Source organism: Pseudomonas sp. P1.8, from assembly GCF_001269805.1.
Classification (GTDB): Bacteria; Pseudomonadota; Gammaproteobacteria; order Pseudomonadales; family Pseudomonadaceae; genus Aquipseudomonas.
This window is the reverse complement of the sequence record NZ_LHVM01000011.1, coordinates 1-56,156: the sequence shown is the minus strand read 5'-3', so window position 1 is coordinate 56,156 and position 56,156 is coordinate 1. Positions and strand designations below refer to the sequence as shown.

Annotated in this window: 54 protein-coding genes, 2 rRNA genes and 1 pseudogene; 16 read left to right on the top strand and 41 right to left on the bottom strand. The window is 60.2% G+C overall.

Translation table 11 applies throughout. The annotated features are described in order from the left end of the window. Positions 1 to 55 precede the first annotated feature (55 nt). On the top strand, positions 56 to 943 hold the full coding sequence (locus tag AD668_RS10640; protein ID WP_053158139.1) for a LysR family transcriptional regulator: 888 nt from the start codon (positions 56 to 58) through the stop codon (positions 941 to 943). 25 nt (positions 944 to 968) lie between these two features. Here the strand turns inward: AD668_RS10640 and AD668_RS10635 are convergent, their stop codons facing one another. Together AD668_RS10635 and AD668_RS10630 are read right to left on the bottom strand one after the other, a co-directional pair. Beyond that, positions 969 to 1,196, bottom strand: coding sequence for a DUF1652 domain-containing protein (locus AD668_RS10635; protein ID WP_053158136.1), 228 nt, complete (start codon positions 1,194 to 1,196; stop codon positions 969 to 971). A gap of 116 nt (positions 1,197 to 1,312) precedes the next feature. Then, positions 1,313 to 2,212 carry a polysaccharide deacetylase family protein gene (locus AD668_RS10630; protein WP_053158134.1) on the bottom strand — a complete coding sequence of 300 codons (900 nt, stop codon included), beginning with the start codon at positions 2,210 to 2,212 and terminating at the stop codon, positions 1,313 to 1,315. Positions 2,213 to 2,349: 137 nt separating this feature from the next. On the opposite strand from AD668_RS10630, the gene AD668_RS10625 reads away from it, so the two are divergent. Continuing rightward, positions 2,350 to 3,030, top strand: a complete 681-nt coding sequence (locus tag AD668_RS10625; RefSeq protein WP_053158131.1) for an SOS response-associated peptidase family protein — start codon at positions 2,350 to 2,352, stop codon at positions 3,028 to 3,030. Between the two features lie 262 nt (positions 3,031 to 3,292). Next, a complete protein-coding gene (locus AD668_RS28715; protein ID WP_082344449.1) occupies positions 3,293 to 3,568 on the top strand; it encodes a hypothetical protein in 276 nt (91 codons plus the stop codon). 46 nt (positions 3,569 to 3,614) lie between these two features. Here the strand turns inward: AD668_RS28715 and AD668_RS29650 are convergent, their stop codons facing one another. From AD668_RS29650 to AD668_RS10610, 3 genes are all read right to left on the bottom strand, one after another. Continuing rightward, on the bottom strand, positions 3,615 to 3,761 hold the full coding sequence (locus tag AD668_RS29650; RefSeq protein ID WP_172681818.1) for a hypothetical protein: 147 nt from the start codon (positions 3,759 to 3,761) through the stop codon (positions 3,615 to 3,617). Positions 3,762 to 3,827: 66 nt separating this feature from the next. Further along, positions 3,828 to 4,139, bottom strand: a complete 312-nt coding sequence (locus AD668_RS10615; protein ID WP_156322326.1) for an AzlD domain-containing protein — start codon at positions 4,137 to 4,139, stop codon at positions 3,828 to 3,830. Further along, the gene (locus AD668_RS10610) at positions 4,139 to 4,837 is read right to left on the bottom strand and encodes an AzlC family ABC transporter permease (protein WP_053158122.1); all 699 of its coding nucleotides are present in this window, start codon (positions 4,835 to 4,837) and stop codon (positions 4,139 to 4,141) included. The genes AD668_RS10615 and AD668_RS10610 overlap by 1 nt, the downstream gene beginning before the upstream one ends. 168 nt (positions 4,838 to 5,005) lie before the next feature. Here AD668_RS10610 and AD668_RS10605 point away from each other — a divergent pair, with 168 nt between their 5' ends. The 3 genes from AD668_RS10605 to AD668_RS10595 all read left to right on the top strand — a co-directional run bounded on the left by AD668_RS10605 (position 5,006) and on the right by AD668_RS10595 (position 7,382). After that, positions 5,006 to 5,941 (top strand): sensor domain-containing diguanylate cyclase, encoded by a 936-nt coding sequence (locus AD668_RS10605; protein ID WP_053158119.1) that lies wholly within the window; start codon positions 5,006 to 5,008, stop codon positions 5,939 to 5,941. Positions 5,942 to 5,999: 58 nt separating this feature from the next. Continuing rightward, positions 6,000 to 6,362, top strand: a complete 363-nt coding sequence (locus tag AD668_RS10600) for a DUF2784 domain-containing protein (protein WP_053158226.1) — start codon at positions 6,000 to 6,002, stop codon at positions 6,360 to 6,362. A gap of 102 nt (positions 6,363 to 6,464) precedes the next feature. Then, a complete protein-coding gene (locus tag AD668_RS10595; RefSeq protein ID WP_053158116.1) occupies positions 6,465 to 7,382 on the top strand; it encodes a LysR family transcriptional regulator in 918 nt (305 codons plus the stop codon). Positions 7,383 to 7,393: 11 nt separating this feature from the next. Here AD668_RS10595 and AD668_RS10590 read toward each other — a convergent pair whose 3' ends face one another. Together AD668_RS10590 and AD668_RS10585 are read right to left on the bottom strand one after the other, a co-directional pair. Next, positions 7,394 to 8,938, bottom strand: coding sequence for a sensor domain-containing diguanylate cyclase (locus AD668_RS10590; protein WP_053158113.1), 1,545 nt, complete (start codon positions 8,936 to 8,938; stop codon positions 7,394 to 7,396). Between the two features lie 55 nt (positions 8,939 to 8,993). Next, positions 8,994 to 9,521 carry a DUF3087 domain-containing protein gene (locus AD668_RS10585; RefSeq protein WP_053158110.1) on the bottom strand — a complete coding sequence of 176 codons (528 nt, stop codon included), beginning with the start codon at positions 9,519 to 9,521 and terminating at the stop codon, positions 8,994 to 8,996. A 216-nt stretch (positions 9,522 to 9,737) separates the two neighbouring features. On the opposite strand from AD668_RS10585, the gene ppnN reads away from it, so the two are divergent. Continuing rightward, positions 9,738 to 11,111, top strand: a complete 1,374-nt coding sequence (gene ppnN, locus AD668_RS10580; RefSeq protein WP_053158108.1) for a nucleotide 5'-monophosphate nucleosidase PpnN — start codon at positions 9,738 to 9,740, stop codon at positions 11,109 to 11,111. A 73-nt stretch (positions 11,112 to 11,184) separates the two neighbouring features. Next, positions 11,185 to 11,625 (top strand): annotated as a pseudogene (locus tag AD668_RS10575) (NUDIX hydrolase); the annotation flags it as partial. Between the two features lie 134 nt (positions 11,626 to 11,759). Here the strand turns inward: AD668_RS10575 and AD668_RS10570 are convergent. The 20 genes from AD668_RS10570 to AD668_RS10475 form a co-directional block, all read right to left on the bottom strand. Continuing rightward, positions 11,760 to 12,623 (bottom strand): CsgG/HfaB family protein, encoded by an 864-nt coding sequence (locus tag AD668_RS10570; protein WP_053158105.1) that lies wholly within the window; start codon positions 12,621 to 12,623, stop codon positions 11,760 to 11,762. Between the two features lie 30 nt (positions 12,624 to 12,653). Next, complete coding sequence (locus AD668_RS10565; RefSeq protein WP_053158102.1) at positions 12,654 to 13,073, bottom strand: curli assembly protein CsgF; 420 nt, start codon at positions 13,071 to 13,073, stop codon at positions 12,654 to 12,656. Then, positions 13,070 to 13,462, bottom strand: a complete 393-nt coding sequence (csgE, locus tag AD668_RS10560) for a curli production assembly/transport protein CsgE (RefSeq protein WP_053158099.1) — start codon at positions 13,460 to 13,462, stop codon at positions 13,070 to 13,072. The genes AD668_RS10565 and csgE overlap by 4 nt, the downstream gene beginning before the upstream one ends. After that, positions 13,459 to 13,998, bottom strand: coding sequence for a type II secretion system protein (locus AD668_RS10555; protein ID WP_053158096.1), 540 nt, complete (start codon positions 13,996 to 13,998; stop codon positions 13,459 to 13,461). Before AD668_RS10555 ends, csgE begins: the two co-directional genes overlap by 4 nt. Continuing rightward, positions 13,973 to 14,347: a type II secretion system protein gene (locus AD668_RS10550; protein ID WP_053158094.1), complete on the bottom strand. Its 375-nt coding sequence runs from the start codon at positions 14,345 to 14,347 to the stop codon at positions 13,973 to 13,975. The genes AD668_RS10555 and AD668_RS10550 overlap by 26 nt, the downstream gene beginning before the upstream one ends. A gap of 4 nt (positions 14,348 to 14,351) precedes the next feature. Then, on the bottom strand, positions 14,352 to 14,825 hold the full coding sequence (locus AD668_RS10545) for a type II secretion system protein (protein WP_053158091.1): 474 nt from the start codon (positions 14,823 to 14,825) through the stop codon (positions 14,352 to 14,354). A 2-nt stretch (positions 14,826 to 14,827) separates the two neighbouring features. After that, on the bottom strand, positions 14,828 to 16,657 hold the full coding sequence (locus AD668_RS10540; RefSeq protein WP_053158089.1) for a secretin N-terminal domain-containing protein: 1,830 nt from the start codon (positions 16,655 to 16,657) through the stop codon (positions 14,828 to 14,830). Then, positions 16,654 to 17,169, bottom strand: a complete 516-nt coding sequence (locus tag AD668_RS10535; protein ID WP_053158086.1) for a hypothetical protein — start codon at positions 17,167 to 17,169, stop codon at positions 16,654 to 16,656. Before AD668_RS10535 ends, AD668_RS10540 begins: the two co-directional genes overlap by 4 nt. Continuing rightward, positions 17,169 to 17,717: a GspMb/PilO family protein gene (locus AD668_RS10530; RefSeq protein ID WP_053158223.1), complete on the bottom strand. Its 549-nt coding sequence runs from the start codon at positions 17,715 to 17,717 to the stop codon at positions 17,169 to 17,171. The genes AD668_RS10535 and AD668_RS10530 overlap by 1 nt, the downstream gene beginning before the upstream one ends. Then, a complete protein-coding gene (locus tag AD668_RS10525) occupies positions 17,704 to 18,255 on the bottom strand; it encodes a pilus assembly protein (protein ID WP_053158083.1) in 552 nt (183 codons plus the stop codon). Before AD668_RS10525 ends, AD668_RS10530 begins: the two co-directional genes overlap by 14 nt. A 1-nt stretch (position 18,256) precedes the next feature. After that, complete coding sequence (locus AD668_RS10520) at positions 18,257 to 19,060, bottom strand: hypothetical protein (RefSeq protein ID WP_053158080.1); 804 nt, start codon at positions 19,058 to 19,060, stop codon at positions 18,257 to 18,259. Then, on the bottom strand, positions 19,041 to 20,747 hold the full coding sequence (locus tag AD668_RS10515) for a GspE/PulE family protein (protein WP_053158076.1): 1,707 nt from the start codon (positions 20,745 to 20,747) through the stop codon (positions 19,041 to 19,043). Before AD668_RS10515 ends, AD668_RS10520 begins: the two co-directional genes overlap by 20 nt. An 84-nt stretch (positions 20,748 to 20,831) precedes the next feature. After that, positions 20,832 to 21,365 carry a response regulator gene (locus AD668_RS10510; protein WP_053158073.1) on the bottom strand — a complete coding sequence of 178 codons (534 nt, stop codon included), beginning with the start codon at positions 21,363 to 21,365 and terminating at the stop codon, positions 20,832 to 20,834. Positions 21,366 to 21,588: 223 nt separating this feature from the next. Further along, a complete protein-coding gene (locus AD668_RS10505) occupies positions 21,589 to 22,542 on the bottom strand; it encodes a peptidylprolyl isomerase (protein WP_053158069.1) in 954 nt (317 codons plus the stop codon). A 13-nt stretch (positions 22,543 to 22,555) separates the two neighbouring features. Continuing rightward, positions 22,556 to 24,106, bottom strand: coding sequence for an ABC transporter substrate-binding protein (locus tag AD668_RS10500; protein ID WP_053158066.1), 1,551 nt, complete (start codon positions 24,104 to 24,106; stop codon positions 22,556 to 22,558). Between the two features lie 9 nt (positions 24,107 to 24,115). Next, positions 24,116 to 24,748: an SCO family protein gene (locus tag AD668_RS10495; RefSeq protein ID WP_053158064.1), complete on the bottom strand. Its 633-nt coding sequence runs from the start codon at positions 24,746 to 24,748 to the stop codon at positions 24,116 to 24,118. Further along, complete coding sequence (locus AD668_RS10490) at positions 24,745 to 25,401, bottom strand: SCO family protein (protein ID WP_053158061.1); 657 nt, start codon at positions 25,399 to 25,401, stop codon at positions 24,745 to 24,747. Before AD668_RS10490 ends, AD668_RS10495 begins: the two co-directional genes overlap by 4 nt. Before the next feature lie 11 nt (positions 25,402 to 25,412). Next, positions 25,413 to 27,365, bottom strand: coding sequence for a YncE family protein (locus AD668_RS10485; RefSeq protein ID WP_053158058.1), 1,953 nt, complete (start codon positions 27,363 to 27,365; stop codon positions 25,413 to 25,415). A 160-nt stretch (positions 27,366 to 27,525) separates the two neighbouring features. Next, a complete protein-coding gene (gene mnxG / locus AD668_RS10480; protein ID WP_053158056.1) occupies positions 27,526 to 33,363 on the bottom strand; it encodes a manganese-oxidizing multicopper oxidase MnxG in 5,838 nt (1,945 codons plus the stop codon). A gap of 205 nt (positions 33,364 to 33,568) precedes the next feature. Next, positions 33,569 to 34,177: a lytic transglycosylase domain-containing protein gene (locus AD668_RS10475; protein ID WP_053158054.1), complete on the bottom strand. Its 609-nt coding sequence runs from the start codon at positions 34,175 to 34,177 to the stop codon at positions 33,569 to 33,571. 195 nt (positions 34,178 to 34,372) lie between these two features. Here AD668_RS10475 and gspG point away from each other — a divergent pair, with 195 nt between their 5' ends. Together gspG and AD668_RS10465 are read left to right on the top strand one after the other, a co-directional pair. Further along, positions 34,373 to 34,807, top strand: a complete 435-nt coding sequence (gspG, locus tag AD668_RS10470; RefSeq protein ID WP_053158052.1) for a type II secretion system major pseudopilin GspG — start codon at positions 34,373 to 34,375, stop codon at positions 34,805 to 34,807. 15 nt (positions 34,808 to 34,822) lie between these two features. Next, entirely contained in the window at positions 34,823 to 36,010 is a 1,188-nt protein-coding gene (locus tag AD668_RS10465) for a type II secretion system F family protein (protein WP_053158050.1), read from the top strand. A gap of 94 nt (positions 36,011 to 36,104) precedes the next feature. Here the strand turns inward: AD668_RS10465 and AD668_RS30320 are convergent, their stop codons facing one another. The 6 genes from AD668_RS30320 to AD668_RS10435 form a co-directional block, all read right to left on the bottom strand. Next, a complete protein-coding gene (locus AD668_RS30320; RefSeq protein ID WP_371259784.1) occupies positions 36,105 to 36,761 on the bottom strand; it encodes a hypothetical protein in 657 nt (218 codons plus the stop codon). Positions 36,762 to 36,946: 185 nt separating this feature from the next. After that, positions 36,947 to 37,843 (bottom strand): LysR family transcriptional regulator, encoded by an 897-nt coding sequence (locus AD668_RS10455; protein ID WP_053158048.1) that lies wholly within the window; start codon positions 37,841 to 37,843, stop codon positions 36,947 to 36,949. 208 nt (positions 37,844 to 38,051) lie between these two features. After that, a complete protein-coding gene (gene ycaC / locus AD668_RS10450; RefSeq protein WP_053158046.1) occupies positions 38,052 to 38,678 on the bottom strand; it encodes an isochorismate family cysteine hydrolase YcaC in 627 nt (208 codons plus the stop codon). Positions 38,679 to 38,747: 69 nt separating this feature from the next. Next, positions 38,748 to 40,586 (bottom strand): amidohydrolase, encoded by a 1,839-nt coding sequence (locus AD668_RS10445; protein ID WP_053158043.1) that lies wholly within the window; start codon positions 40,584 to 40,586, stop codon positions 38,748 to 38,750. Beyond that, positions 40,586 to 41,197: an antibiotic biosynthesis monooxygenase gene (locus AD668_RS10440; RefSeq protein ID WP_053158041.1), complete on the bottom strand. Its 612-nt coding sequence runs from the start codon at positions 41,195 to 41,197 to the stop codon at positions 40,586 to 40,588. Before AD668_RS10440 ends, AD668_RS10445 begins: the two co-directional genes overlap by 1 nt. A gap of 106 nt (positions 41,198 to 41,303) precedes the next feature. Next, complete coding sequence (locus AD668_RS10435) at positions 41,304 to 42,221, bottom strand: LysR family transcriptional regulator (protein ID WP_053158039.1); 918 nt, start codon at positions 42,219 to 42,221, stop codon at positions 41,304 to 41,306. Positions 42,222 to 42,382: 161 nt separating this feature from the next. Here AD668_RS10435 and AD668_RS10430 point away from each other — a divergent pair, with 161 nt between their 5' ends. Beyond that, positions 42,383 to 42,829, top strand: a complete 447-nt coding sequence (locus AD668_RS10430; protein ID WP_053158036.1) for a helix-turn-helix domain-containing protein — start codon at positions 42,383 to 42,385, stop codon at positions 42,827 to 42,829. A 13-nt stretch (positions 42,830 to 42,842) separates the two neighbouring features. Here AD668_RS10430 and AD668_RS10425 read toward each other — a convergent pair whose 3' ends face one another. Beyond that, positions 42,843 to 43,667 carry an alpha/beta fold hydrolase gene (locus AD668_RS10425; RefSeq protein ID WP_053158033.1) on the bottom strand — a complete coding sequence of 275 codons (825 nt, stop codon included), beginning with the start codon at positions 43,665 to 43,667 and terminating at the stop codon, positions 42,843 to 42,845. A 33-nt stretch (positions 43,668 to 43,700) separates the two neighbouring features. Further along, the gene (locus tag AD668_RS10420) at positions 43,701 to 44,276 is read right to left on the bottom strand and encodes a flavodoxin family protein (RefSeq protein ID WP_053158030.1); all 576 of its coding nucleotides are present in this window, start codon (positions 44,274 to 44,276) and stop codon (positions 43,701 to 43,703) included. A gap of 342 nt (positions 44,277 to 44,618) precedes the next feature. Between AD668_RS10420 and AD668_RS10415 the strand changes: the two genes are divergently transcribed. Next, on the top strand, positions 44,619 to 47,423 hold the full coding sequence (locus AD668_RS10415; protein WP_053158217.1) for a winged helix-turn-helix domain-containing protein: 2,805 nt from the start codon (positions 44,619 to 44,621) through the stop codon (positions 47,421 to 47,423). On the opposite strand, the gene AD668_RS10410 is transcribed toward AD668_RS10415, so the two are convergent. Beyond that, positions 47,400 to 48,872, bottom strand: coding sequence for a winged helix-turn-helix domain-containing protein (locus tag AD668_RS10410; RefSeq protein WP_053158214.1), 1,473 nt, complete (start codon positions 48,870 to 48,872; stop codon positions 47,400 to 47,402). The genes AD668_RS10415 and AD668_RS10410 overlap by 24 nt on opposite strands. 162 nt (positions 48,873 to 49,034) lie before the next feature. Beyond that, complete coding sequence (locus tag AD668_RS10405) at positions 49,035 to 49,985, bottom strand: GlxA family transcriptional regulator (RefSeq protein WP_053158028.1); 951 nt, start codon at positions 49,983 to 49,985, stop codon at positions 49,035 to 49,037. 215 nt (positions 49,986 to 50,200) lie between these two features. On the opposite strand from AD668_RS10405, the gene AD668_RS10400 reads away from it, so the two are divergent. Then, on the top strand, positions 50,201 to 50,923 hold the full coding sequence (locus AD668_RS10400) for a pirin family protein (protein WP_053158025.1): 723 nt from the start codon (positions 50,201 to 50,203) through the stop codon (positions 50,921 to 50,923). 177 nt (positions 50,924 to 51,100) lie between these two features. Here AD668_RS10400 and AD668_RS10395 read toward each other — a convergent pair whose 3' ends face one another. Then, positions 51,101 to 52,228, bottom strand: coding sequence for a hypothetical protein (locus AD668_RS10395; protein ID WP_053158022.1), 1,128 nt, complete (start codon positions 52,226 to 52,228; stop codon positions 51,101 to 51,103). A 141-nt stretch (positions 52,229 to 52,369) separates the two neighbouring features. Beyond that, positions 52,370 to 53,380: an AraC family transcriptional regulator gene (locus AD668_RS10390; RefSeq protein ID WP_053158019.1), complete on the bottom strand. Its 1,011-nt coding sequence runs from the start codon at positions 53,378 to 53,380 to the stop codon at positions 52,370 to 52,372. A 163-nt stretch (positions 53,381 to 53,543) separates the two neighbouring features. Here AD668_RS10390 and AD668_RS10385 point away from each other — a divergent pair, with 163 nt between their 5' ends. The 3 genes from AD668_RS10385 to AD668_RS10375 all read left to right on the top strand — a co-directional run bounded on the left by AD668_RS10385 (position 53,544) and on the right by AD668_RS10375 (position 55,543). Continuing rightward, on the top strand, positions 53,544 to 54,395 hold the full coding sequence (locus tag AD668_RS10385) for a 3-hydroxybutyryl-CoA dehydrogenase (protein ID WP_053158016.1): 852 nt from the start codon (positions 53,544 to 53,546) through the stop codon (positions 54,393 to 54,395). After that, positions 54,382 to 55,041: a TetR/AcrR family transcriptional regulator gene (locus AD668_RS10380; protein WP_053158013.1), complete on the top strand. Its 660-nt coding sequence runs from the start codon at positions 54,382 to 54,384 to the stop codon at positions 55,039 to 55,041. The genes AD668_RS10385 and AD668_RS10380 overlap by 14 nt, the downstream gene beginning before the upstream one ends. Positions 55,042 to 55,129: 88 nt before the next feature. Further along, on the top strand, positions 55,130 to 55,543 hold the full coding sequence (locus tag AD668_RS10375) for a VOC family protein (protein ID WP_053158212.1): 414 nt from the start codon (positions 55,130 to 55,132) through the stop codon (positions 55,541 to 55,543). 196 nt (positions 55,544 to 55,739) lie between these two features. Here AD668_RS10375 and rrf read toward each other — a convergent pair. Continuing rightward, positions 55,740 to 55,855, bottom strand: a 5S ribosomal RNA gene (rrf, locus tag AD668_RS10370). Positions 55,856 to 56,006: 151 nt separating this feature from the next. Further along, positions 56,007 to 56,156, bottom strand: a 23S ribosomal RNA gene (locus AD668_RS10365); the annotation flags it as partial.

The following is a 56,156-nucleotide window of genomic DNA, read 5'->3' as shown; positions in this document are numbered from 1 at the left end:
ATTGGTCTGACTTGATACCTTAAAGGTATGCAATCCATTTGCGTCTGGAGGCTCCATGGAACTGCGGCACCTGCGTTATTTCCAGGTATTGGCTCAAACCCTCAACTTCACCCGGGCCGCCGAACTGCTGCACATCGCCCAACCACCGTTGAGCCGGCAGATTCAGCAACTGGAAGACGAGCTGGGGGTGATGTTGCTGGAGCGCGGACGCCCGCTGAAGCTGACCGATGCCGGGCGGTTTTTCCATGAACACTCCACCGCCCTGCTCGATCAGCTCAACAAGGTCTGCGACAACACTCGCCGCATCGGCCAGGGGGAAAAAACCTGGCTGGGCATCGGATTCGCGCCCTCGACACTGTATGGGGTATTACCGGAACTGATTCGACGCTTGCGCAGCGGCGAGCCGCTGGAGCTGGAGTTGGGGCTGTCGGAAATGACCACCCTGCAGCAGGTTCAGGCGCTCAAGGCCGGGCGGATCGATGTAGGTTTCGGCCGCATCCGCATTGATGATCCGGCCATCGTCCAGACCGTATTGACCGAAGACCGTCTGGTCGCCGCCCTGCCCGCCGGTCACCCGCTGCTCGCAGGCCCCATCAGCCTGCGGGAACTGGCGAAGGAACCCTTCGTGTTGTACCCCGGTAATCCGCGACCGAGCTACGCCGACCATGTGATAGCCCTGTTCGAGACCTATGGCGTGAGCATCCACGTGGCGCAATGGACCAATGAACTGCAAACAGCGATTGGGCTGGTCGGGGCGGGAATCGGAGTCACACTGGTGCCGGCATCGGTGCAGTTGCTGCACCGCGACGACATTGGTTTCACCCCGCTGCTGGAAGACAACGCAACGTCACCGATCATTCTGAGTCGACGGGTGGGCGATGTCTCCCCGGGGTTGAACCATTGCTTGCGGATGATTGATGAATTGTTGGCGCCCGCAAACTGAAACATTCAAGACCTGTAGCAAGCGATCAACCGGCAAACGCCCGACGCCCGGCCTTTATCTCGGTACGCAATTCGCCGATGGCCCGCACGCTGTCCAGATTCGCCGTCGATACGCCACTGATCAACAGTTCCACTCGCCCGGTGACAGGTTCATGGATTTCAATGCGCAGCAATCCGAGGCTCTCGGTGCATTCGCACGACAGTGGCTCGAAACCGGACTCAACAATGCTGCAAAGAACTGAAATAGGAACCATGGCCGGTCCTCGGCGATAGGTGATCGGATTGGATCCGTTTCAGATAGATACACATTGCTGATTTTGCGCCAGTAAATTGCCGTCAATTTTGCTATTTCGCTGGCACCTCGGACATTTCAGTGGGAATTACCCCCCCAGATCCAGTTCCAGAACCCTGGCAACTCAACGGGTTGTGAACCGTCGCGCACAGTTCGCGCCAAGGCTGCCCGCAATACTGCGTCCTGATCGTCGTAAAACGGCTTGTCGGCGATTGTCACACCGCTGGCCTGGGCACTGTCGACGAGAATCTGCAGATACTCGCGGGTATGCCGGGCCGTGTAGCGGTTGAGGTCATGGAACGTCACCACCACTGGAATCACCCCGTCGACCACCGGCAGCTCGCCACGGGCAATGCGCTCGCGCACTTCAGACATCGAACGCAGCATGTGCGAACGACGCCGGGGGCTGGCATTGAAGCCCCAGATCTTGCCGTCGTTGGCGCTCAAATCCGTCAGCAGCACGTGCAGACCATGTTGCTGATAAGCCGCGAAGGTGCGCTTGTCGTAGTTCCAGAACGGCGGGCGCAACAACACCGTGGGCACGCCGGTAATGGCGGCGATGTCGGCGCTGCCGTCGGTGAGGGCCTGCTCCAGTTCTGATGGATCGAGAGAGCGATGATTGGTGTGCGAGGGCGTGGCGGTATGGAATCCCAGAACGTGCCCCTGCGCATGCTCGCGGCGCATGATCTCGCGGCCCAGGTCGCTTCCACCGGCTCGTGGGGCGCGGGTCTGCACGAAGAACACCGCCTTGATGTCCGGTTGCAGCGGATTGCGCGCAAGGCTCTCCAGCACGGTCACGGTCGGGTTCCACCAGCTCGAAGCGCTGGGACCGTCATCGAAGGTCAGCAAAAAGCGGATCGGCGGTTGCGCTCGCAGGCGCTGTTCGGTTTGCGGCGTCATTTCAATCGGCGCCGCAATACACCCCAGCAGACCGACAGCCATGGCGCACAGCGCTAAAAATCTGGATAGCTGTTTCATTTTTTGCCTTGAGCCGGCCCGCACCGGGCGGTGGGCCGAAGTTGGATAGGGTACACAGCGTTTGGTTCCAACACTGCCAGGCCCGTTTCGTTGTCTGCATCTAAACTCAAAACACCGCTTTACCAGAGAGTCAGGCCATGTGCGGACGATTGTCGCAATACCGCGGGATCCACGACTTCGTGGCAGTGCTGAGTCTCCCCGATGCGTTGATCAATCATGTCGGCGCCGCCCCCTTGGCACGCTACAACGCCGCACCCACCACACAGCTTGCCCTGCTGCATGAGGAAAATGGGCGCTTGCATGCCGATGCGGTACGTTGGGGCTGGCGACCGTCCTGGTCGACTGATCGCACAACGCCGATCAATGCGCGGGTCGAGAAAGTCGCCCACGGACCGTACTTTCGTTCCATATGGCCCCACCGCGCGATCTGTCCGATCGATAACTGGTTCGAATGGGTCGATGCCGGCGATTCGACAAAGCAACCCTGGCTGATTCGTCGGCGTGACCGGGCCCCCATTTACTGTGCGGCCATTGGCCAGTTCCCCATCGGCGGCGCGCCGCCAAGGGAGCACGACGGCTTCGTGATCATCACCGCCGACAGTGCTGGCGGCCTGCTGGATGTGCATGACCGTCGCCCTGTGGTGTTTTCCTCCGAACTGGCGCGGGAATGGCTGGACCCGGCCACACCCAAGGAGCGAGCCGAGGAAATGGCGCTGATGCAAGGTGAGGTCAGTGACGTATTTGAGTGGTACAAGGTCGACAGGGCCGTCGGCAATGTCAGGAACCAAAGCGCTGCTCTAATCAATGAAGTTCCATGAACTTATCAATAACGACAGTAAGGCAATCATTAATAACAACTCTATAAACAAGCAACGGCTCTATAACGTGAAAAAAAGCGTTTCCTTGAAGTAACAATAAGGTTTGGTACATACGTACCGCTTGTCAGACTCTGCAGTCAAAATAGATACATTCCCACCTACTGCGGCTAGCATTCGCGCCGAATTTCCAGCAATAGCATTAGCTGACCAAAGAGTCAGCAACTAAGGAAATCCCATACACCAAGCCTTGCAGAGATCCAAATTGCGCGACGACTATACAAACGATCAAGTCGTGGGTCTGGCGTGCGTTCATCTTACAAAGACGGAGCACTACCAACTCGACTGCTTTATCAAGCAATACATACACACCCGTAACCTTCGATCTGTTCCCGATATCCATCAAACCCTGAGTTCAACTCTCGAACATTATCCCGGCAAACCGCCGGTAATGGTCAACGAGCTGAACGCCTGGATCGACAGGACATTAGGACATCGCGCCGCCCACCCCGATTTTCCAGAGATCCTGGAACAAGGGTGATCACGACAAAGCCCCGCTCATGGCGGGGCTTTGTCGTATAGGCCGATCAAAACTTGCGGTCTGGCTCTGACAGTTCCGTTCCATCGTCAGGATGCTTCCAGTCCGGTACCGAGCGCTTCTGTTGCTCAATCTCTTTTTCCGTGGGTTCGTCCACGTCTTCTTCCGGGTCAGGACGTTTGGGTTCATTGGCCATGTTCACCTCTCTTCCTGAAGGGATCGGTTATCAATTGCAAGCGTAGAACACTTTTACGCAGCCGACTCAGAGCCACCAGCGCAGAAAAAAGAAGAATGCCATGCTCAACAGCATGCTCAGCAACGTGTTGCGGGTGTACAGCACCAGGCCGATGGCCACCAGCGAACTGATCAGGTACGGATTGTCCCACTGCAAATTCAGCTGTTTTTCCGGCATGAACACAATCGGCCCGCAGATCGCGGTCAGCATCCCCGGCACTGCAAACCCGAGAAACTGTCGGGCATTGCTGCTCAGGCGAACCGGCAATCTCGGTTCGAGAAACACATAGCGGTTGAGGAACACCAACAGGCCCATTCCGATAATCACTGCCCAGACCATCATGTGCGTCCACCGTAGAATTTGTTGCAGACAAACCCGGCGGTCATCCCCGCCAACCCCGACAGCACCAGGGCCGAACCCCACTGCCAGTAACTGAACAACACTGAGCAAAACAGCGAAACCGCCACGCACACTACGGTCGGCACATTGCGCACCACCGGGGTGATCAGGGCGATAAACGTCGCGGCGATGGAGAAATCCAGCCCCAGATGCTCCAGGCCCGGGATGCTGCTGCCCAACACAATCCCGGCCAGGGTGAAGACGTTCCAGGCGATGTAAAACGTCAGGCCGACACCCAGGGCGTACCAGCGGTTGAACTGCTGCTTGTCGTGCTGGCTGGTCAGGGCGAACAGCTCATCCGTAAGCAAGAATCCCAACCCCACTCGCCAGCGCCCCGGCAACGGTGAGATCACCGAGCGCAGGCTCATGCCGTAAAGCAAGTGCTGTGACGTCAGCAGCAACGTGGTCAGCAAAATCGAAAAAATCCCGGCACCGCCCTTGAGCATGCCGATGGCAACCAGTTGCGCGGCACCGGCAAACACGATGCTCGACAGGCCCTGACCTTGCAGGGGCGTGAGATTGGCCTCGATGGCCATGGAGCCCGCCAGCAAGCCCCAGGGCGCGGTGGCCAGGGACAGCGGCATGATGGCTGCGGCGCCGCGCAGAAAGGCACTACGGGGCATGAGTGAGTTGGACATGACGTTCTACAGACAGGGAGAGACCCGAAACTGTGCCAGCCCTCGCGCCCGTTGGCTTGAACAATCTTGCTCACTGTCACGAACCCCTGCCATTCATCGGCTGCCCGCTTGCTTCGCCACAATAGTAGCAACATGATGGCGCTGCACTTTCATCGAGGCAGCCCCTTTATGAGTTCAGTCGAAACCGACAGCGATGTTTACAAAACCCTGCTTGAGTCGACCAACGCCATTCCCTGGCGCATCGACTGGAAAACCATGACGTTCAGTTACATCGGCCCACAGATCGAGCAATTGCTCGGCTGGAAACAGCACAGTTGGGGATCGGTCAACGACTGGGTCGAACGTATGCATCCGGATGATCGTGCCTACGTTGTGGATTTCTGCGTCTCGCAATCGCGCGCCGGTGTCGATCACGAGGCTGACTATCGAGCGCTGACCGACAGCGGCGAGTACGTGTGGATTCGCGATGTGGTGCACGTGGTGCGCAAGGACGGCGAGGTCGAGGCACTAGTCGGATTCATGTTCGACATCAGCGAGCGCAAGAAAACCGAAGAACACCTGGTTCGCCTGCAAAAGCAGCTCGAAGAATATTCATTCCAGGACGGGCTGACCGGCATCGCCAACCGGCGCATGTTCGACACCGTGCTCGAACGCGAGTGGAACACCGCCCAACGCACCGGTTCGCCACTGTCGGCGCTGGTGCTGGATATCGACTACTTCAAGCAGTACAACGACCATTACGGCCATATCAAGGGTGACGAATGCCTGCGCCGCGTCGCGCAAACCCTGTCCAGGGCGGCCAACCGGCCACGGGACTTCATCGCGCGAATCGGCGGTGAAGAGTTCGTCTGGCTGCTGCCGGAAACCGATGCAGAATCGGCACGACTGGTGGCGCACAAATGCCTGCACCTGATTCGCCAGCAGCAGATCCCCCATGCGTTTTCAAACGTATCGAATCTGTTGAGCATCAGCGTCGGCGTCGGCACCACCACTGTTTCAATGCATGCCACGGCTCTGGAGTTCGTCGAACAGGTCGACCATCTGCTCTACAAGGCCAAGCACAACGGGCGGATGCGCGCCGAGTTCGCTGATTTTCGAGATTGATCAACAGCCAGCCCCGAGTACCATGGAGGGAATGATTTACCCGGCCGGGGAGATCGCCATGCTGTACCGAATCGCCGCCGATGGGCTGGTGCTGTTTCATCTTTTGTTCATTGTGTTTGTGCTGTTTGGCGGCTTGTTGGTGCTCAAATGGCGTCACCTGGTGTGGTGGCATCCGCCCACAGCGCTGTGGGGTATGGCGGTGGAGTTTTTCCACCTGCCCTGCCCGCTCACCGATTGGGAAAACCACCTGCGCCATGGGGCCGGGCAAAGCGGCTACGGCGGTGGATTCATCGAGCATTATGTCTGGCCGGTGATTTATCCGGCGGGGCTGACACCGGGTATTCAGCTTGCATTGGGCGCCGTGGTGCTGCTGATCAATGGGCTGGTCTATCTTCGGGTGGTCCGGCGATGGGCGACTTGAAAGATCGCAGCCTGCGGCAGCTCCTACGGGAAACGCCTGTCCTTGCGTAGGAGCTGCCACACGCTGCGATCTTTTGATCTTATCCGTTCGAGGATGCGACCCATGCTGTCAATTGAAGACCTGGCGTTGCTTGAGGCCATCCGTGAAACCGGCAGCCTGTCGCGGGCAGCGGCGCATCTGGGCAAGGCGCCGTCGACCGTGTCCTACGCTGCGCGGCAACTGGAAGAACGCTTCGATGCATTGCTCTTCGATCGCCGCCGCTATCGCCTGCAACTGACCCCGGCGGGCGAGTTGCTGGTCAACGAAGCGGCGCGGCTGATGCAGGACGTCTCACGCCTGACTCAACGGGTGCAGCAAGTGGCCAAGGGTTGGGAAAGCCGCTTGTGGATCGTTACCGACGAGTTGCTGGAGTTCGAAACCCTTATCCCGGTGATCCGGCAATTCGATGCGCTGCAATCGGGCGTTGCGCTGCGCATCACCCAGGAAGTGCTCAAGGGTGTCTGGGAAGCCCTGCGCGAAGGCCGCGCCGACCTGATCATCGGCGCTACCAACGAGCCTCCGGCGATCCCGACCTTGCGCTGGATGCAACTGGGCGAACTGCAATGGGTGTTCGCCGTCTCGCCCAGACACCCGTTGGCCAAGGCCAAAGAGCCGATCACCCGGGCCATGGTCGCGCAACACCGGGCGATCGTAGTGGCCGACTCGTCCCGAGTCACCGAGGGCAGCACGTATGGTGTCTCCGGTGGCCAACCTGTACTGGCCGTGCCGACCATGCGTGCAAAAATCCTCGCCCAATGCGACGCGCTGGGTGTGGGCTGGCTACCGAAAAACCGTGTGGGCTCGTTGCTGCAAAACTGCACGCTGATGGAAAAACAAATGGCCGACCCGCGCGAACCGAACATTCTGTACGCCGGCTGGCGCGGTGACCATGACGGTCGCGCTCTGGGCTGGTGGCTGGAGCAACTCAAGCAATCGCACCTGGCCACTCGACTGGTCCAGGGCCTTGACCGGTCGGGTTGAGTAGCCGGTGCTCAGTTAGCGATGACGCTCATGTTGCGGCCGCTGGTCTTGGCCACATAAAGCGCCTTGTCCGCTGCACCGATCAAATCCTTGGGCCCGGCCGAAGAAGCCGCCTCACAGGCACTCACCCCGAGACTGACCGTTACCTGCCCTTCGGGGCTTTCCCCGTGCACAATATTTGCCTCCAGTACCGCGCGGCGGATTTTTTCCGCAACCAGAAAGGCTCCGACGTAGTCGGTGCCGGGCAGTACCACGGCAAATTCCTCGCCACCGTAGCGAGCAGCCAGATCACCGGGACGCTGAATATTGTCGGTGATGATCGCACTGACCTTGCGCAAACACTCGTCACCGGCCAGGTGTCCGTATTGATCGTTGAACGCCTTGAAATGGTCGACGTCGAGCATCAACAATGCAATGCCGGTCTGCTGGCGCTTGGCCCGGCCCAGTTCTGCCTCGATGAAGATATCGAACTGACGCCGATTGGCCAGTCCGGTGAGCGCGTCATTGAGGGCCAGACGTTCGAGATTGCGATTGACCCCAATGAGTTTCTCCTGGGTATCGAGCAGCTCGGCCTGGACTCGGTTCTGCCGCTTCATCAACTTGATCAGTCGATAACCCAACATCCCGAGAACGCCCAGCAACACCACGACAATGCCGGCGCTGAGCAACGTCTGTTTACGCCACCCGCCCAGCGCTTGCTCTTTGTTCAACGCCGCGAAAACAATCAGCGGATAACCCTCGACCCGACGATAGCCCACGACTCGCTCGACATTGTCGAGAATCGATCTGATCGTGGCCGTGCCTGCATCGCCGTTGGGTAACAGGTCGAGAAACAACGGGCTCTTCGCCAGACTGGTGCCGATTTCCGTCTCTTTGAAGGGGCGGCGAATGACAATGGTGGCATTGTCGGCGATCAGGTTGATCACGCCATTACTGCCCATGTCGATGCTATCGTAAAGTTGCAGGAAATGGCTCAGATAGATGGTCGCCAGTGCCACCCCGGCAAAACTGCCGTCCGGATGATTGACCCGCCGCGACACCGGCATGATCCACTCCCCGCTGGAACGGCTTTTGATCGACGGTCCGATGTGCGGCCCTCGACCTGGATTATCGCGGTGGAACAGAAAATACTCGCGGTCGGCATTGTTGAGCCCGTCCTGTTCGACGCCATTGGAATTGGCGATCCAGCGCCCCGTTTCATCGAACACGAACAGGCCGTGGATCTGTCGCAGCTCGCTGCGCTGGGCGCTGAGCAAACGCGGCAGGCGGATTTGATCGACGCCTTCGTGTTCCAGGCGATCGACCAGGGTAAACACCAGTGTATCGGCCTGTTTGATTGAGTCCCTGGCTTGCGACGCCAGGGTCTGCGCAAGGTTGGACATCGCCACTTCCTTGTCATGCAGATGGTACTGGCGCGAACTCCAGGCTTCCCAGATCACGATCAACGTCATCGACAGGCACACGGCGACCATGAGCGTTACCGCCGACCGGACCTTGAGCCGGCTCACGACAGGTAGGCGGTGTTCGACAGGATCGTTGATCAACAGATTTCCCATGCTGTTCCCTGAGTGCAGATGTCGACGCGACAGGTCCGTATCGCTGCGCGGTTCACTATGCCGCCGTTGGCTTCACAGCATCAAGCCAGGCCGGGTGGAATTGCGTCTGCTCGGTGTCGATGCCCAGCTCTTGCATCCTTGTCTTGTGTTGATCCATTTCGTGGAACAACTGGCTGTGATCGCTTGAATTGCCATCGAGCTGATGCATCTGGTTCAACCCCAGATGATAGAACCGTAGCAGCTTCATGGCCGTCGGGTCACCGGCTTGCACGGCGACCTTCACGTGGTGCATGACGTTGGTGATCGCCATCAGCTTGCGCTTGAGCTGCCAACTATAGACGGCCGGGGCCATCCACGGCTGGGTCCAGAACACTTTGCGCATCAGGGCAACCATGACCAGTACGGCGACAAACACACCGCCGACGTTAAAGCGCAGATTGTCGCCACCGGGCTCACCGAACAAGGTCACTGCCGCAGTGGAGAGCACCATGGCCAGCGCCAGGAAAATCAGGGCAATGATGATCGTGCTGCGCCGGGTCTGTTGCCGGTAGGTGTCGGCGTTCATCGGCTGGATTTCGAACATTGCGTCGGGTTTCCTCGGGTCATGGATAAAAAGACGGCGGGCCATTATCGCCTCTGCGAGGGATTTAGCTATGCTGGGGCTCCTTTTCATCTTTTCATCGTCAAACGGGGGACATGGCGAGACCGCGCAGTTCGTGCCATCTTCTTTCATGGATACATATTATTCGGATGTCATTCGCTGGTTCTGCGCGGATGCCATCGTTTTAAGGATCATTGAATGACCCAAAGACAAGTAATCAACGCCTCTGTCAGCCCCAAAGGCAGCCTGGAAACGCTCTCGCAACGGGAAGTCCAGCAACTGAGCGAAGCCGGTTCCGGCAGCACCTACGACATCTTCCGCCAATGCGCCCTGGCCATCCTCAACACCGGCGCCCACGTCGATAACGCCAAGACCATCCTCGAAGCCTACAAAGACTTTGAAATCCGCATTCACCAGCAAGACCGCGGCGTACGCCTGGAACTGCTGAACGCTCCGGCCGACGCCTTCGTCGACGGCGAAATGATCGCCAGCACCCGGGAAATGCTCTTCAGCGCCCTGCGAGACATCGTCTACACCGAAAACGAACTCGACAGCCAGCGCATCGACCTGAGCACCTCCCAGGGCATCAGCGACTACGTCTTCCACCTGCTGCGCAACGCCCGCACCCTGCGCCCCGGCGTCGAGCCAAAAATCGTGGTGTGCTGGGGCGGCCACTCGATCAACACCGAAGAATACAAATACACCAAGAGAGTCGGCCACGAACTGGGCCTGCGCAGTCTCGACATCTGCACTGGTTGTGGCCCCGGCGTGATGAAAGGCCCGATGAAAGGCGCGACCATCGCCCACGCCAAGCAGCGCATCCACGGCGGGCGCTATCTGGGCCTGACCGAACCCGGGATCATCGCTGCCGAAGCGCCAAACCCGATCGTCAACGAACTGGTCATCCTGCCGGACATCGAAAAACGCCTGGAGGCCTTCGTCCGCGTCGGCCACGGCATCATCATCTTCCCTGGCGGCGCCGGGACGGCCGAAGAGTTTCTGTACCTGCTCGGCATCCTGATGCACCCGGACAACGAAGGCCTGCCCTTCCCGGTCATCCTTACCGGGCCCAAACATGCCGCGCCGTACCTGGAACAACTGGACGCGTTCGTCGGCGCCATCCTGGGCGATGCGGCCAAGCAGCACTACCAGATCATCATTGACGATCCCGTCGAAGTCGCCCGCCAGATGACCCAGGGCCTCAAGGCCGTCAAGCAATTCCGCCGCGAGCGTGCCGACGCCTTCCACTTCAACTGGCTGTTGAAAATCGACGAAGGTTTCCAGCGCCCGTTCGACCCGACCCATGAAAACATGGCCAACCTGAAACTGAGCCTCGACCTGCCGGCCCACGAACTGGCGGCCAATCTGCGCCGGGCGTTCTCCGGCATCGTTGCGGGCAACGTCAAGGACAAAGGCATCCGCCTGATCGAAGAACACGGCCCGTACCAGATCCGTGGCGACGCCGCGATCATGCAGCCGCTGGACCAACTGCTCAAAGCCTTCGTCGCCCAGCACCGCATGAAACTGCCGGGTGGCGCGGCGTATGTGCCGTGTTACCGGGTGGTGGCGTAAACCCGCTGCAATGAGCTGACCGTCGCGAACCGCAGTGAAAGCAGCGGTTTGCGACACTCTATGGAAAGAAAAAATGCGCCAACGCAATTCCGCCAGACTGCTGGTGATCAATCCTGAAAAACAGGTTCTGCTGTTTAACTTCCAGCATAAAGGTGATGCCCTCGACGGCCAAAGCCACTGGGCGACACCCGGTGGAGGGCTTGAGCCAGGCGAGTCTTTTGAGACCGCCGCGGTTCGCGAACTGTTTGAAGAGACCGGTCTGTGTGTCGCCAATGTCGGTGAAAGCATTGCCGAGCGCAGCTTTTCAATGATGCTGCCCAGTGGCGAAACGGTCCTGTCCTTTGAGCGTTATTTTGTGGTTCATACCGATGGTGAGTGCCTTTCCCGTGAGGGTTGGACGGCCCATGAAGTTCGGGTGATGGCCGACCACAAATGGTGGTCTGTGGCCGAGTTGCAAGTGACTTGCGAAACGGTGTGGCCTGAGCAGTTGATCGGCATGCTGGAAAGCGCTGGAGCTGCAGGAGCTGTCGAGTGCAACGAGGCTGCGATCTCCGGGATTGTTAAAATCAACGGCAAAAGATCGCAGCCTTCGGCAGCTCCTACGGAGTAATGCATCCGCGAACCCGGTTGGCCCGAAGGCCGCCTCGGTCACTCCTCCGAACCTTCCGGCACCACCTTGTTCTGCGTCAGGTAACGATCAAGGGTCTCATTCGCAGGTTGGGAATTATCCCCCGCCACCTGCCACAAATGCCGCTCGATTCCCTGCGCCAGCATATGCCCGACCGCCGCCTCGATCGCCGACAGTACGCACAACTGCGCTGGTTCGTTGGTGGTGTAGCCCACCTCCGCCTCGAGCAACTTCTTGAATTCGATGAACTTGAACACCCCTGCACTGCGGGCCACGGAGTAGATGGTCTTGCTGGTCATCACGTTGGCCAATATCTGCCCGCTGCGCACGTCCACCGCCCGCAGGTTCACTGTCACCTGGTCGACGCGATACTCCCGCGAGATGTCGATGCCCAGATAACGCGCCCCTTCCCCACCGCTTTTCACGTTGGTGTCGTAGGCGATGATTCCGCCTTCGAGCATCATGTTCGCCGCTTGCAGCGGCGGCAATTCACTCTGGATGTTGACCGGGGTGTTGGGCTTCTTCTGCGACGCGCGAATGATCTTGCGCTCGGTCAGCAGGTTCTGCAGGCCTTCGCGCTCCAGCACCACGAACCAGCCGCTGGCCTGCATGGCATCCATCAGCATGCTCGCCGCGCCCTGGGTCACGCTGGTGGAAAACGAGCTGGCTGGCGTCGGTTTGTATTGTCCGGTCTGGTCACGGAAACCGTACACCACCGCCATCAACCGACCCTTGGGTCGTGGCATGTTGATCAAGTCGTAATAGGTCGACGCCCGGGGTGTCAGGGTGGGGGTTTCAGTGTCCTGCTCGGCCCCGACCGGCTCGCGCAGACTGCAACCTTGAAGTGTTGCCAACAGCATCCCTAGCAAAATTATCTTTTTCATGTCCGTTTCTCCCCATCGGCCCGAATCCCCTCAAGGGGCGAGGCCGTTAACCTGAATTTCGGAAATTTCACCGGTCGCTCGGTCGGTCACTTCAATGGTCAGTGCACCGGAGTCATCGAGGACGTTGACGATAAAAGCGTCGGTGGACAGGCTCCCCGTATTGCCGGTGGAGATGTTGTCCAGCAGTTGCCCCAGCAACCGCGATTGCAACTGACTGGAAAAACGCTCCAGGGCTGAGGTACCCGCGATGCTGGTGCGGTCTTTCAGGTCCGGGTCGTCATAGTCGTTCTGCGCCTGGGCGTTGTTGAGCAGCCAGGTGCCGTTCAACGGGTTACCCCCGAACGATGGATTGATGGGCGTGTAGACCAGCTCGGTGGCGTGGACCAGACCGCAACTTCCGAGCCCGAGTAACCACAGTCCCGTACGCTGCGAGAAAGTTCTTGTTTTCATAGTTCGTCCCTCTCAAGGTCGGTGGTGTCCTGCAACATGGCTTCGAGCTTGCGCCGCACGATTTCCATGCGCACCAGATCGGCAGCCTCATAAGCCTCGTCTTTCAACTCCACGGTGTTCGGCGGCAGAAAACGCCGATACACCAGTCGTTGCTGAAACTCCACGGTCACCAGGCTGCCCCAGCGCGCCGAAGGTCTTTCGCGCACCACCAGATTGAAATCCATCGGGCTGGTGGCGCGCAGGCGTTCACTGAACGAGTAGTAAAAGTCATGACCGATGTGTGAAATCGTGTCGTCGATGATGAAACCCAGCATCTCGTCTTCTTCGGCGGCCGAAGCGAAATTCGCTATCAGCATCAGGGCCAGGGCGGCCAGCCAGCGCCGGTTCATGGCTGCAACGCCTGGGGTGCGGTGGACTGCCCTTTCGCGGGCCCGGAGGTGCCTTCGAGGAAGGATTTCTCGGCGACGAACTGCCAGTCCTTGTAGCTGGCCATGCCGTTGAAGTCCGACCATTGATTAGGGAAGTTCACTTGCTTGAGCGGCTTCTCCTCGGAGGGGCTATAGACGCCGGTGATGCGTCCATCGAAGCCGCGCATCAGCGCCCATTCGCCCCCGCCGATCGGCTCCGGGTACAGCTGCCGGAGGTGGTGTTTGGCCGATGGAAAACGCTCGTCCTGCAGCAGGTCGGCGAGCTCCTGCGGGTACTGGGCCAGGCCCGGCGAGCTGCGGTAGTAGCTGCGCAATGCCTGGGCGTATTGGGTACCGGCCCAGAGCAGCTGGTTTTCCCGGTCACGGCGCGCGGCAGTGGCCCACAACTCGCCGGCACTGGCCAGGCCCATGCCCATCACCATGATCAAAAACAGCACGCCCAGGTAGGTGAAGCCACCTTCGCTGGACGGTTTACCACTCGGAATAAAGGCTGCCATCACGCGCCCTCCCTGTGGCTCCACTCTTGATATCGCCCACGCCGCCCGCCACGCCTTCCGGCGGTGCGACGAGCACCCAGATGTCCTTGCGTTCGGCAATCGGGTCCATCGGCGGGTTGCGCAGGTAACGCTGTTCGACCAGTTGATCGATGGAATCGGGATAACGTCCAGTGTCGCCGTAGTAATGATCCAGTGCCTCACGCATGGCCGACAGGCTCTGGCGCAAGGTGGTCTCTTTCGAGGCCTCCAGGCTGTTGAAGTAACGTGGCAAGGCGATGGTCATCAGCGTCGCGATGATTGCCATGACGACCATCAGTTCCAACAAGGTAAAACCCTTTTCCCGACGCATAGACTCACCACTCCCGGTAGGCGACGCCGTTGAGACCCTTGCCCCGGGCCTTGGAATAGACATCGAAGATGTCCTCGCCCTCCCGCGGGTTCTCAGCCGAGCTGTCATAGGAACGCAGACCCCAACCGCCTTCGTCGTCACGCTTGACCGTTGCCAGCGGGTCATGGGGGATGCGCCGCAGGAAGTAGAACTTGGCCCCCTTGGCACTGCGCACATCGCGCACGCCATCAACCAGCATTTTGAGGTTCGGCGGGTAGCCGCTGCTGTTCAGCGACTTCTCGATATAGCCCGCGTCGAAGGCCCGTTTGTAGGCGTCGATGGCATCGCGGATCTGGTACAGCGCCATGCGCAGATCCTGTTCTTTGCCCCGGCGCACCACGGTCTCGGTCAGCGGTGCGGCCATACCGGCCAGCAGGCCGATCAGGGCCAGCGTCACCACGACTTCGATCAAGGTAAAACCACGTTGCGAGGCGTTCATGATCAAGGCTTCCCGACGGTCACGGTGGTGGCAATCGATGTGTCCATGGCGTTGGGCTGCGGGACCGACGTGCTCATCGAGCGGTCCGGTGCCTGGATGTGCATGCTGGTTTCGGTGCCGGTCGGGAATTCCATGTCCGACGGGCTCTGGTACGGCAGGTTGCGCACGATCCGCGGCGTGATCGACAGCACCAGCTCGGACTTGGCGACGTCATCGCGATTGCTGCCGAACAAGCGGCCCAGGCCGGGGATGTCACCGAGGCCGGGAATCTTGTTGCCGGTGCTGCCGTGGTCGTTACGCACAAGGCCTGCGAGGATCTGGGTTTCGCCATCGTGCAGACGCAGAGTGGTCTGAGCGTTGCGGGTATCGACCTGGACCGGAATGGTGCCCTGGCGGGTAGGCTCCAGCGGCGTGGCATTACTGACTTCCAGGGCCACCTTGATCGCCACTTCGTTGTTCAGGTGCACGATCGGCTGTACTTCCAGTTTAAGACCGACGTCGAGGTAGGTAACGCTTTCGGTGATCACCGGTCCCTGGGTGGAAGGCACCGAGGTGGCGCTGATGATTGGCACGCGCTGACCGATGTGGATGCGCGCCTGTTCGCGGTTGCTCACCCGGATGACGGGACTGGCCAGGGTGTTGATGCCCTTGTCCGAGGCATTGATCTTGGCCTGTGGTGAAGGCGCGATGCTGATCCGGCTGGAGTCGATGCCTTTGAGTTGATCGAGAATGCTCACCGGCGAACCGTCGCTGTTGACCACACCAAAGGTGTTCGGCCATTGCAGGCCCAGGTCGAGAATCCGCTGGGTGGCCACTTCCATCACTTCCACCTCCAGCACCACTTCAGGGTTGGACTGGTCCTGCGATTGCAGCAGTTTCTCGGCCATGCGAATGGCGTCGCCGGTGTCGCGCATGGTCAGGGTGTTGAGGCGTTCGTCGACAAACACGTCGCGGGTCTTGAGCATGGTCTTGACCATGTTCAGCGCGGTGTTGGCATCGATGCTGGTCAGGTAGAAGGTACGCATCACCAGCTCCTGATAATCCTTGAGCTTCTGCGGCGAGTCGGGGTAGATCAGCAAGGTGTTTTCGTTCACCACTTTCTGATGCAGCTGGTTCTGTTGCAGCAGCAATTCCACGGCGTCTTCGATGCGCACGTCGCGCACGAAGATCGTGGCTTTCATGTCCGGACGCAGGTCCTTGTCGAAGATGAAGTTCAGGCCGGCAACCTGGGACAGCACTTCAAAAATGGTCTTCAGATTGGCCTCGCGAAACTCCAGGGTCACCGGCCGGTCCAGGCGAGTCCGCAGTTGTGGGTACTGCACCACGTTGCGGCTCTGCACCAGACGGATGTTGTCTTGCAGTTCCAGGGCGCCTTCGTTATTGGGGTCCAGTTCGAGGATCTGCTTGACCTGACGGTCGGCACCGTAGATGTCGCCGCGACGCAGGTCGCCACGGGCCAGTTCGAGTTTTTCATCCATGCTGCGCAGGTAGTCGAGTTGGCGCAGAGAGTCCTGGGCGCGACGGTTGTTCGGTTCGATGCCCACCACCCGGCCGTAGGCCATGCGTGCTCCGGCGAAATTGCGCTGGGCGCGGTCCATGTCACCCTGGGTCAACAGCGCTGTCACCGCCCGGCTGCGACCGCTGTTCAGGGCCAGGTGCAATTCAGTATCGCGAGGGTTTTCACGCAACCCTTCTTCGATTCGCGCCAGACCGGCTTCGTATTGACCCGACTCGATCAGGGCAGACGCTTCGTCTCTGGCAACCTGCGCAGAACTGCACGCGGCCAGCGCGGCGCAGATGGCAAGGCTCAACAGCAAACGGGATCCTTTCATTGCGTGCTCCCCACAGACAAGGTCTGCGATAAATGCAGAGGTAGGTAGACCAGGCTCAATTCCTCATCGGAAATCCGCTCGATCCGCCAGGTTTCGTCGATCACATCCCCCTTGCGTACGACGTATATTTTTTCGCCGTTCTGCAAAAAAACCTGCAGATCGGAACGGTCATCCAGCCTGCCGACAAACTGGAACGGCAATGGCGGTGCAGTGGGGGCTTGCACCACCGGGGTTACGTTGACCGGTTGTTCGATGACGGTGCCGAGGGTCGGCGCCGCTTTCCAGCTGCGAGTGGCAAACAGATCGCCTGCCGGGCTCAAGTCCTTGATGGCCACCGCTGCGGTGGCGGGCGTGGCGGTTTGCGCGTCACGGCTTTTGCCTTTGACCGCAGAGGCCACCACGGCAACCTCCGAGTCGCTGTCGCCTGCCTGTTTGAGGTATTCCGGAACCCAGGCCAGTGCTGCCGCGACACCGAAGAACGCCACCCAGCCCACCACGCGTTTGGTATTCATCATGACCTCGACAGGTAAAGGGTCATGCGGATCCGCCCGGTCAGGTCGGTGTCAGCGATTTTCTTGCGCTGCAACTCCACGTCTTCGAGCACCACGGCCGGCAATTGACGGAGCAAGGCATGAAGGAAGCGCCGCAGTTGCGGATAGCTGCCTTTTACCGGCAGCAGAATCTGGTAACGCGCCAGGTGAGTCTTGGGGTCGACACCCAGGGAATATTCACCCCGGGCCAGGGTGATGCGCTCCTGGGCGGCCAGCGCGTAGATCTTGTCGATGGCAACGGTGGCCTGGGGCTGCGATGGCAGCTTGCTGCGGAAGTCATCGAGCTGACGTTGTGGCACCACTGGCGCGGCGACCGTGCCGTCCTCAACCTTGGCCAGGTACTCGCTGGCTTCGCGGGTCTGCTGGTTGAGGTGCTGCAGCGACTGCCAGTCCGGCAACAAGCCACCCAAGCCGTAAGTCAGCATCAGCACCAACATGACCAGACCGGCCAGACCCGGCACGCCGAGGCCTTGCAGGTATTCGTGGACGATCAATCTAGGGATTTGGATTTGCATCGCCGATCTCCCAGGTAGCCGACAGGTTGAATTGCACCGGGTGCTCCGCCACGTTGGCGACGATTTCATGGCTCAGCAGCGACACATCCGACAGCTCGTCGCAGGCTTCGAGGCGGCGGTGGAAGTCGAGCATCGCCTCCAGATCGCGCGCTTCGGCGCTGATCCTGACCTGACCCTTGCGAGCGTCGGGGGTCAGGGTCAGCAAGGCAATGTTGTCGCGCGGCATGGCTTCGAGGGTGGCGAACAGGCGCTCCCAAGGACGACGCAGCTGTTGCGAGACTTTGCGCATTTCCGCCAGGTTCTGCGCCTGCTCGCGGGTTTGCGCCGGGGTCAGGCTGGTTTTGCTGCCGGTGTCGCCGGTGAGTACCCGCTGCGCGGTTTGCAGGTGACCTTGCTGCTGTTCGGCCGCATCGCTCAGGTGCTGCTGCACCAGCAAGCACGTCAGGGTCAGAACCACGCCAGCGGCCAGCAGGCTCCAGCCCAGGGGACCGGAACGGCGGCGTGGCTGAAAGTCGAGCGTCAGGGCGCGCATGTCAGGCCACCGCCCGAGACATCACGTACAGGCAATCACGTACGGTTGTCCGGTCTTCTTCAAGGGTTCGAATGTGTACACCGGGCACCTGTGGGTGCGAGTCGATGCGCGCCGGGGCGTGCAGGTAAACGTTCAGTGATCGCTCGCTGGTGGAGGCCTGCAGATGGCTTTCGCGGCCGATCAACGCGGTCAGCGCCGCATCGCTGTCGTTGCTGCCTACCGAACGCACCGAGGTCCAGCGCCCTTCCCGGGCCAGCAGCAACACACTGCGTACAGGCTCGGCGACGACGAACAGAAAATCCCCCGCGTCGAAGCTTTTATCGAAGTGATTGAACGCCGCCATCAGATACGGTTGCACCGAGCGCAGGCGCAGACCGCGAGCGCTGACCAGGGTACGCAGGCGTTCGAGCAAGTCTTGCGGCAGCGCGGTGGCAACCCGATCGTAACCGGCAGGCTCGGCCGACAACACCAGGCTCCAGGGTTGGGTTGGCGCGCCATACAGGTCTTCGAAGCACAGTTGGGCAAAGCCGAGCAACTCCGCCGGGCTGTTGATCTGGTCGCTCCAAGGCACCAGGCAAAAACGGCTGAAGTGCCCGGAGACCACCACGGTCAATTCCGCTTTGGCAGCGACGTGTTCGGCCAGCAAACGGTCGAGGGTGTCGAGGGCCACGGCCCAGGCCTGGAAGCCTTCGTCGATGTAGCCGACGCTGCCCAGCCAACGGGTGTCACTGCCCTGCCGCTGCCCGAGGCCAACACCGCTGGCGCCGAGCACGGCCACATATTGCTCACGAGATAAAAGTGACACGATTGATCTCCTCGAGAGTGGTCCGGCCTTTTTGCACCAGTTCCAGGGCTGACTCGCGCAGCAGGCGCAAGCCGCGTTTGCAGGCGTGGGCCTTGATTTTCGAAATCGGTTGGCGCTCGACGATCATTTGCCGCAGCTCGTCGTCCAGGTGCAGCAGTTCGGCAATCGCACTGCGCCCGCGGTAACCGGTGCCCCGGCAATGCCCGCAGCCCTTGCCGTGGACGAACTGGTAGTGGCCGACCTGTTGCGGGTCGAGGCCGGACGTTTCCAACTCTTCTTCAGTCGGCGCGTAAGGCGTGCTGCAGCTGGCGCAAACCAGGCGGATCAAGCGCTGGGCCAGCACGGCGTTGAGCGCCGAAACCAGGCTGTAGGGGTCGATTTCCATCTGGGTGAAACGGCCGATCACGTCGAACACGTTGTTGGCGTGAATGGTGGTGAACACCAGGTGCCCGGTGAGTGCCGACTGCACGGCGATCTGCGCGGTGTCGGGGTCACGGATTTCCCCGACCATGATCTTGTCCGGGTCGTGACGCAGAATCGAGCGCAGGCCGCGGGCGAAGGTCAGGCCTTTTTTCTCGTTAACGGGGATTTGCAGGACGCCCGGCAGCTGGTACTCGACCGGGTCTTCGATGGTGATGATCTTGTCCACGCCATGGTTGATCTCGGTGATCATCGCGTACAGCGTGGTGGTTTTGCCGCTACCGGTGGGACCGGTGACCAGCACCATGCCGTAGGGTTCTGCCGCCAGCCGGCGCAGCTGGCGCAGGGTGTCTTCTTCAAAGCCCAGGGCCTGCAATTGCACGCCGCTGACCTTGTCGGCCAGGTCCTGTTTGTCGAGCACCCGCAGCACCGCGTCTTCACCAAAAATGCTCGGCATGATCGACACCCGGAAGTCGATCTGCCGACCGCTGATGCCGATCTTGAAACGACCGTCCTGGGGCACGCGTTTTTCGCCGATGTCCAGTTCGGCCATGACCTTGACCCGGGAAATCACCTGTTCGGCAAACTCGCTGCCCTGGATCTTGCTGATGTTATTGAGCACGCCATCGATCCGGTACTTGATCACCAGGCCGCTGCCGGTGGTGCCGAGATGGATGTCGCTGGCGTGCATTTTCAACGCATCGTAGAGCGTCGAGTTGACCAGCTTGACCACCACGCTGGCGTCTTCGCTGATGCTGGTCAGGGACAGGCTTTGCAGGGTGTCGATTTCAGCACCGCCCTCGGCCTGGGCGTTAAGCGATTCCACCGCGTGGAAGCTTTCTTCGTGACGTGCCAGGTAAGCCTTGAGGTCGTCGGCATGCACCAGGTACAGCGGCGCGCCGTGCAGGCAGTCGTCGATCCAGGCCAGCCGCGCAGTATCGAAGGGGTCGGCAAACACACCGATGACCACGTCATCGTGACGCAGCAGGATGAATTCGCGCTTGAGGCATTGGGCCAGGGTGACCCGGTCGAACACCGGGGTGGACTGGAACAGGGCGTCGGTGTCGAGCACCGGGTAATGCAGGGTAGCGCCAAGGCACTCGATAAACGGCATGGGAGCGAGTTCACACAACTCGCCGAGGGCGCAGAGGACTCTTTCGCCGGAACTGGCCGCCAGGGTTCGGGCCTGGGCCAGTTGCTCACTGGTAAAACGCGTTGGTACAGATTCCAGTTGTGCCGGTTCTACGGCAAGGGATAGACGGTCCATGGCTTGCTCTCCAACGCCCGGGGCTTTGAGCCCTGTCGGCGCGGCGAGCAGTTTCGGTGGAAACCGGAACGTCTTGTCGCGCCACTACTCCCCGGTGAGCAATTGTTCGTCGTCTGGCGCCATGGAGGCCGATAAAATTCGTCGGCGATCTGCAAGCACCCAACTACCGTCGTACAACTGCAGCGGGAAACTCTCGGTCCTGCTCTGGCGTCGTTCGACAAAACCTTCGGAGGTGCTCACACCCGTTTGGGGTTCGCGCTGCCTGCCCAGAAGATCCAGTACTGCTCGGGCCAATTCCGCCAACGGAAACGGTTTGAACAGGATGTGGCTGACTCCCAGTTGCCGGGCCCGCTCGCAGACTTCTGCGGTTGGATGCCCTGTGATCAGCACAAAATGACACTTCCTGTTCTGGCGGACGGCGTCGAGTACCTGAAACCCTTCCATATCGGGCAAGCGGAAATCGAACACCATCACATCGGGTGCGAAATCGTCAGCTTCAGCGATTCCATGTGCACCGTCGTGAGCAATCCGGACGTCCAACTCTTGCGCCTGCAGGTAACCCTGAAGGTTTTCTGCAAGCAGTTGTTCGTCGTCGACAACCAGTACTTTGTTTAACAAGGTGGACTCCTTGAAACCGCAGGTCCGGGGTTTCCGAACCTGGCGAAGTGCGCGCCTTGAGAGGACTAACGCACACTTCATGCCAGGCTGAACGCCGGTAATTTTAAGTCTTCATGTCCTTGAATTTGCTGACAATGCCTTGTCATGCAGGAATACCGTCCCCCAAAGACGGGGAAGCGAGCGGAAGGGCATTGAAAATTTTTCCCCACTCTTGGGGAAAAGCCTATTCGTCGTCAATCCGTTCGATTCGATTGCTTGAACGCAGTTGCGCCAATACCTGTAAACGAGCCTGAACCTTTTGTTGTCGGGCAAGGTAAGCCCGAACCATGTCAAGTCCTTGCTCTTGTGTGACATCGGCTGCCTCCATGTGGTTCTCTACATAAATCAAATGCCAGCCAACCGGGGTGCGCACCGGCTCGCTGATGGCTCCAGGTTTCAGGGCAAATGCCGCTGTTTCGAATTCGGGGTACATGCGGCCCCGCGGAAAATAACCCAGGTCGCCACCTTCGCTCGCGGAGGCATCTTCGGAGCCGCTGCGGGCGACACTGGAAAAATCGGCGCCCGCTACAATCTTCGCACGCATTTCTACCAATCGTAGCCGTGCGGCTTCGTCAGTGGAAGCGTCTGTTCCGGGGGTTACCTTGATCAGGATATGCCGAGCCTTCACCTCTTCGGGTCGGCTCATTTCAGCGCGATGCTCCTGATAAAACGCCCGGACTTGTTTGTCATCGGGTTCGCTGACCTGGGTCAGCTCGGTAAACACCTGCCGGGCCGCCAGCTCGCGGCGGGTGTATTCGGAAAACCCGGCTTCGTCGAATCCGGCATCTTCCAGGCGCCGGGCGAACTTCTCGGCGCCACCCAATGCCTGACGGGTTTGCTCGACCTGTTCCTGTACATCGGCATCGCTGATGACCACGCCACGCTTGACCGCTTCCTGCCAAAGCAATTCCCGGTCGATCAAGGCGTCCAGCGCCGCCTTGCGCAATTGGTTGTAGGCCTTGGGGTTGCGGATGCTGCCCACGGCCCGGCCCTGATCTTCCAGGTACTCGGCAAAATAGCGCTCCAGACGCAACTGGGAAATTTCCTCGCCGTTGACCCGCGCCACGGCCGGACCATTGCTGCACCACGCCACAGGCATCCACAGTGTCAGCAGAACCAGCAAAGTCTTGAGTGTCATGATCGGCCTCCGGTCAGGGTGTGGTGGTAACGGGTTTGTAGGGAGCAACGAGAAAAAAACGCTGGTCGGGTAGATCCACGGTGACGATATGGGCGCCTCGCAAACCCAGGCGTCGGCCCGGGCCAAAGCTGATCAGCGGTGTGAGTCCGGTATCGAAGTCGTGCAGGCCTTCCAGGGCATTGACCAGTTTCTCGCGGCTGGCGTCGCGGCCGGCCTGCTTCATGCCTTCGCTGAACAGCATCATCGAACTGAAGGCGCCGACCTGCAGCACTGCGTGCTGGCCGCCGAGGCCCTGGTGCTCTCGCAACTGGGTCAGCGCCATGCGCCCGGCCAGGGTCCAGTCGCTGGGGACGAACGGATAGGCGAGAAACACCCGTCGGGAAAAACCGCTGGGCACCTGGAACAGATCCCCCGCCACCTGGTTCGATGCCGCGAACAGATAGGGCACCTGCCCCGCTGTCTGCAACCGTGCGGCCAGGCGACTGAAGCCATTGCTGCTGCCCAGGTAAAACACCGAACGCGAACCGAGTGGCAATTCATCCTGTGCCGGGTCGAAGGCTTGCAGGTGTACTTTCTGCCAGGCGTTGTCTTGCAGATACTGGCTCAGGTTCTGCGCCGCGAGCCGTTGTCCGGGCTCGTCGGGATAGGCGATCAGTGTTGGCCCCTGGAGCACTTTCAAGCTGGCCGTGGCGTAATCGGCCAGAGCGATCAGTTGTTCACGCAGCCCTGGCAAGGGTTCGAAAATTTGCGGGCTGGTCAGGGTCAGTCCCTGCAAGGACAGCGGCCCGATCAAGGGAATACCGGCCTGTTCCAGACGCGTGGAGAGGTCTGTGTCCAGCGCCGGCGCCAGCGGTGCGATCAAGGCGAAAACCTGCTCCTGTTCAATCAGCCGGTCCAGGGCCTGTTCGGCGCTGGCGCGGTCGGCGCCCGGGTCGAGGATGGTCAGGCGCAATTGCCGGCCATGAATCCCGCCCGCCTGATTGATCCGCGCCACACAGCCCTTGAGCACCGCCGCGACCGTGGCGCCCTCCTCGCTCAAAGGTCCCGAGGCCGGTAACAACGTGCCCAGGTGCAGGCTGTCAGGCGTCAATCCGGGATCGCGATCATCGGCCAGGCGCTTGAGATAGGCCGTCAGATTGCGCTGATCGTTCATCGACAACACGAAGCGTGGCATCGTCGGGTCCAGCCGATTGTTGCCGGGGTCGCGTCCTTCCTGCACCGCTCGCGCCAGGGTGTTGTCGGTGTAGGCCGGGTAGCTGCGGCCATTGATTTGCTGCTGGCCATAGGTGCTGGCAAGTCGCGACCAGCTCAACTCCGGTGGCCGTACCCCGCCCTCGGGGCGCCCGAGGCCATCGGCACCATGACAGTTGGCACACGGCAGGCTGGTGGCCGGCAGCACCATGCCGGCCGCACCGACCCGCGCCATGATCGATTCACCGCTGGCCGAAACGCCTTCGCGGTACAACCGTTTACCGGCGCTTTCGCTGGGTGTCAGCGGCAGCGCCTGGGCGGTCAGGCTGAGACCGCCAAGGAGGAGCATGCCAAGAATGAGGGCAGTTTTCATGACCCGGGCTCAGCGTTCGACAACAGGCATTGTCAGCAACTGCAAGCGCTGGGCAATGGCGGCGGCCGGGGCATCTGGCCGAATCTTGCTCCAGCGTTTGTTCGCCACGTCACCGACGATCAATTGCGTGGAGTGCTGCTCGGGGGTCGGCACGATCTGGCCGATACGGCCCAATACAAGGTCCATTTGTGCCTTGTCGCCGGTTAGAAAAAGCCAGTGGGGGCCATCGACGCCCTGCTTCAAGGTGTAAGCCTTGAGTACCGCCGGAGTGTCCCGCAGCGGATCACTGGTAAGGGAAATAAAGGTGATGCCATCAGCCTTGTCGCCCAGCACTTCACGCACTTCCTTGAGCTTGCGGGTAATCAGTGGGCAAGCATCGTTGCAACTGGTGAAAATCACGTTCAGCAGCACCACGCGGTTTTGCAATGCATCGCTGTAGAAGCGCAGCGTGTTGCCGTTCTGGTCCTGCAAGGGTGTGTCGGTAAACCAGGTTTTCGCATCACGGGTGCCCGTGGCCGGTTGCGCGGCAGCCACCGCAGGCGTTGCAGCAGGCGCAGCTTGCTCGTGATCTTCGTGGGCCATGGCCACCGCACTGAACGCCCAGAAACACGCACCCATTACCATCCATTCGAGGGATTTCATTGTTGTTGCTCCATGGCGATGGCCGTGTGTTTGGCGTGGGTGTTGCGTTCACCGCTGAGTTTTTCCACCTCGCGGGCCAGTACGGCCGGGTCGGTGAAGCCGTAGTAACGGGTCCAGTGACGGCTGTTGCCATCGCCCACCAGAATCAGCGGCGAATGATTTTTGAAGTCGCCGCTGTAGGCGCCCAGTCCCTTGAGGGTGGCGGTGACCGATTGCGGCGAACCGGTCAGCCAGCTCCAGCCCGGGCCTTTCTGGAACGCCTGTGCATAGTCGTTCAGGCGTTTGGGGTCATCACGCTGCGGATCGATGCTGATCGACACCAGCTGCACTTCGGTGCCCACCCGCGCCCCCAGTTGTTGCTGCACCTTGCCCATGATCGAGGACACCACCGGGCACACCGTCGTGCAACTGGTGTAAATGAAGCCCATGACCACGATCTTGTTGCTTACCAGGTCTTTTTCCAGGCTCACCGCCTTGCCGCTCTGGTCCACCAGTGCGACGTCGGCGAATTTTATCTGGGCCTTTTCCGAACTGGCGCTCTTGGCGGCCATATCGTGTCCGGCATGTTCATCCGCCGAATGGGCCAGTGCCTGGCCGATGCCAATGGCCAACAGGCAGAACGTCAGCAGGCTGCGATGTGCGAATCGGTTCATGTCAGTTTCCTCTAGTGGGCATCGCCGGGCAGGACCCGAACGCTGGCAAACGTCTTGTCATCGAAGCTCGCGCCGAGGGACGCTGCACGCACGTGCAGGTACCAGGCGCCGTTCTGGTCGAGGGTGAGCGGGGCTTCATACACACCGTCGGCGACTTCCAGGGCCGCGACTTCCTGCGGCCGGGAGGTCGGGGCGCGGAAGTAGCGCACCTGCACATCCTTGACCCCACTGCGCTGCACCTTCTGCTTGCCCTGGACGATGCGGAAACGCACCACGTAAGGACTGCCGATGGCGGCGGTGGACTTGTCGAGCATGAATTCCACTTTCGGCACGCCGCGATGCTGGTCGAGATTCTTGTCAGCCTCTACCACCGTGCTGAAGCAGTGGATGATGTTCGGTTGATTGAGCAGGAAGGCCACGTCGAAACGCCCCGCCACCGGCAACTTGATGCGCGAGCTGTAGAGCCCCGGCTCGATTTCGCGCAGGCTGCGGTCAATCACCATGGCTGCCCGCGCCACTTGCCCGCGATTGGGGTAACCGGACATCGGCGCGTTCATGCCTTCGGCATAGAAGTAAGTGGTGTTGTCCACCGGGTTGACCACGAACACCGCGTTGTCGTCCCGCGACACCGCAAGGCTCGAGGCCAGCGGCAGATCACCCGCCAGGCGTGGCGGCTGTGGCCCGGCTTCGAAGCCCTGGATGATCGGCGTGCGGCCTTCGCCCAGGGACGACAGGTTGATCATCGTGACCTTCGGCGAAGCCAGGCCGCGAACGTAGGCATAGGCCTTGGTGAACACCACTTGATAAGGCTCGGCGGACACGTCCAGCTCATGGATCAGCGAATCGGTCGAGGTGTCGATCACCGACGCCTGGTTCTCCAGTGTGTTGAGCACCACACCAAAACGACCGTCGGCGCTGAAGCCCATCGGGCCAAGTCCCTGCTTCATCTTGATCACCCGGCGCACCGACTGGCTGTTGCCGTCGACCACGGTCACGGTGCCGTCCTTGCCATCCGCCACATACGCGGCTCCGGACAATGGCGAGTACATCACCGACAACGGGTGCGAGCCGGTCTTGAGCTGTTTGCTGATGGTCAGGCTGGCGATGTCGACGATGCTGAGTGTGCCGTCGTCGCGATTGGTGACAAAGGCAAACCGGCTGTCTTTGCTGAAAGCGATTTCATGGTGGCCGACGCCGGTGGCCAGGTGCTTGAGGGTTTTGAGGCTGCGGGTGTCGATCACCGTGACCCCGGATTCTTCGGCGGACATGGCATTGTTGCCGACCCACAGCAAACGCTCGTCCGGTTGCAGCGCCACACGCACGGGATTGCTGCCGGCGGCCAGCGATTCGATCAGCTTGAACTGCTCACTGTCGAGCACCGCCACTTCACCCGCGGTGGGCATCGACACGAACACGCGTTTGTTGTCCTTGGGCGTGACCCAGTCCATCGGCGGCTGCTTGAGGTCGATCCGCGTCATGGTGCTGGTGATGCCGCCTACAGACACCGAGGGGTCGACCACCGAGACACTGGCGTCGCGGTTCATCACCATCAGGAAATAGCTGTTGAGGTCGAGCAACGGCCGCGCGCCGATGCTGGATTTGAGGAACACGCCGACCCGCGCCTTGCAGCTCTGGTCGCGGCCCTGGGCCTGGTCGGCGGCGACGGTTTCCGGGTCCACCCAGGCGCCGGGGGCGACGCCTGACAAGGGTTGGCCGGAAGCCTTGTCTGTCACGCGAAATTGCACGTCGGCGAAACCGCCTTCGCGCAGTACACCGTCCTCGGCCAGCGGTTTCACCTCGAGCGCCACTGACACGCCGTCACGCTCCAGTGTCTGGCCACTCCAGGTGTTGGGCAACGCCACTTCGTCGAGCAGGGTCGCTGGCGCGGTCCGCCACACGCCGAACCAGATCAGCGCCACACCGACGATCAGCGCGCTACCGGCGATTTTGATGGTCCTGTTCATCAACTTTCTCCACGTCAGATCCATGTCTGTCTTGCTGCCCCACCTGTAGGAGCAAGCCTGTTCGCGATAGCGTCTTGCGCTTCACCCCATGAGTGCGAGGTGACGTCATCGCGAGCAGGTTCGCTCCTGCAGGGGAGGTGCAACTCCCCTTCCATGTCGCCTAGGGTGCTGGTGCCGGCTCAGGCTCGTTGGTTACCCGCAACAGTCCCCACAACCCGGAGGTGTTGCCATAGGCGCCGTAATCGCGGAACAGGTAGTCGCCCGGTATCGCGTTGACACCGCCAGCGCTTGGCATCATGAAACTGAAGTGCGCTGCCGGCAGGACGCTTTCGTGGGCGCCGATGTACATCGACATCGGGTTGTAGCCGAACTTCACCGAACCCACGCCCGGGGTGGACATCGGATAACCACCGGTGTCGCTCTTCTCCGACAGGAACGGGTTGGTCGACCAGACGTGCCCGTCCAGCTGGAAGGTCGTGCCGCGACTGCCGCCGGTAGGCATCAGTATGTGTGTGCGGAACGGCTGCCCCGGTTTGGCGTACAGCACCGGTGTTTGCGGATCGCCCCCCACCAACGCGTTGCTGTAGGCCATGTGCGCGTTCGCCATGTCGGCGTAGCCTGCGCCGTCGGCATGACCGAACGGTGCATCCGGAGCCAGGCCGAAGCGATACCACATCGGTTCGGTCTTGTAGTTGATGGCCATGCTGGAGTTGTCCTGCGGATCGGTCGGCACGCCGAACCCTTCCGCGGCAATCCCTTCCACCGGCCGCCCGTTGGCCCAGCGCATGTTCAAGGCTTTCTGCCAGACCATCGCAAAGTCGCGGTAGGTGGTTTGCCCCGGTGCGGTGACCGTTGCATTGACCTTGCGCGTATCTTCGACCCAGGTGGCGCCGATCGGCAGAACGCTCATCGCCGCAGCCATGCCTTTTTGCGACTGCTTGATCACGTCGGCCGGGGTGAAATTCAACCCGCCGAATTCCACCGCCGTGGCGTTGATGTTGTCGACGCTGCGACCCAGTTGGGTGATCGGTTTGCCTTCACGCTCCAGGTGCCCGGCGTAGTACTGATAGGTACGGGTCGGGTACGCACCGCTGCTGCCGACACGCGGTGGCACGGTCTGGGTCGGGTTGGCGCCGACGTTGGTGCCGTCGGATTTGGTGATGTCGTACGCCAGCAATTGCGCGTGCAGACCCACATGGCTCGATGGCCGCATCAAGTTGTTGCTGAAGGTGGTCGAACCGGTCCCACTGTTGCGGTCGCGTTTGACCATGCCTTGCATCACAGCGGTCTGGGTCAGGTCCGGCATGACAGTCGGCAGACGGTTTTCCAGGGTGATGTTGATGCAGTCACCGGCTGCTGCACGCAGCACCAGCGGTTCGACAGGCACACCAGGCTTGAGCTTGCCGGTGCTCGGGTCGAGGTCGGCCTTGCGTACATACAGGATCGCTGTCGGGTCATGCAACGGCCCGCTTTGTCCGCCGATCGTGATGGTTTCACCGTCCTCAGGGTCGGTCACGGTGACCTGTGGAATGCTCACCGTCCGCGAGTTGAACACCAGGGTGCCGCCCGCCGGATTCAGCGGACCGCCCACGTGTTGCCCAAGCCCGGCCGAATCGCCGATGGACAGGCCCAACGGATTGCTGAGGATGTCGTTGGCCAGTGCCGCCACCACTTCATAGTTGCGCTGCGGGGTCGGCCGGGTGCCGATACCATTGGGGTTGGCGCCGATCCGTGGGCAGGAACCCTCAAACGCCACGGTGTTGCGCATGCCCGCCGGTTTCGCGTTATTGGGCAGCGCGAACAGGTCGTTGCGTTGCGCGGTGTAGTTGCGCATCACACCCCAGATCCCGCTCCAGTAACCTTCAATGGAAGCGTCCATCGAGTACAGGTAGTCACCCGTGGTTGCCGCCGAGCTGGACAGCATCGAGACCGGCGCAATGAAGCCCATCTGTTCGGAGATCCCGATCATTTGCGACGCGCGCCAGCCGGAGTTGGAGCTGTTGCCGAAACCGGAACCGCTCTGCAACCATTTCACGCCGTGCAGGGTGACGTTGTGCTCCTCTTCGTGACCGCCGGCATGCACCCGTAGCCGTACGTTGTCACCGGTGTAGGTGCGCAGCATCGGCGTGAACGGGTCACCCGGTTCTGCACCGCCCTTGTTGATGTGCGGCGGGAACAGCGTGGTGCCGCCGGTTGGCCCGGTGGCTGAAGTCAGCAGGTTCGGCGCCAGGTTCATCGCCGCGATTGCACGGTCGGTACGACTTTGCATGGCATACGCCAGGTCGCCGCCGAGGCCGTCGGCCTGCATGCCGCGCTTGCCGTCCGGGCCGACCTTGTTCGGATCGTAGACCCGCAGGGCCAGCGGTTCGTTGCGGTAATTGACTACGAACATACCTGGGTCATCCACCGAGATTGCCTGTGGGCATGGCCGGGTCGGGCAACCGGGAACCATCCCGCCCTGCACTTCGAGAACACCTTCCAGCAGGTTACTGGCGTTGTTGCGCACCGGCGGGTTGATGGCGTAACGGAAGCTGTCCGCGGTGGCCGGGAACGATTGTGGGTTCGGCACGCCGTTGGGACCTGCGCCTACGTACACACCGGCTTCATAGGCGTGCTGGAAGTCGCTGTACTCGAGGAAGAACTCACGGAAGCTGTCGTTCTTGCCGTCGCCGTCCAGGTCACCGGTAGAAATCACCGCTTGCCATGAAGTCGGCCCGCCGTCCTGCCGCGCGCCGCTGTACAACGGCTCGCCGGTTTCGGCGTGGAACCAGGTGGAACCGGCAGGCTCGGCCAGCACGGTGGCGTACAGGCCAATCTGTTGGTGGGTCGATGGGCCGAGGTGGTCGTGGGTGAAAATGGTCCCCAGGCCACGGTCGACACCCTTGGCGTTGACCACGGGGTCAACGAACCAGCGCTGCATTGCCGTGCGCGCACCGACCCAGTCGGCCCGGCCGTATTGGCCGAAGAACGGGTGGTTCTTGGCTTTCGGGCACGCCGGCGTGTCGTCACGCGGATCGGTCTGCTGGCACTGGTTGAACTGGCGAATGGCGTGGATGCGTTCCTGCACGGCGCCCGGGGAAAGCACACCATCCTCGTAGTTCCAGCCGTTGGAAGAACCATCCGCTGACACCAGGTCCCATTTGGGCAGGTGAATGTGCTGACCGATCACGTCGGTCGGCGTGCGCACCTGATAGTCGTCCATTTCATAGGTGGCCGGCACCAGGTTGGTTTGCTGGTATTGCACGCAGTCGAAGGTGTTCATGCGCATCACCAGAGGCTCTGGCGGACGCTGCTTGGTGATCACCGGCCAGGCGTCTTCCCACAGCGCCAGGATGCGCGCTTGCGGGAAGTGGTAGCCGACTTTGTTGTACACCGCGTCGAACTGAATATTCGCCGCCTTGTAGATGCGCGGGCGGTCGGCGGTGAAGGTCGAGGCACCGATGAACGACATGCCGTCGATCCGCTCGCCACTGGCGAACTCGCCGGTGCCGGCACCGGCGGTCAGGCGTTTTTGCCGGTCATCCATGCAGGGTTCGTAGTAAGGGGCTCCCGCCATCGGCAGGGCACCGTTAGTGCGAAAATTTCGCGCGACGATCTGGTTGCCCGGTAGCAAGGCGAAGCTGGCGTGTTCCTTCTTGGCGTGGAAGGCCATGGCTGCCTGTTCCACTTCAGTGCCCTCTTCGGGCAGGTAGATCGGTTTGGCGCGGGTCACTTCCTTGGAGAAATCCAGCGAAGTGGTCACGGTGTGCGCCTCGCCACCGGCAGACACGCCGTCCAGGGTATGACGCCCCAGACCGCCGTCCCAGCCGCCGGACTGGTTCGGATCAAGATTGGCCCACAGCGCCTTGCCGCTGTTCTTCAAGGCCTGCGCCTTGGCCGCGTCCAGCATGTCCAGCGGTGGGGTCGGAGGGCGCTGACCGACCGAACTTTCCATGCCGCCGATCCAGAAGGGATAGCCAGGGTTTTTCAGGCTGCCATCGGCATTGCGGTTGGCTTCGCTGCGATCGACCAGGGCCAGCGAACCAATGGCCTGTGCGCCACCGCTACCGCCATGGTGTTCGCCGTCGTCATCGTCTTCTTCATCGTCATCATCATGAGCGGCCACCAGGGTCTCGCCGATTTTCGGCACCACGGCCACTTTGCCTGGCATCGGTGCCATGGCTTTACCAGGCAACGGAACTACCGCTGGAATCGGCGTGCCGGCGACGATTTCACCGTCGGGCAAGGCCCGTGCGCCCGACGCTGGTTTACCGCTGCGCAGAGCATAGGGTTCGTTGTGAAAACCGTCTTCGCCCTGCTGGGACACTTCGAGTCTGGTGCCTTCTTCAAACACATCATGCACCCGCCACATGGCCCACATGCCTTGGGCGAAGTGCGGATAGAAGTGGCAGTGATAAATCGCATCGCCCGCGACCCGGTTGCGGTTGCCCGAACCGCCATTGGCGATTTCATAGGTGTAGCCGGCGCCCGGCCCAATGCCCTGGGCATCCACATAATCGGAGTTGTCATCGTTCGGGTTGAACAGCCACTGATGGCCGTGCAAGTGAAAGATGTGCTGCTCGTGGCCGTTATGGGTGTTGCGGAATTTGACGAAGTCGCCGATGTAGCTGTGGTTGACGTTGGACGGTTCCGACGGATACAGCGCCATGGTTGCCTTGACGCCAATCTGGTCGGCACGTGGCGTCTCGCCGGGGGTGATGCCTTCGAGGCCGGCGTTGGCCGGTACGTCCACCAGCATCGCCACGTCACCGACGGTGTGGGAGCTGAGGAAAAACTCTTCGTAGGCGCAGGACAGGCAATCGTGCATCGGACCTACGCCCAAACGGTTGGCGACCACCTCGGCGCCCATGCCGCCGGAGCCGTAGTTGATCATGAACGAATCGCGAGTCGGCTCCAGCACGTGAGCCATTACCGGGTCGGCCCAGTAAGCAGGAAAGGCTTGAGTCGCTGCGGTTTCATCCTGGAACTGCGAGGCAAAATCGCGAAACGGCTCCAGCCGGTTAGGGATCGCCGGGTTGCGTTTGCCCACGGCTTCCAGTGGATACGTCGATGGCGGGAAGCTGCCGTCGGCGTTGCTGCCCATGACAATGGCGTCGCTTTCACTGGAAATGATTTCGTTGCCATCGACCATGTTAATGATCGGCGTACCGGCCTTGCCTTCGCGGATCCACGGCTCACGCTGCGGGTAGCGCGCCTGGTAATCGACGATCGGCTGACCGGCCGGCGTACGGCCGCTGCTGGCCAGACGCATCTCTTCTTCGGTCACGGTGTTGCGGTAGGTGCGCCCGCCCTTGGGCAGTACCACCACTTGACCGAACAAACCGTTGGCCACGTTCCCGGCCGCGCCTTCACCGCCGAAGGTTGCGCCGCGGCTGCTGGCGGCAAATGCGCCCTCGCGCTCGGCGTACAACGTATAGGAGCGAGTGGAGCCAGGCGGGATCAAGCTGTTGGCATTGCGCCCGGTAAACGACGAGATGTCGTCAATGCTGTTGACCGCTTGCATGCCATTGACCTGGAAACCGACATGGCGATCGGCGACTTGTTCGTCGACCTTGAATTGATCGGTGTTGCCAGCCGCAGCGCCCTCTTCCTCCTCTTCCTCGCCCTCTTGCTCAAACCCATCGTGGGAACCCGGGTTGGCTTGATAAGCCAGCAGGTTTTGCAGATTGATGGTCAGGCAATCACCGGCGGCAACGCGCAGCACCAGCGGACGCGGGCGCTTGTCGGGCCGCAGCGAAACCTTGCCCGGCACCGCAGAGCCACCTTGGGCGAGCGAGACGTCATGGTCATCGACCACATCGCGACGCAGGGCGAACATCATGCCGTTGACGTTTTGCGCGCCCAGGCGGTTGAACATCAGCGGCTGATCGAGCGCCACGACGTTGGCCACCAGGTTGCGCTCACAGCGTGCAGCGGCTTCAGCCACTTCGATACCGAGCACCGAAGCGGTCAATAACAGCCACTGAAGGATGGATGGGTTATGGAATATGCCGGTCATGATCACGGGCCTCACTGTGGGAGCTCACAGGGAATGGTTCTTGATAAACCCCTAGAGCAATCTGCATGCCATAAATAATTTTGTTATTTTTCAGCAGGTTGCGATTACCACTTCACACGCCGGGGGATATTCCCCACTTATTCCCCACTTTTTCGCCGGGGCCACCATGCCCCAACGTTGGGGAAACTCAGCCCGGCGTCGTCACTCACAACGGAGCGTCCGCCGACAACCCCTGCAAACGCCGGTACTGGTTCAACACACTGGGCACATAACGCTGGGTTTCAGCGAACGGCGGGACCACGTTGCCGCGGCTGAGCACCGCTTGCGGTCCGGCGTTGTAGGCGGCCACGGCGAGACGGATATCGTTGTCGAACATCGTCATCAGGCGCTTGAGATAGCGAGCCCCCCCCTGGATGTTGGCCTTGGGGTCGTAGACGTTGGTCACGCCCATCTCGCGGGCAGTGTCGGGCATCAGTTGCATCAACCCGCCCGCGCCCTTGGGTGATGTGGCTCGGGTGTTGTAGCTGGATTCGGTCTTGATCACCGCGTGCAGCAGCGCCGCCGGCAGTTCGTTGGCCGTGGCCGCCGCCGATACCAGCTCGGCGTAGGGTTGCGAGGCGATCATCTGCGGCTGCTGGTCGAGGCTGACCACGGCTGCAGAGGGCTCCTGAATCACCCGTTCATAGTGGCGTCCGGGGCGGTGGACATTGGACAGGACATAGCTGCCCTTGGCGTCCACCGAAACGAATACATCGGCTTGTGCGGTACCGGTCAGCATGAGCAGACCGAGCAGTCCCGTCGTGATTGATTTCATTGTTATGCCTCCCCTTCCCGGCCCCTGAAAATGGGTCTTATGCCCCAATGGCCGGTAGTGAAACAGGCATACGCAAGCACTGTGCCGTAATCGAAAAGGCCCGTAGTACGGGCCTTTCAGACTGATGACGGGACGTGTGCATGGCAATTGCATACATCTATATGACGAACCTTCTGCCGACTGTGTGAGGTCATCATGAATCAGCGTCTGTGTTTCGCCCCGCGTGTCCAACGCGGGTTCACCCTGCTCGAACTGTTGGTGGTGCTGGTGGTGCTGGGGCTATTGGCCGGTCTCGTCGCGCCGAAGTATTTCGCCCAATTGGGCCGCTCCGAAGTGAAAGTGGCCAAGGCGCAAATCGAAGGTCTGGGCAAAGCCCTGGACCTTTATCGCCTGGAGGTTGGCCATTACCCGTCGTCCGAACAGGGCTTGCAGGCACTGGTCAGCGCTCCCAGTGACGAACCGCGCTGGACCGGCCCGTACCTGCAGAAAAAACTGCCGCAGGACCCTTGGGGCCGCAACTACACCTATCGCTATCCCGGTGAAAACGGCGAATACGATCTGCTGTCCATGGGCAAGGACGGGCAGCCCGGCGGCGAAGGCGAGAACGCCGAAGTCACCAGTTGGCAATGACAAGGAATGGCAACCATGCGCTTTCATCTCAAAGCCGTCGGCAAGGCCGGTGTCGTTTCCATGACCGTCGAAGCACCGGGTCACAGCGAGGCCCGGCGCATTGTCGAGGACCAGGGCCTGCGGGTCGTCAGCCTGCACGCCGAGCGACATTGGCGGGCCCTGCGCCTGCAAAAGCGCGAGACCTTCAACCTGGTGTTGTTCAGCCAGGAATTGACCACATTGCTCAACGCGGGACTGCCGTTGATCGATGCGCTGGAAAGTCTGGCGGAAAAGGAAAGCGCGCCACAAGCCCGCAAAACCTTGAGTGAGCTGGTGCGCCTGCTTTACGAAGGCAAATCGTTTTCCCAGGCGTTGGGCCAGTTGTCGGCGGTGTTCCCCCCGCTTTACGTTGCACTGGTACAGTCCAGTGAGAAGACCGGTGCCGTGGGCGACGCCCTGGGCCGATATGTCAGCTATCGACAGCGCATGGACGAGGTTCGCCAGAAGATCGTCAGCGCTTCGATCTACCCCATGCTGTTGCTGGTGGTAGGAGGTGGTGTGGTTTTGTTTTTGATGGGGTATGTCGTACCCCGCTTCAGCCTGGTGTTCGAAGGGCTGGGGTCGAACCTGCCATGGTTGTCACAAGTCCTGATGAGCAGCGGCATGTTCCTGCACGCCCACCAGGGCGAATTCTTCGGTGGCTTGCTGGCCATCATCGTCACCCTGGTCCTGGTCCAGCGCCAGCCATCCTTTCGCCGTGGCCTGGACCGACTGATCGAAAAACTCCCCGCCGTGCACCAGCGCATCTTCATGTATGAACTGGCACGGTTTTACCGTTCACTGGGGATTCTGCTGCAAGGCGGCATCCCCCTCGTCACCGCCATGGGCATGGTGCGTAACCTGCTCACCGTGGCCTCCCGTGTGCGCCTGGATCAGGCTTGCGAACGGGTGCGCGAAGGGCAATCGCTGTCCGCGGCGCTGGAGCTCAATCACCTTGTGACCCCCGTTTCCCTGCGCCTGCTGCGCGCCGGCGAACAGTCCGGCAACCTCGGGCAGATGATGGAGCGCAGTGCCGACTTCTACGATGAAGAAATCAGCCGCTGGATCGAATGGTTCGTGCGGTTGTTCGAACCTCTGCTCATGACATTCATCGGGCTGTTGATCGGGGTGATCGTAATTCTGATGTATATCCCGATTTTCGAACTAGCCTCCAGTATTCACTGACCCCTTGGAACAGGGTCGACCTGCATTTGGCAATGCTCATCGACGTTGCAATCCGAACAACAAGACGGAGAACGACATGCACATCAATAAGCTTTTACTTGCAGTAGCGATTGGCGCAGTTCTGTCGGCGTCTACCGTAATGATTCCGGACAGTTTGTCCGGGGTGTCCAGCGCTCAAGCCAAGGATGGAGGCGGAGGTGGCAGTGGAGGTGGCGGTGGTGGCGGCGGTGGTAGTGGTGGAGGCGGCGGAAGTGGCGGTGGCGGCGGCAGTCACGGCGGAAGCGGCAGTGGTGGTGGCGGCGGCAGTCACGGCGGAAGCGGCAGTGGTGGTGGCGGAAACAGTGGCAGTGGTGGCAACAGCGGCAGCGGCCACAGCGGCGACCATGGCAGCAACAGCGGCTCCGGTCACAGCGGCGACCATGGCAGCAACAGCGGCTCCGGCAGCAGCAACAGTGGCTCGAGCCACTCTGGAAGTGTGTCGTCCTCCGGACGCAGCGGCACCCACGCCGAGCCCGGTGATGATCACGGTGTTCACGCAAACGGTGAGGTGGGCGATGATCGCGGCGTTCACGCAAACGGCGAGGTAGGTGATGATCGCGGCGTTCACGCAAACGGCGAGGTAGGCGATGATCGCGGCGTTCACGCAAACGGCGAGGTAGGTGATGATCGCGGCGTTCACGCAAACGGCGAGGTAGGCGATGATCGCGGCGTTCACGCAAACGGCGAGGTAGGTGATGATCGCGGCGTTCATGTCGGCGGGGAACCGGGCGATGACAAAAGGAGCTGACCGCTCCTAACTCCAGTAACCCTACCCCTGTAGGAGCGAGCCTGCTCGCGATGGCGGAATGTCAGACAACATCAATGTTGAATGACAATTAGCCATCGCGAGCAGGCTCGCGCCTGCAGGGGGCAATGTGAGTCAGATAATCAGCCGCCTCACACGCCACCCTCAACCCGATCCAGCCGCTCACGCAAAAACTCGATCAAGGCCTGCACCGGCCGCGAACTCTGTCGGTGTTGCGGGTAGACCGCCGATAAGGTCAACGGCTCGGGCCGCCAATCGTCCAGCACCGACACCAGCCTGCCCTCTTTCAACGCCGAACCGACAATGAACGTCGGCAAACAGGTGATCCCCAGCCCAGCCATCGCCGCATCCTTGAGCAGCTCACCATTATTGACGCGCATCCTCCCGGTCACGTTAACCGTCATTGGCTTACCCTGCCCCGCAAAGCGCCATTGCACCTGTCGACCGTGGCCGTAAGGCAGGCAGTCATGCGTGTGCAAATCATCCGGTTTGAGCGGTGTACCACGTTCGGCCAGATAGGCCGGACTCGCGCAGTACACCCGTTGAATCGAAGCAATGCGCCGGGCAATCAGCGTCGAGTCTTCGAGCGTGCCGATGCGCAACGCCAGGTCATAGCCCTCCCCCAATAAATCCACGGGGCGATCACTCAAATCGACTTCCACCGTTACGTCACGATAGCGCTGCAAAAATACCGGCAGCAGGCATCCGAGATGCGCCAGAGCAAACGAAAGCGGCGCGCTTACCCGAATGGTGCCGCGCGGCTCGGTGGTCTGGCCGGCGATACCTTGCTCCACTTGCTCGACTTCGCCCAGCAAACGCAAGGCCGATTCGTAGTAGCTGTGTCCCAGCGGCGTAACGTCCAGACGCCGCGTCGAGCGATTGAGCAACCGCACACCCAACCGCTCTTCCAGTTGCATCAGGCGTCGACTGACGAATTGCTTGGACAGGCCCAATTGATCAGCCGCGGCGGTAAAGCTGCCAGCGTCCATGACCTGGCAAAAAATTCGCATGTCTTCGAAAGGGTTCATTGTCACGTCCTGGTTGACAGATGAGCACTTTATAGCGGTTTTCCCCCTGCCACGACACCGACTAAAACATCTAAGCCAGCAGAAGATCTCGCATGTACTCCCAAGCCTGCAGGCGCTGGCTTGCCAGCGAAGGCGGTGCACCTGATACACCGCACCGCCTGTTTCGCCAGCAAGCCGGCTCCTACGGATCTTCATGTATCCGCGCAGCTTACTTGGCCGTGAACTTCGTGTAGCTGTTGATCAGGTTGCGATAGTTCGGCAGACGTTCCGACAGCAGGTTGGCCAGGCCTTCCATGTCGTTGCGCCAGTCGCCTTGCAGCTCGCAAGCCACGGCGAACCAGTTCATCAACTGGGCACCGGCGGCCGACATGCGCGCCCAGGCCGCTTGTTGCACGGTAGTGTTGAAGGTGCCGGATGCGTCGGTCACTACAAACACGTCAAAGCCTTCGGCAATTGCCGACAGGGTTGGGAATGCCACGCAGACGTCGGTCACGACACCGGCAATGATCAGTTGCTTGCGACCGGTGGCCTTGATCGCTTTGACGAAGTCTTCGTTGTCCCAGGCGTTGATCTGGCCCGGGCGCGCAATGAACGGCGCGTCCGGAAACTGGGCCTTCAGCTCCGGCACGATGGGGCCGTTCGGACCGCTGTCGAAACTGGTGGTGAGGATGGTCGGCAGTTTGAAGAACTTGGCGATGTCTCCGAGGGCCAGCACGTTGTTCTTGAATTCATTGGGCGAAAAATCCTGTACCAGCGAGATCAGGCCCGTCTGGTGGTCGACCAACAGCACAACGGCATCGTCTTTGTTCAGGCGTTTGTACGGTACGTTGCTCATGGAAAACTCCTGGATGGATGGTTATTGCTGGCGGTGCTGGCGGTGATCGTCAGCACCTCTTTGAATGCTTCAGAAAGCAAAGCACGAACAGCCGAAAGCGCCCCAGAACCCGACAAAATCACTGACCGGTGCATTCGACAGGCGTGCCCGTTCATGACTGTGGGAGTGCACCACGCACGGGCCGCTGCAATGGTGAACCTGAGCCTGCATCGGCGAGGCCGGGCGCCAGTGGCCCGGCACTTTGACCACCGGCGACCAGTCCGGCAGCACCGGCACGCTGGACGGCCCGAGCTTTTCGAAGTCACCGGCGCCATACACCACCTTGCCGCCGACCACGGTCAAGACGGACTCAATCCACTTGATCGCTTCTTCATCGACGCTGAAAAAGTCCGCGCTGAGCGCAGCGACGTCAGCCAATTGCCCGACCTTGATCTGGCCCTTCTTGCCTTGCTCGGACGAGAACCAGGCGCTGCCGTGGGTGAACAGTTCCAATGCCGTCAGGCGTGACAGGCCCTCGGCGTGCAACTCCATGCCACCGACGGTGCGACCGCTGACCATCCAGTACAGCGAAGTCCATGGGTTGTAGCTCGACACCCGCGTCGCATCCGTGCCCGCGCCCACCGGCACGCCCTCGGCGAGCATGCGCTTGATCGGCGGAGTGGCTTCGGCTGCTTTCGCACCATAACGCTCGACGAAATATTCGCCTTGAAATGCCATGCGATCCTGAATCGCAATGCCGCCGCCGAGCGCCCTCACCCGCTCGATGTTCTGCGGGGTGATGGTCTCTGCGTGATCGAAAAACCACGGCAAACCGTTGAACGGGATGTCGCGATTGACCTTCTCGAATACGTCGAGCATGCGGCTGATGGATTCGTTGTAGGTGGCGTGTAAACGGAACGGCCAGCGCTGCTCGACGAGATGTCGCACCACCGGCTCCAGTTCCGCTTCCATGGATGGTGGCAGGTCCGGGCGCGGCTCAAGGAAGTCTTCGAAATCCGCCGCCGAAAACACCAGCATTTCCCCGGCGCCGTTGTGCCGGAGGTAGTCATCACCCTGGTGAAGCGACACGCTGCTGGTCCAGTTTTTGAAGTCGGTCAGCTCTTCCCGGGGTTTCTGGGTGAACAGGTTGTAGGCGATGCGCACGGTCAGTTGCTCATCCCTGGCCAACTGCTCGATCACCTGGTAATCGTCCGGATAGTTCTGAAATCCACCGCCGGCGTCGATGGCGCTGGTCAGGCCCAGGCGATTGAGTTCACGCATGAACTGGCGAGTCGAGTTGACCTGATATTCCAGCGGCAGTTTTGGTCCTTTCGCCAAGGTCGAATACAGGATCATCGCGTTCGGCCGCGCCACCAGCATGCCGGTCGGCTCGCCATTGGCGTCGCGCACAATCTCGCCCCCCGGCGGGTTCGGCGTGTCGCGCGTATACCCGGCTACCCGCAACGCCGCACGGTTGAGCAAGGCGCGGTCGTACAAATGCAGCACAAACACGGGGGTGTCCGGCGCGGCTTGATTGAGCTCTGCCAACGTCGGCATGCGCTTCTCGGCAAACTGGAATTCGTTCCAGCCACCGACCACCCGCACCCATTGCGGTGTCGGCGTGCGGTCCGCCTGATCCTTGAGCATGCGCAACGCATCGGCCAACGAAGGCACGCCCTCCCAACGCAATTCGAGGTTGTAGTTCAAACCGCCACGGATGAGGTGCAGGTGCGAGTCGTTCAGCCCGGGAATCACACAGCGGCCCTTCAAGTCGATGACTTGCGTATTTGAGCCGCGCAGGGCCATGGCCTCGGCATCGCTGCCCACCGCGACGAAACGACCGTCGCTGATCGCCACGGCACTGGCGAGCGGGTTCTCGCGGTCGACGGTGTGGAAGTGGCCATTGAACAGAATCAGATCGGCGTTCATCACGGTTCCTCCTTGGGCAAAGTGGATTCGGACAACCAGGACGCGAACAGGCGCGTCGCCAACGGCATGAAGACGTACACCACCGACAGCACGATGGTCAGCGTGATCAGGAACGTCGCCACCACATAGTTTGAAAGCAAGGTGTTAACCCGCAGCAGCGGCCCCCAGATCAGCGGCACCAGCAAGGTGTGCGGCAGGATCACCAACAGCGTCACGACTGCCTGCTTCCAGCGCGGCGGCGGTACTCCGGCGTCAGCCTGCGGGGCAAACCAGAACTCGTTGACCGGATTGATTTCGGTCTGGTCGCCATCGGCGAGCATCGGCGCGGCTTCGTCGACCAGTTTCTGCCGTTGCGGCGAATCGAGCCAACCCTGCATGGCCTCGGTGGAGCAAAAGCGTAGCACGCAAGTATAAGTGTCGAGGCCAGCGCGCTTGCCGCGCACGACATCGACACCCAGATGCCCGACATTCTGCCCGGCGACTTTGACAATGTTTCGCAGCCACGCTTCGTAAGGCACTTCAAAACCGGCCTTGACCCGGTGCTTGACGATCAGGGTCACGACCTCATCAGCTCCCGGGCGGGTCGGCTCGAGTCGATTGGAATCAGGCATTTCGCAAGGCTCCGACGAATTGGATATTCAGAATGCCGGTGCGACGGGAGAAAAAATTGAATGTACGTGCTCTTTTCAGCGGTGCCTGGCCGACGGCTTTTGGCTGCTACGAAATATCCAGAGAAGCAGACATGAACTGACCAATGCGCGACCGCAACCACCGCTCCGCCGGATCATTGTCATGCACCCCGCTCCAGGCCATCGACAACTGCGCCGCCTCAATTGCAAACGGCGGATCCTCAGCTCGCAACCCACATCCCTCGACCAAAGCACACGCTGCGTAATCCGGCACCGTCGCGATCATCTCGGTCCCGGCAAGCAACGCCCGCAACCCACTGAACTGCGGCACCCCCAGCACCACGCGACGACTACGCCCGACCTTGGCCAGATCCAGATCGATGTTGCCGCTCAGGTCACCGGAAAACGACACCATCGCATGGGGGCGCTCACAGTACTCATCCAGCGTCAGCGGCCCAGGCCGGGTATCGCCACGCAAAACCTTGCACGTAATATCGCGCAGCTTCTTGCGCTTGGCATTGGCCGGCAGATCCGTGGTGTAGCTCACGCCCACCGAAATCTCCCCCGACGCCAGCAACGCCGGCATCAACAGATAATTGGCCCGGCGCACGATCACGACAATCCCCGGCGCCTCTTCCTGCAACTGGCGCAACAACGACGGAAACAAACCGAACTCCGCGTCGTCCGACAGCCCGATGCGGAACACATCGCAACTGGTCGCCGGATCAAATTCCCTGGCCCGGCTGACCGCTCCGGAAATAGTGTCCATCGCCGGTTGCAGTTCCTTGAGAATTGCCAGCGCCCGCGCGGTCGGCTCCATGCCACGACCGTTGCGCAACAACAACGGATCGTCGAACAGATCACGCAAACGTCCCAGCGCGGCACTCACCGCCGGCTGCCCCATGAACAGTTTTTCCGCGACGCGGGTCAGGTTCTTTTCGAACATCAGCGCTTCGAAAATCACCAGCAGGTTCATGTCGACGCGACGCAGATCGTTACGGTTCATGGGCACGGATTCCTAGTATGTTCGGGCCAGGTGCGAGGAGGTTCGATTGTGTCTGACTTTACTCAAGACATCTCGCGATGGCAGCGCAATTAACAACGATTAACTCGCAAGCCAGAGCCTTCGGGTCCAAAAATGAAAGTCTACCGATACGGACATTCGCCATGGCTCACGTTCAGCAAAATGCCGCTCCCGCGTCATTCTCGCCCGCACCGATGAAAAGTACCGGCCGCCTCAGCCCGCAACGCGAACGACTGATCAAGCAGTTGATCCTCGACCGCCTCGGCGACAGCCTCGAAGTCACTGAACTGGCACGCGCCTGTGCCCTCTCCCGCAGCCACTTCTCCCGCGCGTTCAAGTGCAGCACCGGCCACTCGCCGCAGGACTGGATTCGCCGACAGCGCATTGCCCGGGCCAAGCAGTTGATCCAGCAGACCGACTTGAGCCTTACGCAAATCAGTCTCGAATGCGGTTTCTGCGACCAGGCGCACTTCTGCCATATCTTCACCCGCAGCGAAGGCATCAATCCGTTTGCGTGGCGCGGCAAGATAGTGAAAAGAAAAAGATCGCAGCCTTCGGCAGCTCCTACGGGTATGCACGCGACCGTGTAGGAGCTCCGGCTATTTAACCTTTCAAGAACGCCAACAGGTCAGCGTTGAGCTGGTCCTTGTGGGTGTCCGTCAAACCATGAGGAGCGCCCGGGTAAATCTTCAGGATCGAGCCCTTCACCAGTCCCGCCGAGGCCACGCCCGCTGCTTCGTAAGGCACCACCTGATCCGCGTCTCCATGCACCACCAGGGTCGGCACGTCGAATTTCTTCAGATCTTCGGTAAAGTCGGTTTCGGAGAACGCCTTGATGCAGTCATAGGCGTTCTTGTGCCCCGCCATCATGCCCTGCAGCCAGAACCAGTCGATCATGCCCTGAGACGGCTTGGCATCAGGTTTGTTGAAGCCAAAGAACGGACCGCTGGCGAGGTCGATGTACAGCTGCGAACGGTCCGCCAGGGATGCCTGACGAATGCCGTCGAACACCTCCAGTGGCAGGCCTCCAGGGTTGGCTTCGGTCTTGAGCATCAGCGGCGGCACCGAAGAAATCAGCCCGGCCTTGGCCACACGTGCGGTGCCATGTCGGCCGATGTATCGCGCCACTTCCCCACCACCGGTTGAGAAGCCGAACAGCACGGCGTTTTGCAAGTCGAGCCGTTCAATCAACTGCGCCAGGTCGTCGGCGTAATGGTCCATGTCGTTGCCTGACCACGGCTGGCTGGACCGACCATGTCCGCGACGGTCATGAGCGATGACCCGGTAGCCCTTGGACGCCAGGAAGATCATCTGCGATTCCCAGCTGTCGGCATTCAGCGGCCAACCGTGGCTGAATACAATCGGTTGTCCGGTGCCCCAGTCCTTGTAGTAAATCTCGGTGCCGTCGCGGGTGGTGAAGGTGCTCATGGGTGATGCCTCCTGTACGAGTGTTGGGGTGTTTCAATCCGTAAATGAATTCAGGCGATCGGCCAGGCGTGCCACGCGCTCGCCCAGGTGCGCGGCAGTGCAACGGTCCTCGGCGGGTGGTGCATCGTCAGGGGATTGTTCGACGTTCGACTGGGCCATGGCGCCGAGGGAGCTGCCCAGTCGATTGAGTTGACCGCTGAACACGCCGGTACTGGAGCGCGCCGGCAGCAGGTCGAGGCCGACCCAGATCATCGAGTGCTGAGCGGCAAACACGGCCATCTGCAACAAGGTGTTGAGTTTGTCACCGCACAGGCAGCCGGAATTGGTGAAGCCAGCAGCGAGCTTGTCGCGCCACGGCTGGGCCAGATAGAACGCCGCCGTGGCCTCCATGAACCCCTTGAAAGCCGCCGAGGCGCTGCCCATGTAGGTCGGCGCGCCGAAGATGATGGCGTCGGCGGTGTGCAATCGGTCCCAATGGGCGTCGACGTCCTCGACCGGGATCAGCTCGCAAGTGCTGCCCGGGTGCCGCTCCACCCCGGCGGCCACGGCGTGCGCCAGAACCCGGGTGTGCCCGTAGCCGCTGTGATAGACCACCACCACGTTGCTCATTGCGCCATCCTCCAGAAGTCTTGATCCCTTGTAGGCGCTTGCGCAGGCTGCGATCTGTTGATCCTCTAAAAAATCGCAGCCTGCGGCAGCTCCTGCGGATTTTTGGGGTAAGGCGGACACAGCACGAGTTAATCGTTGTTAATTTTCCACGGCGCGCAAAAGGCTCCGACAGACGCCAAGTCAATGTCTTGCCCAACATTCACGGGACCAACGCCACGCACGGATACGCTACAGTCAATGCGCACACCCGACAGTCAGCCGGACAGTGCATTGCGCCGGATAAAAAACCCGAAGAACATGCTCGAAGAGCGCGAACAAGACGTATTCAGCCGGAGTGAGACATTGATCCTTCCCCTCGAGCAGGCCGTGCATTTCGGTCCCTACCGGATCTACCCTGGACAACGCCTGGTGATGGAGGCCGATCAGCCCCTGCGCCTGGGCCGACGCGCCATGGACATCCTGTTGATCCTGCTCGAACACGCAGGGAACGTGGTCAGCAAGCAACAGCTGATCGCGCAGGTCTGGCCCAACAGCGTGGTCGAAGACATCAACTTGCGAGTGCACATGGCCGCGCTGCGCAAAGCACTCGGTGACGGTCAGGCCGGCCAGCGCTACATCGTCACCGTGGCCCAGCGCGGGTACAGCTTTGTTGCACCTTACTCGCTGGAACAGATCAAACAACCGTCGTCACCCGTAGCGCCCCGACCGGTCGCGCACAATCTGCCCATGCGTCACACGCGCATGATTGGCCGGCAAGCCGTGCTCGATCATCTGGTCAAACAGCTACCGCGCCAACGCTTCATCACCCTGATCGGTCCGGGCGGTATCGGCAAGACCACCGTGGCCCTGCGAGTCGCCGAACAACTGCTCGGGCATTTCCGGGACGGCATTCGCCTGTTGGACCTGGCGCCGATCAACGATCCGTTGCTGATCCCCGCCCACCTGGCGACGCTGCTCGACTTGACCCTGCACGAGGAGGAACTGACGGGCAGCTTCGCGGCGTGCCTGCATGACCGGCATATGCTGCTGGTTATCGACAACTGTGAACACCTGATCGATGCCGTTGCGGTGCTCAGCGAAAACATCCTGCGTGCCGCGCCACAGGTGCACATCCTGGCCACCAGTCGCGAAAGCCTGCGAGCCGAGGGGGAGTATGTTCAGCGCCTCGAACCACTGGACTGCCCACCGCCCATCGCCGTCCTCGACCGCCACCAGGCCCTGGCCTTTTCCGCGCTGCAATTGTTCATTGAGCGCGCCACGGCCAGCCATGACAATTTTGAACTGAGCGATGACGAGTTACCGTTGCTGAGCGAAATCTGCCACCGCCTGGACGGAATTCCACTGGCCATCGAACTGGCGGCGGCGCAAGTGTACCGCTTCGGCCTGCGCGGCTTGCTTGGGCAATTGCAAAGCAGTTTCCGCGTGCTCACCCAGCCCTCTCAGCTGCCCTTGGCTCGACACCAGACCCTGCGTGCCACGCTGGATTGGAGCTTTGATTTACTCAGCGCCTGCGAGCAGACGTGCCTGCGTCGACTGGCGGTGTTCCGGGGCGGCTTCACCCTGGCCTCGGCGGCGGCGGTGATTGTCGGCGGGCACATTGAGCCTCGCGAAGTGTTTGGCTCAATCACGCAACTGGTCGCCAAGTCCCTGCTGAATGTGGCAGTGGGTGACGAAGAGGTGTTCTATCGCTTGCTCGATACCACCCGCAGTTATGCTCTGGAAAAGCTCGCGCTGACCCAAGACCTGCAGGGTACTCGGGAGCGCCATGCCGAGCGCTGCCTGACCCTGATGCAGCAGGCGCAAAACGATTGGGAAAAAACATCGACCGGCCTGTGGATCGAGCGATACGCTCGCGCGCTGGAAGATATCCGCGCCGCCCTGGACTGGGGCTTGAATGCCAACGGTCCGAGGGACTTGGCCATACGCCTGGCCGCCGCCTCTACCCCTCTGTGGCAGGAATTGTCTTTGCTCAAGGAACACAGCGGTCATGTGCGCAAGGCTCTGGCACTCCTGGAAACCGAGCCCGAGTCCTGCCCGCGGCTGAAAATGACCTTGCAACTGGCCCTGGGCAGCGCCTGTTATCACGCCCAGGGCGCAACGGCTGAAACCGTCGCAGTCTTTGTCAACGCCAGAGCCCTGGCGGATCACTGCAACGATGTGACCGGTCAACTACGCGCGCTCTCCGGTCACATGGCGGTCAATCTCAGTTGTGGCAATTATCGGATGGCCCTTGAGCAAAGCCGGCAATTCGATCAATTGGGGTTCAATGGCAACGCGCTGCTGTCCTTGAGCTCTCAACGCTTGCGGGTGTTGGCCCTGCATTTTTACGGCGATCAAGCACAGGCGCGGGCGCATGCCGAACAGGTCCTGCAACGCATGGCCCACAGCGGGCATCTCAATCGCTTCACCCATGGATTCGGCGTGCAATACGACCAGAGCGTCGCAGCCCTGACCATTCTGGCGCGCATCCTCTGGCTACAGGGCCAACCGGAGCAGGCCTGGCGCGCCGCGCGCCAGGCGCTGGACATCGCGCTGCAAATCAATCACGGCACGTCGATCTGCTACACCCTGGCGCTGTCCGGCTGTTTGATCGCCCATTACAACGGCGACACCGGCAACGCCCGCGAACTGCTGAAGCTGCTGATGGAACAGGCACAGAAACATTCGGTCCTGCTGTTCTACAACTGGGCGAAACAGTATGCGCGGGTGATCGGCAGCACCGATAAATACGCGCTCCCTTGTCCTGGTGCGGGCTTGATCAGCGAAATCATGATCACGCTGGACTCAGGCTTCATTGATGACGCTCAACTCAAGCGGGCTGAAACCGGTGCGGCGGGCTGGAGTACGGCAGAAATTCTGCGCGTTTATGCCGAAGGGATGCTCGCGAGAGAATGCCCGACTCAAACCGATATGGCCGAGACCGTGCTGCTGAAGGCACTGAACGTGGCCAGCGTCCAAGGTGCACTGGCCTGGGAATTGCGCAGCGCCACCTCACTGGCGACACTTTGGCGGCGACAGGGCCGTCAACAACAGGCCCATGATCTGCTGGCGCCGATCTACAGCCGCTATACCGAAGGGTTCGCCACTACTGACCTGAAGACTGTTCAGCGCTTACTCGGAGAGTTACAGGCCGACCTGTCGGCCTGACGTACTTCGTGTCTGACTGAAGTAGTGAGCACAACGACTTTCCATGTCGCTCAACTGACCGCTGCCCTCAAGTTTTTCCAGAACATAGCGTCGGGTGGTGTTGAGCAACCGGTAGCGTGCCGTACCACTGCCCTGCTCCAGCGACAACAGCGACTTGAGTGCCAGGTTCTCCATCACCTTGATCAGGTCGGCAGCCGCCAATCCATCGCCGCTGACCACGCCAACCGCGGCGTCCTGGGTGAAAGCCATTTTGAACACCGCCAGACGCTGTAGCACCCTCTGCTCCAACAGGCTGAGTCGCTCATAGCTCCAGTCCAGCGCAGCCTTGAGGGTTTGATGCCGGGGCACGGCCGTGCGGCGGCCCTGGGTCAGTAATTGAAAACAGTTGCCCAGTTGCGCTTGCAGCCCAACCAGCGCCAACGCATCGATCTGCGCTGCCGCGAGTTCGATCGCCAAGGGTAAACCATCGAGCCGACGACAAATTTCGCGCACACTCCGCAGGTCTTGTTCGCGCAGGGTAAACCCCTGTTGGCTCGCTCTGGCGCGACTGACAAATAACTGCACGGCCGAGTAACTCATGGCTTCGGCAACACTGCGCAGCGCCACAACCGGTGGCACCGTCAGCGGAGGTAACCGCAACACGGTTTCGCCGGTGGCCATGAGCGGTTCGCGGCTGGTCACCAGGATCGATACTCGAGGCGCAGCGGCCATCAGCGCTTCACACAAGGTACGGCAGCATTCAAGCAAGTGCTCGCAGTTATCGAGCACCAGCAACGCATGTCGTTGACCCACCGTCGCCAGCGTCGCGCCGACCTCCAGCTCAAGGATGCGTGTGAGCAGATTACTCACTTGTGCAGGATCATCAATCACCGACAGATCCGCCAGCCACACACCATCCTGGTAGTGCTGCAACAACAATTCGGCAACACGCAGTGCCACCGTGGTTTTGCCGATTCCGCAGGGCCCGACCACTGTCATCAAACGTTGCATTGGCAACTGCCGGACCAGATTGCCCACCACTGCATCACGCCCGGTGACGGGCGTGAGCCTGGCCGGCAGGTTGTGCGGCGATTTGTGCAGGGTCTGGATCCGAGTCGGCAGGGTCGCTGGCAAGTGCTGCACCGGTGCGACAAAACTGTAGCCACGCTGGGGAATATTGATGATGTAGCAATGACCACCCTGCCCGCCGCCCAGTGCTCGACGCAACGAGGCAATATGTACGCGCAAATTGATTTCTTCGACCACGGACTTCGGCCAGACCTGCGCAATCAGCGCTTCCTTGCTGACCACCGAACCCGCGTGCTCGACCAGCACTTGCAAGACATCCAGCGCGCGGCCGCCCAGGCGAAGTGGTCGATCGCCTTCCAGGACCAGTCGTTGGCCGAGATGGAATGCGTAAGGACCAAATTGCAGCACCGCTTCACTGCTCGAGTTTCTGAGGCTGTTCATAGGCTGATACCCGCTGGCAACCTGGATCGACACGTGAGTCCTTCCAGGCTCCGCACCTTCCTTGCAATGAGTTACGGGTATCTTGGCAGGCCTCGGTAAGCGTACAACTGCCACGAAGGGAGCGTCACGGTCATTTCGGTGCGCATAACGGACAGATCGGGTTTAACTGAATTGTTCGCGGTATTGGGTCGGTGTCAGGCCGATCTTTTCACTGAATAGAAAACGCATGTGTCGCACACTGCCGAACCCGCTTTTAAACGCCACGGTCTTGAGCGGCAACTCGCTGGTTTCCAGCAGATTGCGCGCGCAATCGATGCGCGCGCTTTGCAAAAACTCCATGGGTGTCATGCTCACCTCCCGGGTGAACACCCGGGCGAAATGGCGTGGACTCATGGACGCCAGACTCGCCATGCGCTCGATGCTGAACGCTTCGTCGAGATGCTCCAGCACATGGTTTTGCACGCGGGTAATCGCGGTCTCAATGGGCGCCACTGCGGCCATCAACGGACTAAACTGCGCCTGTCCGCCCTGGCGTTTCATCACCACCAACAACACCTTGGCCACGTCCTGGGCGACTTTTTTCCCATGATCCTGAGCCACCACCGACAATGCCAGATCGATCCCCGCCGTTACGCCGCCGGAAGTGATCAGATTACGGTCCCGGATAAATATCTGATCGGTCTCGACCGTCGCGCTCGGGAACCCTTTGATCAGTCGTTCGGTGTAGTGCCAATGAGTGGTCACTCGGTAACCATCCAGCAAACCGGCATGCCCCAACACAAACGCGCCCGTGCAGATGGAGCCAAAACCGACGGAGCGCCTGACGTTGCGCTTGAGCCAATCGAGCAATGCTGGATGCTTTTCGTTGTAGGCGCCAGGGCCGCCGGGTACCAGCAGCAAATCAAATCCCTGACTGACCTGGTCGATGTGGGCATCGGCCTGCACGGTCACTCCATTGGACGCTCGCAGCGCACCAGGCTCTGTGCCGATGGTCGACAGCACATAATGGTCATCGGGCTTCAAGTAACGGTTAGCGATGGAAAACACCTCCATCGGCCCGGCCATGTCGAGCAGAAGAAAATTAGGGAACAGCACCATCGCCACGGTTTTCATGAGGTGAACATCACTGGAATCAATAGATAGGGACGAGCAGGCACGCTGAGTGCCAATTGTGCCGCGAACACGGCAGATAAATACAGGACGGCTCTAATGAAACTGTCAACTTGAAAGAGACAGTATTTCAGTTTCCACCTACTTATTGCATCAATCAGTAAACATTAATCTTCTCCTCACTCGGACGACACTACGTCCCTCCAGGAGAATTCTTCATGCTGACTCTTCGCAAAGCCTCGGATCGTGGTCTGGCCAATCATGGCTGGTTGAAATCGTTTCACACCTTTTCTTTCGCCAGCTACCGTAATCCCAAAGAACAGGGGTTTTCCGACCTGCTGGTGATCAACGATGACCGCGTGGCTGCCGGAAAAGGCTTCGGCCAGCATCCGCACCGCGACATGGAGATTTTCTCTTACGTGCTTGAGGGTGCTTTGGAACACAAAGATACCCTCGGTACCGGATCGGTGATTCGCCCGGGTGACGTACAGTTGATGAGCGCCGGTAGCGGCGTGGCCCACAGCGAGTACAACCACTCCAGCAACCGACCGGTTCATTTTCTGCAAATCTGGATCGTGCCGGATGTCAGTGGCGCCAAACCGCGCTATCAGCAGGAACACTTCAGTACACAGAAAAAACGCGGGCGTCTGCAACTGATCATTTCTCCGGACGGCGCCAAGGGTTCACTGAAGGTACGCCAGGATGCGCGGGTCTATGCCGCTCTGATCGATGGCAAGGAAAGCGCCACCCTGGAACTTGCGGCCAATCGCTATGCCTATGTACACATCGCACGGGGGAGCGTCGAACTCAACGGCGTGTTGTTGCAGGAAGGCGACGGTGTGCGCATCCGTGAGGAGCAGGTGCTGACTTTGAACAATGGCGTCGATGCCGAAGTGCTGGTGTTCGACCTGCGTCCACAAGAACTGCCGGAAATGCCATGAGCCTTGCGTCGCCGGGGTCTAAATCGACAGGCACCTATTGGTGCCTGGCGGTACCCACACCAACAGCTTGAGCCTTGGAGGCACCAGTATCAACAAGGCCTCGACGGTTTGATGAACGCCAAACCCGGTCCAGTAGTCGGGCCGAGACAGGCGTTGAAACCAAACCACGCCTGTGCCTTAAGCTGAGGAACTGTCGGTTTGAGCATTTTTGCTCATTTCCCTGGCGCCAGGACAGGCATCGATCCCGGTCAGGCTGGCACGCGGTACAAACTGCACGGCTTTGGATTCGGTCTTCCAGGGCCGAACAAAGTATGTACCGTCAGCCTCGGCGATGATCCGCAACGGGCGACTCAAGCCAGGTCTGTCGGGATCCACTATTGATTCGAACCCTTTACGTTCGGCATCGAAACTCATGATCGTGCAATGGCGGGCCCCAGAGGCGGAGATTTGAAAGGCAAACCCACCGAGCTTGGCACCGGAAGGGGGATACAAGCCCAGTCCGATCACCACGGCTATCACGGCGATCGCTAAAAGGGCGACCGGATTCTCATGGCCGCGCACTTTCACCACGAGCTGCGCACCGAGAAGCTGGATCAACCATACAAGCAACAACTCGCCCAGCATCAGAGGAACAAGCCACAGGACACTACTGACGTACTGACTGGCAATGCTTATTACAACAATGGTGACATTGAGGATGACCCCCAGCTGCACGAACGCCGACATCACACAGGCAAATCGAAACTCCGTCGATATCGGCCCATCCACTCCAAGGGTCATCAGCCAATAATAAGCCGCCAGCGTCAAGACCGTACCCAGCACTGCGCCAGCCCCCCATAGCAGGTTACCCTGCACCTGAGAGCCAATACCGCTCAACAGGGCACAGAAAATCCCCAGAATGAGCAAGCCTCCACCCCAGCGCCCCAGCAATCGCAAATGGCGACTTCTGGATTGAGGGCACTTGTGGTCGAAACTGAAATCATCGCTCAGGCGTTTTTCGGACGAATTCAATCGATGAAACAGAACGAAGATCGGCAGGAGGACGAAGGCCAGCAGCACCGAAATGACGAAAACCAGTATCGCGGACATCACGGGAAGTGCAGTGATGACGGCCGAAGACGTGATGCTCAGCGGAATCTTTTCCTCCAGAATGTACTGATACAAGTACACCCCCGCGGTGAGCAGAATACCGATACTCAACGGCCAGGCACGCTCGCTCAGCCACTTCAAGCAATGGCTCAGTTGCGCATAGCGATTGGATAAGATTTTTTCAGGTCTGAATTCGATGGGTTCAAATTCGGTCATGCCGATGGGCTCCTGTCCATGGGATCAGCGTCCTTGTTTCAAGCAGTATTGAACAGAGACAACGACGGACGACTTTACAGCCTGGGTCCGCCGAAATCATCGGAGCCAGGCAGAATCAGAAACGTCTGACAGGCGCACCTGTCATTGCTCCTGATACCTCGCCCGATAGCGCCCCGGGCTTTCCCCGGTCCACTTCTTGAACGCACGATGAAAGGCACTGGGTTCCTGAAAACCCAACTGCTCGGCGATATCACTGATGCTGGCCCCGCTCTGCCGCAACTGTTCGAAAGCCACACCCCGCCGCACTTCGTCCTTGATCTCTTGATAAGAACAGCCTTCACGTTCCAGTTTGCGGCGGAAGGTGCTGGGGCTCAGGTGCTGCTCCAACGCGAAGGCCTGCAACGTCGGCCACTCGCTGTAATGACTGCCACGCAAGCGTTGATGAACCTGTGACGCCAAGCCGTGCTGGTTGCGAAAGCGGATCACCAGCCATTGCGGTGCCGTGCGCAGAAACACCTTCAGCGACACGAGATCCTGAACCACCGGCAGTCTCAGGTAATGGCTGGCAAATTCGATTTCTGTGCGCTCGGCGCCGAACGTCAGATTGGGCCCCCAAAGCAATCGATCATCGCTGAGCGACAGTCGCGCATGGCGAAAATCGGCGCGGTCGATCGGGATGCGGCGGCCACCCAGCCAGCACAAAATACTGATCATCAACACCAGGAACGTCTCCTCACCGAAACGGCTGGCATTGGAGTCCGACGAATGGGTTTGCAGACTGATGACCGCACGTTTTCCTCGCACCGCCAACGTGCCGCGAAAGTCGCGCAGGAACAGCCCGAAGTTGGCCAGGCATTGACGCATGGCCTTGTGCAAATCGGGCTCCTGAATCAAGGCCCGGCATATCAGCGCGAAACTGCCGGGTGGCATGCCGTGGGAGTCTAGTCCGAAGAACTCGTCGTCGAGTTCGCGAATCTGTATCAGCCACAGCGCGGCAAATGCACTGGCTGGCACTCGCGCCGACGGCTGGTGCACGACCGCAGAATCGACGCCTGCCTCTTCGAGCACCGCCTTCACGCGGGGTGGATTGTCCCCCAGCCCATGGATCATTGCCTGTACAAAGTAGGCAGCAACCGAGTCCTTTTCCCGCATGTGAACGCTTCTCTCCCCAGAATCTGAATGGCAAAAAACACCAGTGCCCTTGAACAGTTGCGGCATAGGACAACCGCCCCGCCGGCTCTAGACTCGTGGCAATAGTACGCCTTCGGCCGCCGTGGCGGCGAAGGTATCGCAGGGTTTGATCGAAGGACGCAAAATGAATCTGCAAAACATTGGAGTGATCGGTGCAGGCACCATGGGCAACGGCATTGCGCAAGTCTGCGCCATGGCGGGATTCAACGTGACCTTGATCGATATCTCCGAGAACGCGCTACAAAAGGCAGTCGCGACCGTTGGTAAAAACCTTGATCGGCAGATTGCCAAAGAGACCCTGACGTCTGAGCAGAAACTGGCGACTCTCGACAGAATCCGCACCAGCACCGATTACAGCAGTTTGCATAACGCGCAACTGGTGATCGAAGCCGCCACGGAAAATCTCGAACTGAAATTGCGCGTGCTCCAACAAATCGCCGACCAGGTCAGCAATGAATGCGTGATCGCGTCCAATACTTCATCGCTGTCGATCACCCAACTCGCTGCCAGTGTCAAACAGCCTGAACGTTTCATCGGCCTGCATTTCTTTAATCCGGTGCCAGTGATGGGTCTGATTGAAGTCATCCGTGGTCTGCAAACCAGCGACGCCACTCACAAACTGGCGCTGGACATGGCAACGACACTCGGCAAAACCGCGATCACCTCCGGAAATCGCCCTGGCTTCGTGGTCAACCGGATCCTGGTGCCGATGATCAACGAATCGATCCTGGTTTTCCAGGAGGGGTTGGCCAGTGCCGAAGACATCGACGCTGGTATGCGCCTGGGCTGCAATCAACCCATAGGCCCGCTGGCCCTGGCGGACCTGATCGGCCTGGATACACTACTGGCGATCATGGAAGCCTTCTACGAAGGGTTCAACGACAGCAAGTATCGTCCCGCTCCGTTGCTGAAGGAAATGGTCGCTGCCGGTTACCTGGGGCGTAAAACGGGGCGCGGCTTCCATGCCTATGCCTGAGCGTTGTTCGCGTTTCGCCGAGTACCGGGACAAGGTGCTGCAATTGTTTGCCAGCAAAGGATTCGGCCAGGTCGGCATGCGCGAACTCGCCACTTGCCTGGGGCTTTCCCCAGGCTCGCTGTACCATCATTACCCCAGCAAACAGCACTTGCTGCTCGATCTGATCGAGGAGTTTTACGAGGAGTTGCTGGCTACCCTCGAACGCATCCGGCAAAAAGCGCCGGCGAAGCGCGATAAACTCACCAGCCTGATTCGTGCGCACCTGAACCTGCATCGGGACATGCCTTGGCATTTCCGTCTCGTGGAACGCGACAGTGGCTGTCTGAATGCAGAGCAACAGCAGCGAGTACAACAACTGCGAGAGCAATACGAGCACATGCTGCTGAAAGTACTGGGTGTAAAGCCAAGATTCAGCGAGGAAGGTGTCTTGGCGGCAGGGCATGCCATCGCGTCATTGCTCAACAGCGCCCCCAGTTGGCTACCGGCTCATGCGCTGGCTGAACAGGAACGCGATGAACTATTAGAGAGCCTGGTCAGCGGCGCCATTGAGCGAGTGTTGGCGCCGAAACGCACACCAGAGGCAATAAGCCTGGCCCGACCAATCGGAAAAATATCTAAAGAAAGCCCCGCCTTCACCACGATTTAGCGCTTTGATTGTCGGCTCAGTACCATCGGAATTCGTCGAAAAAACCGGCGTCCAATCCGATGTGTACCTTCAACACCTGGAGCCGAACATGAAAATCAATCCTTACCTCATCTTCAATGGCGACTGCAAAGCCGCTTTCGAATTCTACGCACAAAGTTTGCCTGGCCAGATCGAAGCCATGATGACCTTTGGCGAAACACCTGCCGCCGAGCACGTGCCTGAAGACCTCCATAACCTGATCATCCATACCCGCCTTGCCGTAGGCGACCAGGCGATCATGGGGTCAGACACTACCCCTGATCGTCCAACCGAAGACATGAGTGGATGTTCGATCTCGCTTAACGTCGACAGCATTGCCGAAGCTGAACGGGTATTTACGGCCTTGTCTGAGGGTGGCCGCGTGCAGATGCCGCTGGAAGCCACCTTTTGGGCCGCACGCTTCGGCATGTTGGTCGACCGGTTTGGCGTATCGTGGATGGTCAATTGCGAAAAGGATCAGTGAAAGAAGCTTGTAGGCTGGCTCAGAACATCACCGCCGGCGTAGGAACGAGCTAACTCCTGGTGGCGTTCCGATGACGTTAACTGCCTGCGGCAGCGCCGTGTCCTGGGCCTTTTCGCGAGCTCGCTCGCTCGCGCAGGAAAAAAAGGCGCAAAAACAAAACCCCAACTGCTTTCGCAATTGGGGTTTCGGAATTTAATCTTGACGATGACCTACTCTCACATGGGGAAACCCCACACTACCATCGGCGATGCATCGTTTCACTGCTGAGTTCGGGATGGGATCAGGTGGTTCCAATGCTCTATGGTCGTCAAGAAATTCGGGTACCGAATCGTGGCCAGTCGGCCGCGCTTCAGCAAATTGGGGATGTGATAGCTTGGTGTTTTGTGAGTATTTCGAACTTTCGGTTCATTGCGTCTTCACACACCGCAATCTGGCCTTTCGACTCAAATTGCTTGGGTGTTATATGGTCAAGCCTCACGGGCAATTAGTATTGGTTAGCTCAACGCCTCACAGCGCTTACACACCCAACCTATCAACGTCGTAGTCTTCGACGGCCCTTCAGGGGACTCAAGGTCCCAGTGAGATCTCATCTTGAGGCTAGTTTCCCGCTTAG

What these genes read in the sequence shown, in the direction of transcription:
- AD668_RS10640 (WP_053158139.1), top strand. Translation starts at nt 56, where the DNA reads ATGGAACTGCGGCACCTGCGTTATTTCCAGGTATTGGCTCAAACCCTC.
- AD668_RS10635 (WP_053158136.1), bottom strand. Translation starts at nt 1,196, where the DNA reads ATGGTTCCTATTTCAGTTCTTTGCAGCATTGTTGAGTCCGGTTTCGAG.
- AD668_RS10630 (WP_053158134.1), bottom strand. Translation starts at nt 2,212, where the DNA reads ATGAAACAGCTATCCAGATTTTTAGCGCTGTGCGCCATGGCTGTCGGT.
- AD668_RS10625 (WP_053158131.1), top strand. Translation starts at nt 2,350, where the DNA reads ATGTGCGGACGATTGTCGCAATACCGCGGGATCCACGACTTCGTGGCA.
- AD668_RS29650 (WP_172681818.1), bottom strand. Translation starts at nt 3,761, where the DNA reads ATGGCCAATGAACCCAAACGTCCTGACCCGGAAGAAGACGTGGACGAA.
- AD668_RS10615 (WP_156322326.1), bottom strand. Translation starts at nt 4,139, where the DNA reads ATGGTCTGGGCAGTGATTATCGGAATGGGCCTGTTGGTGTTCCTCAAC.
- AD668_RS10610 (WP_053158122.1), bottom strand. Translation starts at nt 4,837, where the DNA reads ATGTCCAACTCACTCATGCCCCGTAGTGCCTTTCTGCGCGGCGCCGCA.
- AD668_RS10605 (WP_053158119.1), top strand. Translation starts at nt 5,006, where the DNA reads ATGAGTTCAGTCGAAACCGACAGCGATGTTTACAAAACCCTGCTTGAG.
- AD668_RS10600 (WP_053158226.1), top strand. Translation starts at nt 6,000, where the DNA reads ATGCTGTACCGAATCGCCGCCGATGGGCTGGTGCTGTTTCATCTTTTG.
- AD668_RS10595 (WP_053158116.1), top strand. Translation starts at nt 6,465, where the DNA reads ATGCTGTCAATTGAAGACCTGGCGTTGCTTGAGGCCATCCGTGAAACC.
- AD668_RS10590 (WP_053158113.1), bottom strand. Translation starts at nt 8,938, where the DNA reads ATGGGAAATCTGTTGATCAACGATCCTGTCGAACACCGCCTACCTGTC.
- AD668_RS10585 (WP_053158110.1), bottom strand. Translation starts at nt 9,521, where the DNA reads ATGTTCGAAATCCAGCCGATGAACGCCGACACCTACCGGCAACAGACC.
- ppnN (WP_053158108.1), top strand. Translation starts at nt 9,738, where the DNA reads ATGACCCAAAGACAAGTAATCAACGCCTCTGTCAGCCCCAAAGGCAGC.
- AD668_RS10570 (WP_053158105.1), bottom strand. Translation starts at nt 12,623, where the DNA reads ATGAAAAAGATAATTTTGCTAGGGATGCTGTTGGCAACACTTCAAGGT.
- AD668_RS10565 (WP_053158102.1), bottom strand. Translation starts at nt 13,073, where the DNA reads ATGAAAACAAGAACTTTCTCGCAGCGTACGGGACTGTGGTTACTCGGG.
- csgE (WP_053158099.1), bottom strand. Translation starts at nt 13,462, where the DNA reads ATGAACCGGCGCTGGCTGGCCGCCCTGGCCCTGATGCTGATAGCGAAT.
- AD668_RS10555 (WP_053158096.1), bottom strand. Translation starts at nt 13,998, where the DNA reads ATGGCAGCCTTTATTCCGAGTGGTAAACCGTCCAGCGAAGGTGGCTTC.
- AD668_RS10550 (WP_053158094.1), bottom strand. Translation starts at nt 14,347, where the DNA reads ATGCGTCGGGAAAAGGGTTTTACCTTGTTGGAACTGATGGTCGTCATG.
- AD668_RS10545 (WP_053158091.1), bottom strand. Translation starts at nt 14,825, where the DNA reads ATGAACGCCTCGCAACGTGGTTTTACCTTGATCGAAGTCGTGGTGACG.
- AD668_RS10540 (WP_053158089.1), bottom strand. Translation starts at nt 16,657, where the DNA reads ATGAAAGGATCCCGTTTGCTGTTGAGCCTTGCCATCTGCGCCGCGCTG.
- AD668_RS10535 (WP_053158086.1), bottom strand. Translation starts at nt 17,169, where the DNA reads ATGAATACCAAACGCGTGGTGGGCTGGGTGGCGTTCTTCGGTGTCGCG.
- AD668_RS10525 (WP_053158083.1), bottom strand. Translation starts at nt 18,255, where the DNA reads ATGCGCGCCCTGACGCTCGACTTTCAGCCACGCCGCCGTTCCGGTCCC.
- AD668_RS10515 (WP_053158076.1), bottom strand. Translation starts at nt 20,747, where the DNA reads ATGGACCGTCTATCCCTTGCCGTAGAACCGGCACAACTGGAATCTGTA.
- AD668_RS10505 (WP_053158069.1), bottom strand. Translation starts at nt 22,542, where the DNA reads ATGACACTCAAGACTTTGCTGGTTCTGCTGACACTGTGGATGCCTGTG.
- AD668_RS10500 (WP_053158066.1), bottom strand. Translation starts at nt 24,106, where the DNA reads ATGAAAACTGCCCTCATTCTTGGCATGCTCCTCCTTGGCGGTCTCAGC.
- AD668_RS10495 (WP_053158064.1), bottom strand. Translation starts at nt 24,748, where the DNA reads ATGAAATCCCTCGAATGGATGGTAATGGGTGCGTGTTTCTGGGCGTTC.
- AD668_RS10490 (WP_053158061.1), bottom strand. Translation starts at nt 25,401, where the DNA reads ATGAACCGATTCGCACATCGCAGCCTGCTGACGTTCTGCCTGTTGGCC.
- AD668_RS10485 (WP_053158058.1), bottom strand. Translation starts at nt 27,365, where the DNA reads ATGAACAGGACCATCAAAATCGCCGGTAGCGCGCTGATCGTCGGTGTG.
- mnxG (WP_053158056.1), bottom strand. Translation starts at nt 33,363, where the DNA reads ATGACCGGCATATTCCATAACCCATCCATCCTTCAGTGGCTGTTATTG.
- AD668_RS10475 (WP_053158054.1), bottom strand. Translation starts at nt 34,177, where the DNA reads ATGAAATCAATCACGACGGGACTGCTCGGTCTGCTCATGCTGACCGGT.
- gspG (WP_053158052.1), top strand. Translation starts at nt 34,373, where the DNA reads ATGAATCAGCGTCTGTGTTTCGCCCCGCGTGTCCAACGCGGGTTCACC.
- AD668_RS10465 (WP_053158050.1), top strand. Translation starts at nt 34,823, where the DNA reads ATGCGCTTTCATCTCAAAGCCGTCGGCAAGGCCGGTGTCGTTTCCATG.
- AD668_RS30320 (WP_371259784.1), bottom strand. Translation starts at nt 36,761, where the DNA reads ATGAACGCCGCGATCATCACCTACCTCGCCGTTTGCGTGAACGCCGCG.
- AD668_RS10455 (WP_053158048.1), bottom strand. Translation starts at nt 37,843, where the DNA reads ATGAACCCTTTCGAAGACATGCGAATTTTTTGCCAGGTCATGGACGCT.
- ycaC (WP_053158046.1), bottom strand. Translation starts at nt 38,678, where the DNA reads ATGAGCAACGTACCGTACAAACGCCTGAACAAAGACGATGCCGTTGTG.
- AD668_RS10445 (WP_053158043.1), bottom strand. Translation starts at nt 40,586, where the DNA reads ATGAACGCCGATCTGATTCTGTTCAATGGCCACTTCCACACCGTCGAC.
- AD668_RS10440 (WP_053158041.1), bottom strand. Translation starts at nt 41,197, where the DNA reads ATGCCTGATTCCAATCGACTCGAGCCGACCCGCCCGGGAGCTGATGAG.
- AD668_RS10435 (WP_053158039.1), bottom strand. Translation starts at nt 42,221, where the DNA reads ATGAACCGTAACGATCTGCGTCGCGTCGACATGAACCTGCTGGTGATT.
- AD668_RS10430 (WP_053158036.1), top strand. Translation starts at nt 42,383, where the DNA reads ATGGCTCACGTTCAGCAAAATGCCGCTCCCGCGTCATTCTCGCCCGCA.
- AD668_RS10425 (WP_053158033.1), bottom strand. Translation starts at nt 43,667, where the DNA reads ATGAGCACCTTCACCACCCGCGACGGCACCGAGATTTACTACAAGGAC.
- AD668_RS10420 (WP_053158030.1), bottom strand. Translation starts at nt 44,276, where the DNA reads ATGAGCAACGTGGTGGTGGTCTATCACAGCGGCTACGGGCACACCCGG.
- AD668_RS10410 (WP_053158214.1), bottom strand. Translation starts at nt 48,872, where the DNA reads ATGAACAGCCTCAGAAACTCGAGCAGTGAAGCGGTGCTGCAATTTGGT.
- AD668_RS10405 (WP_053158028.1), bottom strand. Translation starts at nt 49,985, where the DNA reads ATGAAAACCGTGGCGATGGTGCTGTTCCCTAATTTTCTTCTGCTCGAC.
- AD668_RS10400 (WP_053158025.1), top strand. Translation starts at nt 50,201, where the DNA reads ATGCTGACTCTTCGCAAAGCCTCGGATCGTGGTCTGGCCAATCATGGC.
- AD668_RS10395 (WP_053158022.1), bottom strand. Translation starts at nt 52,228, where the DNA reads ATGACCGAATTTGAACCCATCGAATTCAGACCTGAAAAAATCTTATCC.
- AD668_RS10390 (WP_053158019.1), bottom strand. Translation starts at nt 53,380, where the DNA reads ATGCGGGAAAAGGACTCGGTTGCTGCCTACTTTGTACAGGCAATGATC.
- AD668_RS10385 (WP_053158016.1), top strand. Translation starts at nt 53,544, where the DNA reads ATGAATCTGCAAAACATTGGAGTGATCGGTGCAGGCACCATGGGCAAC.
- AD668_RS10380 (WP_053158013.1), top strand. Translation starts at nt 54,382, where the DNA reads ATGCCTATGCCTGAGCGTTGTTCGCGTTTCGCCGAGTACCGGGACAAG.
- AD668_RS10375 (WP_053158212.1), top strand. Translation starts at nt 55,130, where the DNA reads ATGAAAATCAATCCTTACCTCATCTTCAATGGCGACTGCAAAGCCGCT.